The organism is Pseudomonas bharatica, assembly GCF_048586865.1.
GTDB lineage: Bacteria > Pseudomonadota > Gammaproteobacteria > Pseudomonadales > Pseudomonadaceae > Aquipseudomonas > Aquipseudomonas bharatica.
Genome location: NZ_JBMAWR010000020.1, coordinates 57672 through 115161 on the forward strand (window position 1 = coordinate 57672; position 57490 = coordinate 115161).

The 57490-nt window shown below is 64.3% G+C and carries 47 protein-coding genes and 1 riboswitch (2 of these 48 only partly in view); of the genes, 29 read left to right on the forward strand and 18 right to left on the reverse strand.

Annotated features, from left to right (window positions below):
• The 7 genes in view from ACKLLE_RS20460 to ACKLLE_RS20490 are tightly spaced (at most 6 nt apart) and all read left to right on the forward strand, a layout consistent with a single transcriptional unit that may run on beyond the window.
• Positions 1–1569, forward strand: the 3' portion of a protein-coding gene (locus ACKLLE_RS20460) for a carbamoyltransferase family protein (RefSeq protein WP_420058901.1). The gene continues 189 nt to the left of window position 1, outside the view; 1569 of the gene's 1758 nt are visible here — the last part of the coding sequence; the start codon falls outside the window, past its left edge; its stop codon occupies positions 1567–1569.
• A complete protein-coding gene (locus tag ACKLLE_RS20465) occupies positions 1553–2683 on the forward strand; it encodes a glycosyltransferase (RefSeq protein WP_420058902.1) in 1131 nt (376 codons plus the stop codon). The genes ACKLLE_RS20460 and ACKLLE_RS20465 overlap by 17 nt, the downstream gene beginning before the upstream one ends.
• On the forward strand, positions 2683–3579 hold the full coding sequence (locus tag ACKLLE_RS20470) for an antimicrobial resistance protein Mig-14 (protein ID WP_420058903.1): 897 nt from the start codon (positions 2683–2685) through the stop codon (positions 3577–3579). Before ACKLLE_RS20465 ends, ACKLLE_RS20470 begins: the two co-directional genes overlap by 1 nt.
• Positions 3576–5012: a PIG-L family deacetylase gene (locus tag ACKLLE_RS20475; RefSeq protein WP_420058933.1), complete on the forward strand. Its 1437-nt coding sequence runs from the start codon at positions 3576–3578 to the stop codon at positions 5010–5012. Before ACKLLE_RS20470 ends, ACKLLE_RS20475 begins: the two co-directional genes overlap by 4 nt.
• Entirely contained in the window at positions 5009–6163 is a 1155-nt protein-coding gene (locus ACKLLE_RS20480) for a glycosyltransferase family 4 protein (protein WP_420058904.1), read from the forward strand. The genes ACKLLE_RS20475 and ACKLLE_RS20480 overlap by 4 nt, the downstream gene beginning before the upstream one ends.
• Entirely contained in the window at positions 6160–7044 is an 885-nt protein-coding gene (locus ACKLLE_RS20485; RefSeq protein WP_420058905.1) for a glycosyltransferase, read from the forward strand. Before ACKLLE_RS20480 ends, ACKLLE_RS20485 begins: the two co-directional genes overlap by 4 nt.
• Positions 7045–7050: 6 nt before the next feature.
• Positions 7051–7665, forward strand: a complete 615-nt coding sequence (locus ACKLLE_RS20490) for a CatB-related O-acetyltransferase (RefSeq protein ID WP_420058906.1) — start codon at positions 7051–7053, stop codon at positions 7663–7665.
• 6 nt (positions 7666–7671) lie between these two features.
• On the opposite strand, the gene ACKLLE_RS20495 is transcribed toward ACKLLE_RS20490, so the two are convergent.
• Together ACKLLE_RS20495 and ACKLLE_RS20500 are read right to left on the reverse strand one after the other, a co-directional pair.
• Positions 7672–8880 carry an acyltransferase family protein gene (locus ACKLLE_RS20495; protein WP_420058907.1) on the reverse strand — a complete coding sequence of 403 codons (1209 nt, stop codon included), beginning with the start codon at positions 8878–8880 and terminating at the stop codon, positions 7672–7674.
• Positions 8881–8893: 13 nt separating this feature from the next.
• The gene (locus ACKLLE_RS20500) at positions 8894–10780 is read right to left on the reverse strand and encodes an O-antigen ligase family protein (RefSeq protein ID WP_420058908.1); all 1887 of its coding nucleotides are present in this window, start codon (positions 10778–10780) and stop codon (positions 8894–8896) included.
• A 154-nt stretch (positions 10781–10934) separates the two neighbouring features.
• Here ACKLLE_RS20500 and msbA point away from each other — a divergent pair, with 154 nt between their 5' ends.
• Entirely contained in the window at positions 10935–12740 is a 1806-nt protein-coding gene (msbA, locus tag ACKLLE_RS20505) for a lipid A export permease/ATP-binding protein MsbA (RefSeq protein ID WP_009399397.1), read from the forward strand.
• A 130-nt stretch (positions 12741–12870) separates the two neighbouring features.
• Complete coding sequence (gene hldE, locus ACKLLE_RS20510; RefSeq protein WP_420058909.1) at positions 12871–14292, forward strand: bifunctional D-glycero-beta-D-manno-heptose-7-phosphate kinase/D-glycero-beta-D-manno-heptose 1-phosphate adenylyltransferase HldE; 1422 nt, start codon at positions 12871–12873, stop codon at positions 14290–14292.
• A gap of 64 nt (positions 14293–14356) precedes the next feature.
• Here hldE and ACKLLE_RS20515 read toward each other — a convergent pair whose 3' ends face one another.
• The 4 genes from ACKLLE_RS20515 to ACKLLE_RS20530 all read right to left on the reverse strand — a co-directional run bounded on the left by ACKLLE_RS20515 (position 14357) and on the right by ACKLLE_RS20530 (position 17736).
• Positions 14357–15316: a metal ABC transporter ATPase gene (locus ACKLLE_RS20515; protein ID WP_420058910.1), complete on the reverse strand. Its 960-nt coding sequence runs from the start codon at positions 15314–15316 to the stop codon at positions 14357–14359.
• Between the two features lie 40 nt (positions 15317–15356).
• Positions 15357–16169, reverse strand: coding sequence for an aldo/keto reductase (locus ACKLLE_RS20520; RefSeq protein ID WP_420058911.1), 813 nt, complete (start codon positions 16167–16169; stop codon positions 15357–15359).
• Positions 16166–17341 carry an NAD(P)/FAD-dependent oxidoreductase gene (locus tag ACKLLE_RS20525; RefSeq protein ID WP_420058912.1) on the reverse strand — a complete coding sequence of 392 codons (1176 nt, stop codon included), beginning with the start codon at positions 17339–17341 and terminating at the stop codon, positions 16166–16168. Before ACKLLE_RS20525 ends, ACKLLE_RS20520 begins: the two co-directional genes overlap by 4 nt.
• A 62-nt stretch (positions 17342–17403) precedes the next feature.
• A complete protein-coding gene (locus ACKLLE_RS20530) occupies positions 17404–17736 on the reverse strand; it encodes a DMT family transporter (protein WP_009399408.1) in 333 nt (110 codons plus the stop codon).
• Positions 17737–17827: 91 nt separating this feature from the next.
• Here ACKLLE_RS20530 and ACKLLE_RS20535 point away from each other — a divergent pair, with 91 nt between their 5' ends.
• Together ACKLLE_RS20535 and waaA are read left to right on the forward strand one after the other, a co-directional pair.
• Positions 17828–18718, forward strand: coding sequence for a LysR family transcriptional regulator (locus ACKLLE_RS20535; RefSeq protein WP_420058934.1), 891 nt, complete (start codon positions 17828–17830; stop codon positions 18716–18718).
• Positions 18719–18862: 144 nt separating this feature from the next.
• On the forward strand, positions 18863–20134 hold the full coding sequence (waaA, locus tag ACKLLE_RS20540; RefSeq protein ID WP_420058913.1) for a lipid IV(A) 3-deoxy-D-manno-octulosonic acid transferase: 1272 nt from the start codon (positions 18863–18865) through the stop codon (positions 20132–20134).
• Positions 20135–20226: 92 nt separating this feature from the next.
• Here waaA and ACKLLE_RS20545 read toward each other — a convergent pair whose 3' ends face one another.
• Positions 20227–21660: a TolC family outer membrane protein gene (locus ACKLLE_RS20545; RefSeq protein WP_009399510.1), complete on the reverse strand. Its 1434-nt coding sequence runs from the start codon at positions 21658–21660 to the stop codon at positions 20227–20229.
• Positions 21661–21803: 143 nt separating this feature from the next.
• Positions 21804–21908: riboswitch (TPP riboswitch) on the forward strand.
• 151 nt (positions 21909–22059) lie between these two features.
• On the opposite strand from ACKLLE_RS20545, the gene thiC reads away from it, so the two are divergent.
• Together thiC and cytX are read left to right on the forward strand one after the other, a co-directional pair.
• The gene (gene thiC / locus ACKLLE_RS20550) at positions 22060–23949 is read left to right on the forward strand and encodes a phosphomethylpyrimidine synthase ThiC (protein WP_064301489.1); all 1890 of its coding nucleotides are present in this window, start codon (positions 22060–22062) and stop codon (positions 23947–23949) included.
• A gap of 64 nt (positions 23950–24013) precedes the next feature.
• Complete coding sequence (gene cytX / locus ACKLLE_RS20555) at positions 24014–25342, forward strand: putative hydroxymethylpyrimidine transporter CytX (RefSeq protein ID WP_420058914.1); 1329 nt, start codon at positions 24014–24016, stop codon at positions 25340–25342.
• Here the strand turns inward: cytX and ACKLLE_RS20560 are convergent.
• A complete protein-coding gene (locus tag ACKLLE_RS20560; protein ID WP_279896598.1) occupies positions 25311–26051 on the reverse strand; it encodes an RsiV family protein in 741 nt (246 codons plus the stop codon). The two genes, cytX and ACKLLE_RS20560, sit on opposite strands and share 32 nt — an antisense overlap.
• A 213-nt stretch (positions 26052–26264) precedes the next feature.
• On the opposite strand from ACKLLE_RS20560, the gene ACKLLE_RS20565 reads away from it, so the two are divergent.
• From ACKLLE_RS20565 to ACKLLE_RS20605, 9 genes are all read left to right on the forward strand, one after another.
• Entirely contained in the window at positions 26265–26882 is a 618-nt protein-coding gene (locus tag ACKLLE_RS20565; protein WP_064301492.1) for an NUDIX domain-containing protein, read from the forward strand.
• Complete coding sequence (locus ACKLLE_RS20570) at positions 26873–27325, forward strand: DUF1249 domain-containing protein (protein ID WP_009399515.1); 453 nt, start codon at positions 26873–26875, stop codon at positions 27323–27325. Before ACKLLE_RS20565 ends, ACKLLE_RS20570 begins: the two co-directional genes overlap by 10 nt.
• An 84-nt stretch (positions 27326–27409) precedes the next feature.
• Positions 27410–28222, forward strand: coding sequence for a 3',5'-cyclic-AMP phosphodiesterase (cpdA, locus tag ACKLLE_RS20575; RefSeq protein WP_420058915.1), 813 nt, complete (start codon positions 27410–27412; stop codon positions 28220–28222).
• 104 nt (positions 28223–28326) lie between these two features.
• Complete coding sequence (locus ACKLLE_RS20580) at positions 28327–28935, forward strand: YqiA/YcfP family alpha/beta fold hydrolase (RefSeq protein ID WP_420058916.1); 609 nt, start codon at positions 28327–28329, stop codon at positions 28933–28935.
• A gap of 36 nt (positions 28936–28971) precedes the next feature.
• A complete protein-coding gene (parE, locus tag ACKLLE_RS20585; protein WP_420058917.1) occupies positions 28972–30876 on the forward strand; it encodes a DNA topoisomerase IV subunit B in 1905 nt (634 codons plus the stop codon).
• Complete coding sequence (locus tag ACKLLE_RS20590; protein WP_420058918.1) at positions 30873–31859, forward strand: esterase-like activity of phytase family protein; 987 nt, start codon at positions 30873–30875, stop codon at positions 31857–31859. The genes parE and ACKLLE_RS20590 overlap by 4 nt, the downstream gene beginning before the upstream one ends.
• A complete protein-coding gene (locus ACKLLE_RS20595; protein WP_064301497.1) occupies positions 31856–32374 on the forward strand; it encodes a retropepsin-like aspartic protease family protein in 519 nt (172 codons plus the stop codon). Before ACKLLE_RS20590 ends, ACKLLE_RS20595 begins: the two co-directional genes overlap by 4 nt.
• 10 nt (positions 32375–32384) lie before the next feature.
• Positions 32385–34643 (forward strand): DNA topoisomerase IV subunit A, encoded by a 2259-nt coding sequence (gene parC / locus ACKLLE_RS20600; RefSeq protein ID WP_420058919.1) that lies wholly within the window; start codon positions 32385–32387, stop codon positions 34641–34643.
• A gap of 171 nt (positions 34644–34814) precedes the next feature.
• Positions 34815–35528: a PqiC family protein gene (locus ACKLLE_RS20605; RefSeq protein WP_420058920.1), complete on the forward strand. Its 714-nt coding sequence runs from the start codon at positions 34815–34817 to the stop codon at positions 35526–35528.
• Positions 35529–35553: 25 nt separating this feature from the next.
• On the opposite strand, the gene ACKLLE_RS20610 is transcribed toward ACKLLE_RS20605, so the two are convergent.
• Genes ACKLLE_RS20610 through ACKLLE_RS20620 form a run of 3 tightly spaced genes read right to left on the reverse strand, consistent with a single transcriptional unit; the run spans position 35554 to position 39586 of the window.
• Entirely contained in the window at positions 35554–37164 is a 1611-nt protein-coding gene (locus ACKLLE_RS20610; RefSeq protein ID WP_420058921.1) for an arylsulfatase, read from the reverse strand.
• Positions 37165–37178: 14 nt separating this feature from the next.
• On the reverse strand, positions 37179–37994 hold the full coding sequence (locus ACKLLE_RS20615; protein WP_279896583.1) for an ABC transporter ATP-binding protein: 816 nt from the start codon (positions 37992–37994) through the stop codon (positions 37179–37181).
• On the reverse strand, positions 37991–39586 hold the full coding sequence (locus ACKLLE_RS20620; RefSeq protein ID WP_420058922.1) for an ABC transporter permease: 1596 nt from the start codon (positions 39584–39586) through the stop codon (positions 37991–37993). Before ACKLLE_RS20620 ends, ACKLLE_RS20615 begins: the two co-directional genes overlap by 4 nt.
• A gap of 352 nt (positions 39587–39938) precedes the next feature.
• Here ACKLLE_RS20620 and ACKLLE_RS20625 point away from each other — a divergent pair, with 352 nt between their 5' ends.
• Positions 39939–40961 carry an ABC transporter substrate-binding protein gene (locus tag ACKLLE_RS20625; RefSeq protein ID WP_279896579.1) on the forward strand — a complete coding sequence of 341 codons (1023 nt, stop codon included), beginning with the start codon at positions 39939–39941 and terminating at the stop codon, positions 40959–40961.
• A gap of 209 nt (positions 40962–41170) precedes the next feature.
• The gene (locus ACKLLE_RS20630; RefSeq protein ID WP_009399527.1) at positions 41171–42076 is read left to right on the forward strand and encodes a TauD/TfdA dioxygenase family protein; all 906 of its coding nucleotides are present in this window, start codon (positions 41171–41173) and stop codon (positions 42074–42076) included.
• 122 nt (positions 42077–42198) lie between these two features.
• Here the strand turns inward: ACKLLE_RS20630 and ACKLLE_RS20635 are convergent, their stop codons facing one another.
• Together ACKLLE_RS20635 and ACKLLE_RS20640 are read right to left on the reverse strand one after the other, a co-directional pair.
• Complete coding sequence (locus tag ACKLLE_RS20635) at positions 42199–43815, reverse strand: alkaline phosphatase family protein (RefSeq protein WP_420058923.1); 1617 nt, start codon at positions 43813–43815, stop codon at positions 42199–42201.
• Between the two features lie 142 nt (positions 43816–43957).
• Positions 43958–44902 (reverse strand): LysR family transcriptional regulator, encoded by a 945-nt coding sequence (locus tag ACKLLE_RS20640; RefSeq protein ID WP_009399529.1) that lies wholly within the window; start codon positions 44900–44902, stop codon positions 43958–43960.
• 154 nt (positions 44903–45056) lie between these two features.
• Between ACKLLE_RS20640 and ACKLLE_RS20645 the strand changes: the two genes are divergently transcribed.
• Positions 45057–47429: a TonB-dependent receptor gene (locus ACKLLE_RS20645; protein ID WP_420058924.1), complete on the forward strand. Its 2373-nt coding sequence runs from the start codon at positions 45057–45059 to the stop codon at positions 47427–47429.
• A gap of 66 nt (positions 47430–47495) precedes the next feature.
• Positions 47496–48836 (forward strand): aryl-sulfate sulfotransferase, encoded by a 1341-nt coding sequence (locus ACKLLE_RS20650; RefSeq protein ID WP_064301505.1) that lies wholly within the window; start codon positions 47496–47498, stop codon positions 48834–48836.
• Positions 48837–48861: 25 nt separating this feature from the next.
• Here ACKLLE_RS20650 and ACKLLE_RS20655 read toward each other — a convergent pair whose 3' ends face one another.
• Positions 48862–50370, reverse strand: a complete 1509-nt coding sequence (locus ACKLLE_RS20655; RefSeq protein WP_420058925.1) for a histidine kinase — start codon at positions 50368–50370, stop codon at positions 48862–48864.
• A 134-nt stretch (positions 50371–50504) separates the two neighbouring features.
• Between ACKLLE_RS20655 and serB the strand changes: the two genes are divergently transcribed.
• Positions 50505–51716: a phosphoserine phosphatase SerB gene (gene serB, locus ACKLLE_RS20660; RefSeq protein ID WP_064301507.1), complete on the forward strand. Its 1212-nt coding sequence runs from the start codon at positions 50505–50507 to the stop codon at positions 51714–51716.
• Positions 51717–51806: 90 nt separating this feature from the next.
• Here serB and asd read toward each other — a convergent pair whose 3' ends face one another.
• From asd to ACKLLE_RS20675, 3 genes are read right to left on the reverse strand one after another with little or no spacing between them, the layout of a single operon-like run.
• Positions 51807–52682 carry an archaetidylserine decarboxylase gene (asd, locus tag ACKLLE_RS20665; protein ID WP_420058935.1) on the reverse strand — a complete coding sequence of 292 codons (876 nt, stop codon included), beginning with the start codon at positions 52680–52682 and terminating at the stop codon, positions 51807–51809.
• A 3-nt stretch (positions 52683–52685) separates the two neighbouring features.
• Positions 52686–53495 carry a rhodanese-like domain-containing protein gene (locus ACKLLE_RS20670; RefSeq protein WP_064301509.1) on the reverse strand — a complete coding sequence of 270 codons (810 nt, stop codon included), beginning with the start codon at positions 53493–53495 and terminating at the stop codon, positions 52686–52688.
• Between the two features lie 46 nt (positions 53496–53541).
• Positions 53542–55080 carry an HDOD domain-containing protein gene (locus ACKLLE_RS20675; protein WP_420058926.1) on the reverse strand — a complete coding sequence of 513 codons (1539 nt, stop codon included), beginning with the start codon at positions 55078–55080 and terminating at the stop codon, positions 53542–53544.
• 131 nt (positions 55081–55211) lie between these two features.
• On the opposite strand from ACKLLE_RS20675, the gene motA reads away from it, so the two are divergent.
• On the forward strand, positions 55212–56063 hold the full coding sequence (gene motA / locus ACKLLE_RS20680; protein WP_009399537.1) for a flagellar motor stator protein MotA: 852 nt from the start codon (positions 55212–55214) through the stop codon (positions 56061–56063).
• A 3-nt stretch (positions 56064–56066) separates the two neighbouring features.
• A complete protein-coding gene (gene motB / locus ACKLLE_RS20685; protein WP_420058927.1) occupies positions 56067–57086 on the forward strand; it encodes a flagellar motor protein MotB in 1020 nt (339 codons plus the stop codon).
• Between the two features lie 279 nt (positions 57087–57365).
• Here the strand turns inward: motB and ACKLLE_RS20690 are convergent, their stop codons facing one another.
• On the reverse strand, positions 57366–57490 hold the final stretch of the coding sequence (locus ACKLLE_RS20690; RefSeq protein WP_420058928.1) for a molecular chaperone Tir. Its footprint extends 346 nt past the window's final position; 125 of the gene's 471 nt are visible here — the last part of the coding sequence; its start codon lies off the right edge, out of view; it ends in the stop codon at positions 57366–57368.

A 57490-nucleotide genomic window follows, 5' to 3' on the forward strand; every position in this document is an offset into this window, starting at 1 on the left:
GTCGACGTGGTGGCGATTCCGTTCGCCCCGATCAGCCTGTTCGGCGAGGCTCGCTGGCACTATGCCAAGCGCTACTGGTACGCCCCGGACCGCGCCCTTGACGCGATCCTGATGGGCAACCGCCGCTACAAGCGCTACCGCAAGAAGATCGTCTGGTGCCTGGAACAACTGGGCTTCGATCCGAAGAAAATCAAGATCGAACCGGTCGAGCACCACCTGGCCCACGCCTCCAGCGCCTATCACTGCTCCGGTTTCAAGGAAAAGACCGCGATCCTCGGCATCGACGGCAAGGGCGAATACGCCACGACCTTCTTCGGCTATGGCGAGAACGGCAAGATCCACAAGATCAAGGAGTTCTTCGATCCGGACTCCCTGGGCGGCCTGTACGGTGCGATCACCGAGTTCCTCGGCTTCGAGATGCTCGATGGCGAGTTCAAGGTCATGGGCATGGCGCCCTACGGCGACGCCAGCAAGTACGACTTCTCGCGCCTGGCCAGCTTCGAAAACGGCGAACTGGTGATCAATACCGAGTACGCCAACGTCATCGGCCTGCGCCGCTATAAAGAGAAGGGCAAGGGCTTCTACTTCTCGCCGAAGCTGATCGAGTGGCTGGGTCCGAAGCGCGAAGGCGACATCGCCGACGAGCCGTACATCCACTACGCCGCCAGCATGCAGGCGCTGTTCGAGAAACTGGCCCTGCAGATGATCGACCACTACCTGGGCGACATCCTCAAGGAAACCGGCAAGCTGGCCTTCGCCGGCGGCTGCGCGCTGAACGTCAAGCTGAACCAGAAGATCATCGCCCGTCCGGACGTGACCGAACTGTTCGTGCAGCCCGCCTCCGGCGACGCCGGTACCGCAGTCGGTGCCGCGGCTTATGTTTCCCATGCCCGCGGCGTGCCGGTCGAGAAGATGGAACACGTCTACCTCGGCCCCGCGTACTCCAACGAGGACGTGATCGCCGCCTGTGCCCGTCACCCGAGCGCGCCGAAGTGGCGCAGGATCGACGACATGCCCGAGCGCATTGCCCGGATCATGGTCGACGGCAACCCGGTGGCCTGGTTCCAGGGCCGCATGGAGTTCGGCCCGCGTGCCCTTGGCGGTCGCTCGATCATCGGCTGCCCGAGCGTGCCGGGCGTGGCCAACCGGATCAACGAGCAGATCAAGTTCCGCGAGCGCTGGAGGCCGTTCTGCCCGTCCATGCTGGACACTGTCGGCCCGCAGATGATCAAGGTGGATCACCCGGCGCCGTTCATGACCTTCACCTTCGAAGTCGCCGAAGAATGGAAGACCCGCGTACCGGAAGTGGTCCATGAGGACGGGACTTCCCGCGCCCAGGTGCTCAAGCGCGAATACAACCCGCGCTACTACGACATGATGAAGGCCCTGGAAAACCTGACCGGCAACGGTGTGTCGCTGAACACCTCGCTCAACCGCCGTGGCGAGCCGATGATCTGCTCGCCGACCGACGCGCTGAACATGTTCTTCGGCTCCGATCTTCAATACCTGATCATGGAAGACATCCTGGTAGTGAAGGACGGCGCGAAAGCCTATGACACGCTCGACTGACAAGCGCGTCCTGCAGTTCTGCCATGGCTATGACGGGCCTTTCCTCGATTGCGCCCGTCAGTACGCCAGCCTGTTCGCCGGCAGCGGCTACAAGGTCACCACGGTATTTCTCACCGGCAAGGCCGATCCTCGTGTGGCCGAAGGTTGCGCCAGCGACGAGGTGCTGTTCCTCGAATTCAGCTCCAGCGCCATTCGTGGCCTGAAGCTGGGGGCGATCCGGGCGTTGCGCAAGATTGCCGTAGCGCGGGATTTCAGCTTCTGTATCGCCCATCGCTTCAAGCCCATCTACATCACTTTGCTGGCTACGCGTCTGCCGGTGATCGGCGTGCATCACGCCTTCGGCGACTACAAGCGCGGCAGTCGCCAGTTCTTCGCCAATTTCTTCAGCAAGCGCCTGAGCCTGCTCGGGGTGTCCGATGCGGTACGCGACGATATGCGCCGGAGCCTGAAGCGCTGGCCTGCCGAGCGTATCCAGACCCTCTACAACCGGGTCGATATCGAGGCGTTGCAAGCGCGCCTGGTGCCGGCTGGCGAAGCTCGTGCCGCGCTTAAGCTGGACGCCGGTGCCTGGATCGTCGGCAACGTCGGTCGCCTGCACCCGGACAAGGACCAGGCCACCCTGCTGCGCGGTTTCGCCCAGGCCTTGCCGACGCTGCCAGCCGGTGCGCGCCTGGCGATCCTCGGCAAGGGCCGGTTGGAGGCATCGCTCAAGGCGCTTGCCGCCGAACTGGGCATTACCGCCCAGGTGGATTTTGTCGGCCAGGTTGCCGATGCCAGGCGCTACTTCACGGCGTTCGACGCCTTCGCCCTCAGTTCCGACCATGAACCATTCGGCATGGTCCTGCTGGAAGCCATGGTCGCCGGGGTGCCGGTAGCGGCCAGCGCTTGTGGCGGTGCCACCGAAGTGGTGGAAGGGGTTGGCGTGCTGTTCCCGCTGGGCGACGCCGCCGCGCTGGCCAGGTCCCTGCAGGTACTGGCCGGAATGGACCAGGCGCAGCTCGAGGAATGTCGCCAGCGCATGCTGGAACGCCTGCGCGCGCGCTTCTCCGACGAGGCGGTACGCCAGGTGTTCTGGCAGCTTCCGACTGTCGTCGCCCTGACTGCGGAGGCCTGATGCTCAATCGACTGCAAGGCTGGCGCGAGCGCGGCTGGCGCGTCGTTGACGCCGAGACGTATGCACAGGCCTGGAACCGCTTCGGCGGCAGCGTCGCCACCCATCCGTTGGTGGTCGCGCAGCTTGCCGAAATGGCCGACATCCCGGTGCGCTACCTGGGCTGGGAGCAGGCAGGTGAAATCCAGGCGGCGATCCCCACCTGGGGGCGTTACCTGGCCCTGTCCAAGGACGTGCTCAAGCGCCAGGGCAAAAAAGGCCTGTTCGACCTGGGCAATGCCGAAATCATCCTGCCTGCCGCCGCCGGGGCGCAGGCTCCGCTGCGCCATGCTGCGCGCTACCTGTCCGCACTGAACCAGGGCCGTTTCAGCCTGCTCAAGCCGCAGGCCGAGTCGCTGGCGATGGCCCGCGAGCCGGAAGATCTATCGAAGAAGTTCCGCTACAACCAGCGTCGCGAACTGCGCCTGCTGGAAGAGGCGGGCGGGGTGGTGAAGCCGATTCAGGACTTCGACAGTGCAGAGATCGCGGCGATGTACTGCGATCTGTTTCAGCGTCGCTGGGGTTTTCCGGCCACCGGCGCCGAACGCATGGCCGAGGCCATCGAGCGCCTGCGTTCGCTGCTGATCGGCTCGGTGGTGTTCCTCAATGACGCTGCCATTGCCATCCAGCTGGTGTACCGGGTCGAGGCGCCGGCGTGGATCAGCGTCGAGTACGTTAACGGTGGCGTCGACCCGCAGACCCGCGAATTCAGCCCCGGCAGCGTGCTCAGCTTCCTCAACACCCAGAGCGCGTGGGAAGATGCCCGCGCCCGCAACAAGGCGCTGCGCTTCTCCTTCGGGCGATCCGATCGCGAGTACAAGGACCGATGGTGCAACCCCGTGCCGGTATTCCAGGTTTGAACCGCAAGCAGCAATTGCTCAAGCGCCATCGCCGTAACAAGCGCGTGGCGCTGCTCCTTGGCCTGCTGTTGCTGGTGGTTGTCGGCGTGCTTGTGGCCTGGTGGCTGCCGCTGATGCTGGCAGTGCTTGGCTGGGTGGCCCATGAGGCGTGGTTCGCCGATCACCTGTTCTATTCGCCGGCGCAGGATTATCGCTATCGCTTCCCGGATGAGTGCGAACACCCGGTGCAACTGCGTGACGGCCGCCTGCAACCCGAGCAGCCCTTGGCCCTCGATGGTCATGAAACCCTGATTCTCCAGGTGCAACTGAAAAGCGGCTGGCTGGGCCGTTTCCTCGATCCCGGCGTGATCATCGCTGGCGACGGGGAACAGGACGTGCAGGGTTTCGAGCGGGGTGCCAAGGGGCTGCGCTACCTCAATCTTGGCGGGATGGGCAGCGCACTTGCACAAGGCCGGCTGGCCTTGCGCGGGCAGTTCTGCCGGCTGCTCGGGCAACCGAAGCTGTGGGTTATCCGCCATCCGGACTACCGCCAGCAGCGCGTCATGGTCATCGCGCCACATGCCGACGATGCCGAACTGGCCGCCTACGGCCTGTACAGCCAGGCCAAGGAGGCGTGGATCGTCACCCTGACGGCGGGTGAAATCGAGGCCGATCATTATCAGCGCATGGGGCTGAACCCTGTCGAGGCGGCCCGGCTCAAGGGGCGGCTGCGGGCCTGGGACAGTATCGCGGTACCGCGCTGGGCAGGTGTCCCCGAGGCACACTGCGTGCAGTTGGGCTACTTCTGCCTGCAATTGCCGGCGATGCAGGCTTCGCCTGGCGAGCCCCTTGGCTCCCGTGAAGCCGATACCTCCGATACCCGACCGTTCCGTCGGCTCAACAGCCTGGCCCTGCCCGGGGATGACGGAGTGCCAAGCTGGAACAACCTGCTCGCCGACCTGCGCGCACTGATCGAGACCGCACGCCCGGAAGTGATCGTGCTGCCGCACCCGGTGCTCGACCCGCATCCCGACCATCTGTGCGCCCATCAGGCACTGGTACAGGCTTTGCAGGGTCTCGACTGGCAACCCGGGACCCTGCTTGGCTACGCCAATCACCTGCACGACAACGACCGTTGGCCCATGGGAGACACCGGGACTGGCGTAGCCCTGCCGCCGGTCACCGAAGGCGACGAGCAGTGGCTGCCCTGCAGCCTGGGCCTGGATGCCCGGCGTCAGTGCGACAAGGCCATGGCGCTGGGTATGATGCACGACCTGCAACCACGCCCGCCTTTCAAGCGCCGCGTGCGCCGGCTGATTCAGCGGCTGCTGGCGGGACGCAAGGCGTCGCCGTTCGGCGAGAACGAATTTTTCCGCAAGGCGGTGCGGCGTCACGAGCTCCTCTGGGTCGTGAAACGCCCCGGCACCACACAGGATCATCAGGAAGCCCTATGACACGACGTTTCAAGGTTCTGCAATTGCAGCCTGACTACAACATCAAACGTCATGATTTCGCCGATCTCGCCGAGCAGATCGTCAAGGCGCTGCCGCCCGAGCGTTTCGAAACCACCATGGCCTTCCTCAAGGGCAAGCCGGGGCCGGGCGAGCCGGTGAGCCGTTCCGATCATTCGGTGTATTTCGACTTCAGCGACAAGGCCCTCAAGGGCATGCGCTTGCTTGCCTTGTGGAAGCTCTATCGCTTTTGCCGCAAGGAAGGCTTCGACGTGGTGATCTGCAACCGCTTCAAGCCGGTCAACATGATGCTGCAGCTCAACCGCTGGCTGAAGATCCCGCTGTGCATCGGCATCTCCCATGGCTTCGGCGAATACGACCGTTTCTACCGGCGTCGCCAGACCCAGCGCCTGGTGGACCGTCACTGGCAGTTCGTCGGGGTGTCGCCTGCGGTGAAGCAGTACCTGGTCGATTGCAAGTGCGGCTTTACCGAGCAGAACACCCACGCCATCACCAACGCCATCGATATCCCCCAGGCCGAAGCGCTGCAGCATTCCCGCGAGAAAGCCCGCGAGCTGCTGGGGCTGTCGGCGGATGCGCGGCTGGTCGGCGCGCTGGGCCGCCTGGTGCGGGTCAAGGGGCACACCCACCTGCTCAAGGCGTTCGCGGCCCTCAAGGACAAGTTTCCAGAGGCGCAACTGGCGATCATCGGCGCTGGACGTGAACAGCAGAACCTTCAGGCAGAGATCGAGCAACTGGGCCTGGGTGGCCGCGCCCACCTGCTGGGTTTCAAGGAAAACGCCCTGCAATATGTACGCGCCTTCGATATCTGGGCCATGCCGTCGATGGCCGAAGGCCTGGGCCTGGCCCTGCTCGAAGGCATGAGCGGACGGCTGCCGGTGATCGCCTCCAGCGTGCCGGCCATGCTGCCGCTGATCCAGGGCGCCGGCGGGCTGGCCGTGGAGCCGGGCAACGTAGCGCAACTGACCGCAGCGCTGGACAGCTACCTGGCCCTGGACGAGCAGGCCCTGCGCGCCAAGGGCGAGCAGACCTACCAGTACCTGCAGGCCAACCATGACATCGATGTCTTCCGCCAGCAGTACCTGGACCTGATCGAGTCCGGCCTGGCCCAGGCGAACAAGGAACCTGCATGACCGACAAGCAACCCCTGGTAAGCGTCATCATCGCTTCGTACAACCACGGACCTTACATCGAAAAGAGCATCCAGAGCGTGCTCGACCAGACCTACCCGCACATCGAACTGCTGGTGATCGACGATGGTTCCACCGACGACAGCGTCGAGCGCATCCAGCGCCTGCAGGCCGTGCATGGTTTCGACTTCAAGGTCCAGAAGAACCAGGGACTGACCCGTACGCTGAACGACGGTATCGCACGTTCCCATGGTGAGCTGATCGCCACCTTCGGTTCGGACGACATCATGATGCCGGACCGCATCGCCATTCAGGTCGCGCATATGGCCGACAAGCCTGAAGTGGGTATTTGTGCGGGCAATATCGAGCTGATCGACTCCAATGGCGACCTCTTTCCCGAGAAGCGCCAGCGCCGTGATACCCCGTTCAGGCGCTCCGATTTCGAGGACATGTTCCTTGAGCGCAAACCCTATCCGCCGGCGCCCACCTTGCTGTTCCGCCGCGAGGCGCTGGAAAAGGTCGGTGGCTTCGATCCGAGCATTCGCCTCGAAGACCTCTATATCGAGCTGAAGATCACCCATGCCGGCTATGTCATCGACGGCCTGCCCGTGGTCATGGCGCAGTACCGCAAGCACGCGACCAACTCGTACAAGAATCACCGCTTCATGATCGAGAGCATCCTGCGCATCTATGCGCATTTCAGCGATCATCCGGCTTACGAGGAGGTCAAATTCAAGGCCTTGAACTCGATGTTCCTCAAGGTGGCGAACCGCGATCGCAAGCTGGCCCGCGAGCTGTTGGCGCAGATTCCGCTACGTGCGTTTACCCGCAAGACCTGGCGTGGCCTGGCGCGTTTGTTCTTTTCTCCATTGGAACGGAGCTGACCGCCAATGGGCTGGATCGCACGGTTTCTGGAAAAACGCGCCAAGCGCGAGATCCGCAAGCTGCCCCGCAGCGAGCGCGGCCGGGCGCGTTTCAAGGCGCGTTACCCGCAGTACGAGTTCGGTATCGGCAGCTACGGGCTGCCCGAGGTGCATGACTGGCAGGAAGGCTCGACGCTCAGGATCGGCGCCTACTGTTCGATTGCCGAGGGCGTGGAGATCTTCCTGGGCGGGCACCACCGGGCCGACTGGGTGACGACCTATCCCTTTCCTGCGATGTTCGATGAAGCGGCGCATATCAAGGATTACAACGGCACTCGTGGCGATGTGGTCATCGGCAACGATGTCTGGCTGTGTTCCAACAGCAGCATCCTTTCAGGGGTAACGGTCGGCCATGGTGCCATCGTGGCCGCCGGGGCCTTGGTCACCCGCGACGTGCCGCCCTATGCGATCGTCGGTGGGAATCCGGCCAAGGTGATCAACTGGCGCTTTGCACCGGAAGTTCGTGCCGAGCTGCTACAGGCTGCCTGGTGGGATTGGCCCGAGGCGGAGATTCGCCAAGTCCTGGACAAGCTTTGCAGCGATGACATCCAGGCCTTCCTCGAATACGCGCGCCAGCGTTGATCCGGCTCAGGCCTTTTCGACGGGATTGGCCTGCAGTGCTTCCCGCTTGCGCCTGAGCCTGGCGGCCAGGGTCTTGCCCTTGGCAATGCCCGGTTTTTCGAAGAGCAGGAAAGTCGCGCTGCTCACCAGCACCAGTAAAAGCGTGCACAGGGCGATCAGGGCGATGAAGGGCAATGGCTCGTCCATGGCAAAGCCCATCTGCGGATAGTAGTGGTAAGCCAGCCACCACAGCAGGAACCCGTGCAGCAGGTAGGTGCTGTAGCTGATTTCACCGAGCCAGCGGGCGCTGGGCAGGCGCAGCGCGCCGAACAGGTCGTTGCCGGAAACGACCACGAAGAACACCACGCTGAGCAACAGCAGCGGGAACACCGCGAAGGTTTTGCGCAGCAGGGTCAACACTACCATCAGCAGCACTACAGCGACGATCGCCGCCAGCCGGCTACGGCCCCAGGCTATTAGCGCAGGCTTGCGCACCCAGTAGGCAGCCGCAATACCCCCAAGGAAAGCCAGCAGGTACTTCTTCTTCAACGAGTGCTCCCAACCCACCAGTTGCGCGAGCAAGTACAACCCAAGCAGGCATGCGATGGTCTTCAGGTGACTGCCACGATAAATGAAGACCATGCCCAGCAATGGCAGGGAAAGATAGAAATACACTTCGTAGGTAAGCGTCCAGGTGACATTGGAGATGAGTGTTCCAGTGCCTTGGACCTGATTGATATCCGGGCGATCGAAGATTAGCCACAGGAACAGATGCTTGAACAGTTGTGCGGGTGTTTCAAGCAGATTGCAATCCTTCAAATAAAACACCGTCACACAGATTGCAGCCAACAGTGGCAAATACAACGGATAAAGACGGAACAGACGGGACACCGCAAACGCTTGCCAATTGAATTCGCGCCCCTGCTTTAGCAGTCGGTCCCAGAATAAAAAGCCGGTGATCATGAAGAACAGCGCAACACCGATCTGTCCGATCTGGGCGAACACCCGCTCTGGAGGCATGCCTATTTGGCCGCTTTGGTGGAAATGCCAGGCAATGGCCGAGTGGTGAATAAAGACGCCGAGCGCCAGGTAGCCGCGAAGCCCATCGATAGCAGTGGCGCGACCTTTGGTGGTTTCCAGGTTGCAGGCGATAACGGAAAAACGGACCAGAAATGCAGCGGTCCCCAATGCCAGCAGATAAGCAGCGACCGTCATGAGAAGCGCAGTAGGCATCATGGCTTTATTGTTCTTATCCTGTTGGCTGAAGGCGCTTGCGGATTAGTTGCACGTTGCGGCTGGAGCCGACGTTGGCGTACCCCTCGAGCAGGAATTCGATATTTTCTTCGAACAGCCAATGGCGATCCTCGGGATAGCGTTGCATGTGCCGCAAGTTGCGTTGCCTCATCTTCCAGGACAAAGAGGAAGGCAATATGCGCATATCGGCTACGTCTATCAGACCGAACTCGTCATTCTCGAGCAGTAGCACGTTACCGAGGTGAAGCGAGCGAAAGTATATACCTAGCTCATGAAGCTGCGCGATGAACCGCCCGACGCGGACGCTCAGGGCTTTTCGTGCTGCAGGCGAGGCGCTATTGGTAAAAGCATGACGCAACGTCTGTCCCGGTAACGGCTGGTAGCGGACGCCTTGGCTGTTGTCCTGGAAGATGTACAGGTCGAGGACCAGGGGAGAGGCCACGCCGAGAGCTCTCAAGCATTGACTGTTATTGGCGAAACGTTGCGAGTAGGGATTCAGGTTGCCCGAGGTGTACCAGCGTCTGCGGCGAAACAGCTTGAGGAAACTGCCGTCTTGCAGGCGCAGCACCTTGGGGCCCAGGCCGTCTTCTTCTATAACGTTTCCGTCTTTGATCAATTGCCTGGCGTTTTCAGGTGAAATCCGTTGCGGCTCCACAGCAGCGACGCGGCCTGCGCGTTGAGCAATATCGAGGGCTGCAATCAGGGCCAGGGGAATCCACAGCAGGAACCAGTGCTCTTTTGGCCGTGAGAGAATTCCGCCACCCTCGGTCAGACCCGCGCCAATACCGAACACCAGGAGAGCCGAAGCGAGAACGAATATCCAGTGCCGACGATTGCGCCAACCGGTGTACAGACCGTAGCCGATCATACCGATCCACGGCAGGAAACCAATCAACCCGACGTTGTAAAGGACGCCCAATGCAAAGTTGTGCGGTTCGCTCAGCGGATAACCGAGGCCCACATCGATGCTCATCGGCGCATCGTAGCCGCTTCCGATCAAGGGATGCTGGAGGAACATTTGCCAGCTCAAGCTCCAGATCTCGAAACGATGGGATGAGCCGCGGGCAACAATTATCTCCGGGGCACAGGCGAGTCCGATGCCTGCAACTGCCAACAATGTCAGCAACATCGCGAGAGAACGACGCGATGCATGCAAGAAGGTGACCCAGCACACTACCAGCGCCAGTGCTACCAGCGGTGTTCGTGAACCAGTAGCCGCTATGGCGATGAACATCACCAACAATGCGATCAGGCAGAAACTCAAGGCCAGCGGCTCCTTGCTCTTGTTGATGCACATGCACAGCCAGTAGGTAAAGAAGAATCCGAACAAATGGGAACTGAGCAACGGATTGTCCAGTGCGCCTGTTCCCACCAGACGCACCCCGGTAGTGTAGATCCAGGCGAGGTCGTGGGTTTCCAGCATCGGACCGACGACCAGTGCGAAACCGTGGAGCTCTCGTATGGAGGCGAGCAGCGCAAGTACTGCGGAACCGAGCAGCAGGGGTTTGAGCAACTCGTAGCGGTAACGCAGCATCAGGCAGGTTCCGGCGAACAGCATGAACGTATGCAACGGACGTTTGATCAGGCTTCCAGCAGCCTCGTCCGAAGTGGTCCAAGTGATGCTGAGGGTTGCATATAGAGCGAACAGGCTGAACAGGAGGACGATGGGTTCACGCAGCAGGTTTCTGAGCTCGCTTGGCCGTAAACAAAGGGCGAGCAGCGTCGGAATGCTGAACAAGGCGTAATACAGCTTGTGGTGGAGACTGCGGTCCGGCAGGTAGAACAGGGCACTGAGCAGCAGGAAGTAGCCAATCGGCAGGAGCCATAAAAGAATGAAGTCGAACAGGCGGTTGGCGCCCTGATGAAGGCTGCTCGGATGCATAGACTAGGCTGGTGGTGATTTGTGAAGCGGCCATACTAACCCAACCGCTGGGGATATGCTGTGAAAGCTCGGGAGGTCGCCGGGCATTGGGCAAATTACCCTGTCATGAAGCTGTGTTAAAGTCGGCCTCCCAATTTCCACTTCCCTCCGTGATATGACCGATTCCAGTGGCTCCGCCAGCCCCTCGAGCATAAAGATCTACTTTCGCCTGCTTGGCTACGTCCGGCCCTATATCGGGCTGTTCCTGCTGAGCATCGTCGGCTTCCTGATCTTTGCCTCGACCCAACCGATGCTGGGCTACATCCTCAAGTACTTCGTCGATGGCCTGTCCAACCCCGAAGCCGTGCTCTTCCCCAGTGTTCCCTATCTGCGCGACCTGCAATTGCTGCAGGCGGTGCCGCTGCTGATCATCCTGATCGCGGCCTGGCAGGGCCTTGGCTCCTACCTCGGCAACTATTTCCTGGCAAAGGTTTCCCTGGGCCTGGTGCATGACCTGCGCGTCCAGTTGTTCAACAACCTGCTGACCCTGCCCAACCGCTATTTCGACAAGCACAACTCCGGACACCTGATCTCGCGCATCACCTTCAACGTGACCATGGTCACCGGTGCTGCCACCGATGCGATCAAGGTGGTGATCCGCGAAGGCATGACCGTGATCTTCCTGTTCGGCTCGCTGTTGCTGATGAATTGGCGGCTGACCCTGGTGATGATCGCCATCCTGCCGCTGATCGCCTTCATGGTCAGCCGGGCCAGCAAGAAATTCCGCAAGCAGAGCAAGAAGATCCAGGTCGCGATGGGCGATGTCACCCATGTGGCCTCGGAAACCATCCAGGGTTATCGCGTGGTGCGCAGCTTCGGTGGCGAGGTCTACGAGCAGAAGCGTTTCCTCGACGCCAGCCAGAGCAATACCGACAAGCAACTGCGCATGACCCGCACCGGTGCGATCTACACCCCATTGCTGCAGCTGGTCATCTATACCGCCATGGCCATCCTGATGTTCCTGGTGCTGTACCTGCGCGGTGACGCCTCGGCCGGTGACATGGTCGCCTACATCACCCTGGCCGGCCTGCTGCCCAAGCCCATTCGGCAGTTGTCGGAAGTCAGCTCGACCATCCAGAAGGGCGTCGCCGGCGCGGAAAGCATCTTCGAGCAGCTGGATGTCGAGCCGGAGCTGGACAAGGGCACCGTCGAGCGCGAGAGCGTCAGCGGTCGTCTCGACGTGCGCAACCTCAGCTTCACCTACCCCGGCACCGATCGCTTGGTGCTGGACGACATCAGCTTCTCGGCCGAGCCGGGCCAGATGATCGCCCTGGTGGGGCGCTCGGGCAGCGGCAAGTCGACCCTGGCCAGCCTGATCCCGCGCTTCTACCACCACAGCCATGGCGAGATCCTGCTCGACGGCATCGAGGTCGAGGACTACCGTCTGCTCAACCTGCGCCGGCACATTGCCCAGGTGACCCAGCACGTGACCCTGTTCAGCGATACCGTGGCCAACAACATCGCCTACGGTGATCTGGCCGGTGCACCACGCGCCGATGTCGAGGCGGCGGCAGCTGCGGCCTATGCCAAGGACTTCGTCGATCAGTTGCCGCAGGGCTTCGATACCCAGGTCGGGGAGAACGGCGTGCTGCTGTCCGGTGGCCAGCGCCAGCGCCTGGCGATCGCCCGGGCGTTGCTGAAGAACGCGCCGCTGCTGATCCTCGACGAGGCGACCTCGGCCCTGGATACCGAATCCGAGCGGCATATCCAGGCGGCCCTGGACCATGTCATGGAAGGGCGTACCACCCTGGTCATTGCCCACCGGCTGTCGACCATCGAGAAGGCCGACCTGATCCTGGTCATGGACCAGGGCCGGATCGTCGAGCGCGGTACCCATGAGCAACTGCTCGCTGCCAACGGCTACTATGCCCGCCTGCATGCCATGGGCCTCGACGAGCCGGGCAAGGTCGACATCACCTGAAACAAGTGCGCCGGGCCCTCTCGGCCCGGCGCCTTGGCGTTAACGGTGTGCCCGTCAGCGGGCACAGGCGAGCTGTCGCCAACCCTGTGCTAATATCCCGCCCCTGTTCATTCTGTCTGATGGGTTATCCATGAAGTTGTCCATGCCGCGTTTCGATCAAGCCCCGGTTCTGGTGGTCGGCGATGTCATGCTCGACCGCTACTGGCATGGCGGTACTTCGAGGATCTCGCCTGAAGCGCCGGTGCCGGTGGTCAAGGTCGAGCAGATCGAGGATCGTCCCGGCGGCGCGGCCAACGTCGCCTTGAACATCGCAGCACTGGGCGCACCTGCCGCACTGGTTGGCGTCACCGGCCAGGACGAGGCGGCCGACAGCCTGGCCAACAGCCTGCAGGCGGCTGGCGTGCGTTCGGTGTTCCAGCGCATCGCCCACCAACCGACCATCGTCAAGCTGCGGGTCATGAGCCGGCACCAGCAACTGCTGCGTATCGATTTCGAGGAACCCTTCGCCACCGACCCGCTGTCCTTGGGCTCGGAGGTCGAGGCCTTGCTGGAAGGGGTCAGGGTGCTGGTGCTGTCCGACTACGGCAAGGGCGCACTGAAAAACCACCAGAGCCTGATCCAGGCGGCCCGCGAGCGCGGCATCCCGGTACTGGCCGACCCCAAGGGCAAGGACTTCTCCATCTACCGTGGCGCCAGCCTGATCACCCCGAATCTCAGCGAATTCGAAACCATCGTCGGTCGCTGTGCCGACGAGGCCGAGCTGGTGGCCAAGGGTGGCGAGCTGATGCGCGAGCTGGAGCTGGGGGCCTTGCTGGTCACCCGCGGCGAACACGGCATGACCTTGCTGCGTCCGGATCATCCGGCCCTGCACCTGCCGGCCCGGGCCCGTGAAGTCTTCGATGTCACCGGTGCCGGCGACACGGTGATCTCCACCCTGGCCGCGGCAATCGCCGCAGGCGAAGACCTGCCCAACGCCGTGGGCCTGGCCAACCTGGCTGCCGGTATCGTGGTCGGCAAGCTGGGTACTGCGGCGATCAGCGCGCCGGAGCTGCGTCGGGCGATCCAGCGCGAGGAAGGCTCCGAGCGCGGCGTGCTGGGCCTGGAGCAACTGCTGCTGGCCATCGACGATGCCCGTGCGCACAACGAGAAGATCGTCTTCACCAATGGCTGCTTCGACATTCTCCATGCCGGTCACGTGACCTACCTGGAGCAGGCGCGGGCCCAGGGTGACCGATTGATCGTCGCGGTCAACGACGACGCGTCGGTGAGCCGGTTGAAAGGGCCGGGGCGTCCGATCAACAGCGTCGATCGGCGCATGGCGGTGCTGGCGGGGCTGGGTGCGGTCGACTGGGTGATCAGCTTTGCCGAAGGCACGCCCGAGAACCTGCTGAGCCAGGTCAAGCCGGACGTGCTGGTCAAGGGTGGTGACTATGGCATCGACCAGGTGGTCGGCGCGGATATCGTCAAGGACTACGGCGGCACGGTGAAGGTGCTGGGCCTGGTGGAAAACAGCTCGACCACGGCGATCGTCGAGAAGATCCGCAAGAACTGAAATGAAGAAGGGCCTGCATTGCAGGCCCTTCTGGTTTACGCGGAGCCTGTGGGAGCTGTGTCGTCTATTTGCTCAACCCGCCCCGCGCCATCTGCAACAACGCCTTCGCCTTTCCGGTAATCCGCTGCAAGCCGCTGGGCCTGGTCGGCGCCAGGCCTTGCTGGCGCAGCCAGTCCTTCCAGCGAATCCGCTCGTCCTTCACCACCCAGCCTTCCTGCTGGGCAAAACTTTCGGCCAGGTAAAGACCGCGGGTGCTGGCCGGTACCAGCCTGTCCTTTTTCAGGGTGTACAACTCGGGCAATGGCTTGCCGTCTTCCAGCGGCATCAGGTACAGGTCGGGGCGCGCGCGATCCAGGCGGGCGACAAGCTGGTCGCCCTCCAGGCGCTCGTCGACATGGAACAGGCTCAGCGACTTGGCTTCCTTCGGTACCTGCAGGCGCAGGTCGTAGATCAGTTGCAGCGATGCCGTCGGCAGATGCACGTAGGCCCGCGGCCGTTCGATCAGTTGCTGGCTACCGCAGCGTACCGGCCGCGCCGCGCCGGTGTGCGGGGAGAGGTTGAACGACAGTGCCTCGCGATAGTGCAGGGCGGCGGCGTAGGGCGCGGGCAGCCAGGTGTCGTTGAAGCGTCCGCCGAGCCAGCCTTCCGGGGTTTCCAGCAGGCATTCCTCGGCAACTTCCTGGACGGCGGTATGCAGCGGCAGGTTGAGCTCCTGCGCCGGGACATAGCCCGAGATCAGCTTGAGCACCACATCGCCGCGGTCCTGCCGGCGCTGGCGCACCAGCACCCAGTAGTCGCGGTGCTGCCAGCACAGGGTCAGGCGTACCGAGACGCCGAGGTTGGCCAGTTCGACGGCGAAGCGTTCGTGATCCGGCAACTGGATCGCCTTGCGTCGTTGCAGGGTCTGGGCAAAGTTGAGCGGCCGGCCGATGCTCTGGTAGCTCAGCCCGTCCGCGCCGGCTTCGACGTGCAGCGGCAGGGTCTTGAAGTTGCTGGGATTCTTGCGGATCAACGTTCGCGGCATGTCGGCTCCTTCTTGCGTTGGGGTCGGCCGCGGCGGCGGCTCAGTGCTGGCGCAGCACCTGGGCGACGGTCGCCACGTTGTGGGCCAGGTGCACGGGATTGATGGTTCCGACAATAGCACTGCCGACGCCTGGGTGGGCAAACAGCAGTTCGAAGCTGGCACGCACCGGATCGACTCCCGGACTCAGGCAGACATGCCCGCTGGCCAGGGCCTTCTTCACCAGGATCGCCTTGCCATGGGTCGCGGCATAGTCGAGCACCGGGCGCTCGGCCTGTTCGTTGAGATTGTAGGTGACCATCGCGCAATCGCCCTGCTCCAGGGCTTTCAGCCCGCCTTCCACGGTTTTGCCGGAAAAGCCGAAGCCGCGGATCTTGCCTTCCTGCTTGAGCAGGGCAAGGGTCTGGTAGACCTCCTCCTGTTCGAGGATGCGCAGGTCGTCGCCGTTGGAGTGGACCAGCACCAGGTCGATGGAGTCTGTTTCAAGGCGTTTCAGGCTGCGCTCGATGGAGCGGCGGGTGTGGTCCGCGCTGAAATCGAAGCGGGACTGGCCGTCCTCGAACTCTTCACCCACCTTGCTGACGATCACCCATTGATCGCGCTGGCCGCGCAGCAGGGGGCCGAGACGCTCTTCACTGCGACCGTAGGCCGGCGCCGTGTCGATCAGGTTGATGCCCAGGTGGCGGGCCTGGGCGAGCAGCATGCGGGCGCTTTCATCGTCAGGGATGGTGAAACCGTTGGGGTACTTGACCCCTTGGTCGCGACCCAGCTTGACGGTGCCCAGGCCCAGCGGTGAAACCGAAAGGCCGGTACTGCCCAGCGGGCGATGCAGGTCATGCAGCGTTGGCAGGGTCATGGCAGCAGGCGATCCCATTCAGGTAGGGCCAGGGGTGGCCTGGGCAGGTCGGGCAGGGCGGGGAAGCCGCCTGGCTTGATGCCGTCGCGGTCGAGGGCCTGCAGCACGCGGTCGGCGAAATCCGGGGCGAGGGCCAGCTTGGTCGGCCAGCCGACCAGCAGATTATGCTGGTCGGCGAGGAAGGCGTTATCCGGACGGACCAGGCCGGATTGCGCCGGCTCGGCCCGATCGACCCGCAGGGTGGCCCAGCGGACCTGGCTCAGGTCCACCCACGGCAGCAGGCTGGCGACTTCCTTCCTTGCTGCGGCGATCTGCGCCTCCGGCTCGCGGGCCACGCCATCGGCTTCGGCGAGGTCGCCGCCGAGGTACCAGACCCACTGGCCGTCGGCTGCCGGATGGGTGGTGACGGTAATGCGCGGCTTGGGGCCACCGCCCAGGCAGTGGGCGTACAGCGGCTTAAGGCTCGGCCCCTTGGCAATCACCATATGCAGCGGCCTGCGCTGCATGGCCGGCTGGCTCAGGCCGAGGTCGGCGAGCAGTTCGGCAGTGCCGGCGCCGGCACTGAGGACGATGCGCCTGGCGCGGATTTCCCGCTCATCGACGCGCAGGCCGACCAGTTCGTTGCCTTCGCGCAGGGGCTCGATGCGCTCGCCGGCGAGCAGGCTGTCGCCGGCCAGTTCCGCAAGGCGTTGCAGCAGGCTTGGCACGTCCACCACCAGTTCCGCCAGGCGATAGACCTTGCCCTTGAAGCCGCGATCCTGCAGGGCTGGCGGCAACTGGTCGCCCTTGACCTGATCGACCCGGCCACGTACCGCCTTGCTGGCGAAAAAGCTGGTGAGGTTGCCGGCCAGGGTGCCGGGGGACCACAGGTAATGGGCGTCCGACAGCAGGCGCACACCGGACAGGTCCAGCTCACCATTGCCGGCCAACGCCTCGCGCCAGCGCCGCGGCATGTCGGCGATGGCTTCCGAGGCGCCGGTCAGGGCGCCATGCAAGGCGTACTTGGCGCCGCCATGGATGATGCCCTGGGACTTGAGGGTCTGCCCGCCACCGACGCTGGTGCGCTCCACCAGCACTGTCGAGTAGCCCAGGCGCCGCAGCCGGGCGTTGAGCCAAAGACCCGCAACCCCCGCGCCGACGATCAGGACGTCGGTGGAAATGACCGATGACATGCAGTTACCTCAACAAGCTGGACAGGCGGGGAAGTATAAGCCTGTTGGGCACTTTTCCGGCATCAATGCCCGGCGGTTTTCGAGAACAGCTGGATCACCACCACGCCGCTGACGATCAGGCCCATGCCCAGCACGGCCGGCAGGTCCAGTTTCTGGCCGTATATCACCAGGGCGACGATGCTGATCAGAACGATGCCCAGGCCCGACCAGATGGCGTAGGCGATGCCTACCGGAATGCTGCGCACCACCAGGGTCAGCATCCAGAACGCCACGCCGTAACCGCACACCATCAGCAGCAATGGCAACGGGGTGCTCAGGCCCTTGACCGCTTTCATCGAAGCGGTGGCGATGACTTCGGCGCAGATGGCGATGGCGAGATAGGTGTAGGCATTCATGACTGGGCACTCCTCTGATGGCTCGCGCATTCTAGAACCTGGCCAGATGCGGTAAAGTCATTTCCTATCTGCCGGGGAGATAGGTTGCATGATTCAAGCGCAATGGAGTCTGGAGCAGGTCCGCCTGTTCGTCGAAGTGGCCGAGCGGCGTTCGTTTTCCGCTGTGGCGCGGGCGGCGGGGCGGGCGCAGTCGGCGGTGAGCAATGCCATCGCACTGCTCGAGACCGACCTCGGGCTGACCCTGTTCGAGCGCAGCAGCGGGCGTCAGCCACAGTTGACCGAAGCGGGAGCGGCGCTGCTGGAGGATGCCAAGGAGTTGCTGCGCCAGTGCGAGCGCCTTGAAGGCCGGGCCTCGGCGCTGATGCGCGGGCAGGAACCGCGCCTGCGCCTGGCCCAGGATGAGGCGATGCCCTATCCGCCGGTGATCGAGAGCCTGGACGAGTTGTCGCTGCAGTTCCCGCTGCTGGAAGTGCAACTGGCCAGCAGCGCCCAGGGCGATGTGGCGCGGCAACTGGTCGAACGGCGCGCGGACCTGGGCTTGATGTTCCATCACGAGCGGGTGCCCGATGCGCTGGAGCGTCGTGTGCTGGGCAGCATCGAGATGGTCACGGTGTGTCCCGTGGGGCATCCGCTGGCGACGGTGGGACGGGTCAGTTGCGAGCATCTGGCGCGGCACCGGCAGTTGCTGGTCAACCCGCGGGACAGCGGCTACGCCGGGGGCGAGCCGGCCAGCCCGCTGGTCTGGCGCGCGGACAGTTTCTATGTGATGGCCGAACTGTTGCAGCGCGGCCTGGGGTGGGCCTGGTTGCCGAGGCATGTAGTGCAGTACCCGGCTTATCAACAACAGATGGTCGAGCTGGATTGCGAATGGCGTCCGCCGGCGCTGGTGGTGGAACTGGCCTGGCGCCGGGACGAGCCGCTGGGGCCGGCGGCGCAGTGGTTGGCGGAAAGGTTTGCTGTGCATCTGCGGGAAATGGGTTGAAGTTTACGGCCTCATCGCCGGCAACGCCGGCTCCCACAGTATGTGAGCGGCGCTAGACCTTGTGGGAGCCGGCGTTGCCGGCGATGAGGCCCTCGAAGTCAGCATGGAAGCATTGCCGATGGCTTCCTTGTAAACTCCCGCGCCATGAACAGAACTCTCTATACCCTGCTGTTTCACCTGGGCCTGCCGCTGGTTGCGCTGCGCCTGTTCCTGCGTGGGCGCAAGGCGCCGGCTTATCGCCAGCGCATTGGCGAGCGTTTCGCCATCGGCCTGCCGCCGCTCAAGCCCGGCGGTATCTGGGTCCACGCCGTGTCGGTGGGCGAAAGCATCGCCGCGGCGCCGATGATCCGTGGGCTGCTGGAACGTTATCCACAGTTGCCGATCACGGTAACCTGCATGACCCCTACCGGCTCGGAACGGATCCGCGCGATGTTCGCCGGCGAGCCGCGCATCCAGCACTGCTACCTGCCCTATGACCTGCCCTGGGCGGCGGCGCGCTTCCTCGACAGGGCGCGACCGCAGTTGGGCATCATCATGGAAACCGAGTTGTGGCCCAACCATATCCACCAATGCGCCAAGCGCGGGATTCCGGTAGCCCTGGCCAACGCCCGGCTATCCGAGCGTTCGGCCCGGGGCTACGCGCGTTTTGCCGGGCTGACCCGGCCGATGCTGGAGGAAATGAGCCTGTTCGCCGTGCAGACCGAGGCCGAGGCCGAGCGCTTCCGCCAGTTGGGCGCGCGTCCGGCGACGGTGCAGGTGACCGGCTCGATCAAGTTCGATCTGAAGATCGACGAGCACCTGCTGCCGCGCGCCCGTGAACTGCGCGAGCAGTGGGGAGCGACCCAGCGTCCCGTGTGGATTGCCGCCAGTACCCACGACGGCGAGGACGCGCTGATCCTGGCTGCGCACAAGCAATTGCTGGACGCCCATGCCGACGCGCTGTTGATCCTGGTGCCACGGCATCCGGAGCGTTTCAACGCGGTTCATCAATTGTGTGCCGAACACTTCGCCACGGTGCGTCGTTCCACCGGCGCGGCGGTGGACGGGCAGACCCGGGTGCTGCTTGGCGACACCATGGGCGAATTGCTGTTCCTGTATGCCCTGGCCGATATCGCCTTCGTCGGCGGCAGCCTGGTGCCGACCGGCGGGCACAACCCGCTGGAGCCGGCGGCGCTGGCCTTGCCGGTGATCATGGGGCCCCATGTGTTCAACTTCCTGGAAATCAGCGCGATGTTGCGCGAGGCGGGAGCGTTGGAGCAGGTCGATGATGCCGAGGGCCTGGCGACCGAGGTGAGAAGGCTGATCGAGTTGCCGCGGGATGCAAGGAGGATGGGCGAGGCGGGCGTGGCGGTGATGCGGGCCAATCAAGGGGCCTTGCAGCGTTTGCTCGATGGTTTGGGGGCTTTGATCAAGTAGAGACTGTTCCACCGCAATCGCTGCGGTGCGGCGATCCGACAAGCCAGCTCCCACAGGGTTCTGTGGGAGCTGGCTTGCCAGCGATAAGGCCCCTACGGACGGCTGTCGAAATTGGCCTTGGCCGCCGCCGCCAGGTCAGGCGGCAGGAAGTCCTTGTCCGGGTTGTAGTCCGGCTTCAGGTAGCGCCCGAGATCCTGCAGGTCCTGCGGGCTCAAGGTTCCGGCGGCCTGCTTAAGGCGCAGGTTGTCGAGGATGTAGTCGTAGCGGGTGTTGTTGTAGTCGCGCACCGAGGTGTACAGCTGGCGCTGTGCGTCGAGTACGTCGACGATGTTGCGCGTGCCCACCTGGTAACCGATTTCCGTGGCTTCCAGCGCGCTCTGGTTGGAAATGATCGACTGCTTGCGCGCCTGAACCTGTTCCACATCGGTGTTTACCGCGCGGTGCAGGTTGCGGGTGTTCTCCACCACCTGGCGGCGCAGGCTTTCACGCTGCTGCTCGGTCTGGCTCAAGCGCTGGTAGGCCTCGCGCACCTGCGAGCTGGTCAGGCCGCCGCTGTAGATCGGGATATTCAACTGCAGGCCGATGCTGGTCTGCTCCACGTCGCCGCCATAGCGCTGCCCGGTGTAGTTCGGGTTGCTGAAGCCGAGGCTGTCGTTGTCACCCTTCTCGTAGCGCGCTACCGCATCGACGGTCGGGGCATGCCCGGCCTTGCGCTGGCGCAGGGTTTCCTCGGCGGCCTGCACGGCGTGGTTGGTCGCTTGCAGGTTGAGGTTCTGCTGGGTCGCGGTGTCGACCCAGGCCTTGGCATCGTTGGGGATCGGCACCTGCACCGGAAGTGTATGGACAATGCCCTGGATCGAGTTGTAGTCGCGGTTGGTCAGGGTCACCAGGGCTTCGAAGGCGTCGGCCACGCGGCGCTCGGCGATGATCCGGTTGGCCCGCGCGGTATCGTAGCTGGCCTGGGATTGCAGTACGTCGGTCTTGTCCGACAGGCCCACGTCGAAGCGCTCGTTGGACTGGTCGAGCTGGCGCTTGAAGGCTGCTTCCTCGGCCTTGGTCGAGGCCAGGTTGTCCTGGGCGCGCAGCACCGCAAAGTAATTCTCGGCGCTTTGCAGGATAAGGTTCTGCTCGGTGGCCGACAGCTCCAGGGCCGCCTGCTCGTTGACTGCTTCGGCTGCCTGCAACTGGAACCAGCGGTCGGCGCGGAAGATCGGCTGGGCCAGGGTCGCGCTCCAGGTGTTGCCGCTGCGGCTGGCAGTGATCGATGGCTGATCGATGCTGGTCCGGGTATTCATCATCTCGGCGCCGGCAGACAGGTTCGGCAGCAGGCCGGCACGGGCCTGGGGCACCACTTCGCGACGGGCGCCATAGTCGGCACGGGCGGCGGCGAGGTCGGCGTTGTTGCTGACGGCCTCGTTGTAAACGCTGACCAGGTCGGTTTTGCTCGACAGCGGCAAGTCTGCTGCCCAGGCCAATCCGTTGGAAGCACAAGACACGGCAAGCGCCAGTGAAAGTTTGCGCAGCATAGGGCGGTCCTTGAACGAAGAAGGTAATTCTGAACTTGCGAGTGTAGTTGCGCTGGCAGTTTGCAACAATCTGGCAATTGCGCCATTTGTCACGCTGGTGTCCGGAGTGTTGGCGTTTGTGCTCGCGCCGGTCTAGACTGCGCGAGTTCTTGTCGGGGTGCCTTGCGTTGAGGCTGAGATCGGAAATTCCGGATCCCGTTGAACCTGATCAGGTTAGCGCCTGCGTAGGGAACAAGATTGCTCGCTTCCCGCGAGCCCTCTTGTGCCGGGTCCGGGAATGTCGAGTCAGCCGCAGCAGGCCGCCAGACACCCCCGCATTCTGCACAGCACCGCCCCAGGTGCATTCTCCGTGCCCCCATCAGGTTCACTCCGACATCCAATCCGTCTGGAGAGCCTGTGATGAGCAAACAAGAAAAATACCCGTCCAACCTGAGCGAGTCCGCCCAGGTCGATCAGCAGTCCGTGCAACCCTTCACCCGTTCGCGCAAGGTGTATGTCGAGGGCTCGCGTCCGGACATCCGCGTGCCGATGCGGGAAATCAGCCTTGACGATACCCCCACCGACTTCGGCGGCGAGCCCAACGCCCCGGTGCTGGTGTACGACACCTCCGGCCCGTACACCGACCCCAATGTGGTGATCGACGTGCGCAAGGGCCTGGGCGACGTACGTTCGGCCTGGATCGACGACCGCGGCGACACCGAACGGCTCGACGGCCTGTCCTCCGACTTCGGCCAGCAGCGCCTGAACGACCCCGAGCTGACCAAGCTGCGCTTCGCCCACGTGCGCAACCCGCGCCGGGCCAAGGCCGGGGCCAACGTCAGCCAGATGCACTATGCGCGCAAGGGCATCATCACCGCCGAGATGGAATACGTCGCGCTGCGCGAAAACATGAAGCTGCAGGAAGCCCGTGCAGCCGGCCTGCTCGATCAGCAGCACGCCGGGCACAGCTTCGGCGCGAGCATTCCGAAGGAGATCACTCCCGAGTTCGTCCGCGAGGAAATCGCCCGCGGCCGCGCGATCATTCCGGCCAACATCAACCACGTGGAACTGGAGCCGATGATCATCGGCCGCAACTTCCTGGTGAAGATCAACGGCAACATCGGCAACAGCGCCCTGGGCTCTTCCATCGAGGAAGAAGTGGCCAAGCTGACCTGGGGCATCCGCTGGGGCTCGGACACGGTCATGGACCTGTCCACCGGCAAGCACATCCATGAAACCCGCGAGTGGATCATCCGCAACTCGCCGGTGCCGATCGGCACCGTACCGATCTACCAGGCCCTGGAAAAGGTCAATGGCGTGGCCGAGGACCTGACCTGGGAATTGTTCCGCGACACCCTGATCGAACAGGCCGAGCAAGGCGTGGACTACTTCACCATCCACGCCGGCGTGCTGCTGCGCTACGTGCCACTGACGGCCAAGCGGGTAACCGGCATCGTCAGCCGCGGCGGTTCGATCATGGCCAAGTGGTGCCTGGCGCATCACAAGGAGAACTTCCTCTATACCCACTTCGAAGAAATCTGCGAAATCATGAAGGCCTACGACGTCAGCTTCTCGCTGGGCGACGGCCTGCGTCCTGGTTCGATTGCCGATGCCAACGACGAAGCGCAGTTCGGCGAGCTGGAAACCCTTGGCGAGCTGACCAAGATCGCCTGGAAGCATGACGTGCAGTGCATGATCGAAGGGCCCGGCCACGTGCCGATGCAACTGATCAAGGAAAACATGGACAAGCAGCTGGAATGCTGCGACGAGGCGCCGTTCTACACCCTCGGCCCGCTGACCACCGACATCGCGCCCGGCTACGACCACATCACCTCCGGTATCGGTGCCGCGATGATCGGCTGGTTCGGCTGCGCCATGCTCTGCTATGTCACGCCGAAGGAACACCTCGGCCTGCCGAACAAGGATGACGTCAAGACCGGGATCATCACCTACAAGATCGCCGCCCATGCGGCGGACCTGGCGAAAGGGCATCCGGGCGCGCAGATCCGTGACAACGCGTTGAGCAAGGCACGTTTCGAATTCCGCTGGGAAGACCAGTTCAACCTGGGCCTGGATCCGGACACCGCGCGCTCGTTCCACGACGAGACCCTGCCGAAGGACTCGGCCAAGGTCGCGCACTTCTGCTCCATGTGCGGGCCGAAGTTCTGCTCGATGAAGATCACCCAGGAAGTGCGCGAATACGCCGCCAACCAGCGCATCGACGCGGTTGACGTGGCGGTCGAGGACGGCATGCGCGAGCAGGCCGAGCGGTTCCGCCAGGAAGGCAGCCAGTTGTACAAGAAAGTCTGAGGCGGCCCCGATCGCTGGCAAGCCAGCTCCCACAGGGTTCTCCGTGGGAGCTGGCTTGCCAGCGATGAGGCCCTCGAAACCAACAAAAAACGCCCGCCGAGACCCTATCGTGTCCCTACCCAGCAACTACTCCCCCGATTCCCCCGTCCCCGGCCACCAGCGCATCTTCGGCGCCCGTGACCTGTTCTCCCTGTGGTTCTCCCTCGGCATCGGCCTGATGGTCCTGCAGACCGGCGCGTTGCTGGCGCCGGGCCTGGGTCTGGCCGGGTCGATCCTGGCCATCGCCCTGGGCACCCTGGTCGGCGTTCTGCTGCTGGCCGCGGTTGGGGTGATCGGCAGCGACACCGGCCTTTCGGCCATGGCCGCCCTGCGCCTGAGCCTGGGCCGGCACGGCGCGGCGCTTCCGGCAGTGCTCAACCTGCTGCAACTGATCGGCTGGGGCTCCTTCGAAATCATCGTCATGCGCGACGCCGCCAGCCTGCTCGGCGCGCAGTCATTCGGCGACAGCAGCGCCTGGAACAGTCCGCTGCTGTGGACCCTGTTCTTCGGCGGTCTCGCCACCTTGCTGGCGGTCAGCGGTCCGCTGACCTTCGTGCGCCGCATCCTGCGCAAATGGGGGATCTGGCTGCTGCTTGGCGCCTGCCTGTGGCTGACCTGGAACCTGTTCGCCAAGGCCGACCTGGCCGCTCTGTGGACGAAGGCGGGTGACGGCACCCTGTCGCTGGCGGTGGGCTTCGACATCGCCATTGCCATGCCGCTGTCGTGGCTCCCGCTGATAGCCGACTACTCGCGCTTCGGCAAGCGTGCCAGCCGGGTTTTCGGCGGCACTGCACTGGGCTTCTTCATCGGTAACTTCTGGTTGATGAGCCTGGGCGTGGCGTACACCCTGGCGTTCGCCCCGAGCGGTGAAGTGAACGCCTTGCTGCTGGCGTTGGCAGGGGCGGGCCTGGGTATTCCGCTGCTGCTGATCCTGCTCGACGAGTCGGAAAACGCTTTTGCCGATATCCATTCGGCGGCGGTGTCCAGCGGCCTGCTGCTACGCCTGAAGGTGGAGCACCTGGCGCTGGCGATCGGCGTGGTCTGCACCCTGATCGCCTGCTTCGCGCCGCTGGCGCAGTACCAGAACTTCCTGCTGCTGATCGGCTCGGTGTTCGCGCCGCTGTTCGGCGTGGTGCTGGTGGATCACTTCGTGCTGCGCCGGCGGCGCCTGCCGGCGCAGGTCGGTTCGCTGCACTTCGGCGCCGTGCTGGCATGGGCCGGCGGCGTGGCAACCTACCATTTGCTGGCGAACCATATGCCCGAGGTTGGTGCGACCCTGCCGGCCTTGCTGCTGGCAGGGGTGCTGCACGGGCTGTTCAGCTTCAGCCGCGGCCGGGGAACAGTTCCGGCTTGATCACACCATTGAGGCGCGGGTAGGGGATCTTCAGTTCGACGTGGCCCATGGCGTAGGGCGCAATGGCGTACACGTCGTACTTGAGCACCACTGCGCCGTAGGTCAGGGCGATGTTCGGGGTTTTCTGGAACGGCCAGTTCTTCACGAATTCCGGGTCCTGGTCCATCTTGGTCGAGATCAGCCAGCCGCGATGGGCCTCTTGCGCGGTTTTCCAGAACGTCTCTTCCTGGCCCGGAACCAGCATGTCCTGCAGGGTCAGGACCTTTTCCTGCTGGCGCGACCAGTTGATGAAGGCGCGGCCGGGGTTGCCGTGGGCGCCGCCGGTATCCAGGTAGCTGGACAGCTCGATGATCACCAGTCCGTCATGCTGCTCGCGTACCTTGGCTTGCAGATAGCTGCTGTTACGGCTCTGCGCCGAACGCAGGAAACTCTCTTCATAGGCCTTGAGCGAGGTCGGCAGCGGCCCGCCGGCGGCGGCGAACTGCAGCAGGCGACGCTCGATCACCGCGTCCAGTTGCGGCTGGGCCGGGAAGTGCAGGGTGTCGATGTTCACCAGCGGGCAATCGCTGGCGCTGCAACCGGGCTTGATGTGCTCCCAGGCTTCGCGCTTGACCTCCAGCGGCTTGCGCATGTTGGGCTGGAAAACGCTCTGGCAGGCCCCCAGGGCCAGGGCCAGTACGGCCACGGTAGTCAGTTTCGCAAGCGTCATGATGATCCTTCTGGAACGACGGTAATCGGCCTTGGACCGCCGGCATGGCAGTCGGTTCGCCGCTAACCTTGATTAGACAGACGGTGCCTATCCTCGCAGTCCTTGGGTTGACTTGAAAGAGGGTGAAAGCCGAGGGTACGCGGGGTAGGATGGCGCGAAGCCACAAGCCCGAAGTCGAATGTGACGTTGTAGATAGAGGCATCGAGGATTTCCATGACAGACAACTCCAGCACCGTTCCAGCCGCCGTCGAGATCGTCCAGCGCGACACCTGTTTCCAGGGTTTCTATCGCCTCGACCGGGTACGCCTGCGGCATGAGCTGTTTGCCGGCGGCATGGGCCGCGAGATCAGCCGGGAGCTGTTCGTGCGCCACGATGCGGTGTGCGTCCTGCCCTATGATCCGCAGCGCGACGAAGTGGTGCTGATCGAGCAGTTCCGCGTCGGCGCCCTGGGCAAGACCGCCAATCCCTGGCTGGTGGAGCTGGTCGCCGGTCTGATCGACAAGGACGAACAGCCGGAACAGGTTGCGCACCGCGAGGCGCAGGAGGAAGCTGGGCTGACCTTCTCCGCGCTGTGGCCGATGACCCGGTATTTCCCGTCACCCGGTGGCAGCGACGAGTTGGTCCATTTGTACCTCGGTCGTTGCAGCAGCGAGGGGGCTGGCGGGCTGCATGGCCTGGAAGAAGAGGGCGAGGATATCCGCGTGCGGGTCTGGGCATTCGAGGATGCCCTGCAAGCCGTGCGCGACGGGCTGATTGCCAATGCGGCGTCGATCATCGCCTTGCAGTGGCTGGCGTTGAACCGCGATGAAGTCAGGGGGATGTGGTCGTGAATCTTGTGCGTGAACGCTATCGGGTCGATCTGGTTGGCTTGCAGGCTGCCTGCGAGGCGAACTATGCACGCCTGATGCGTTTGCTCCCGGCGATGCGCACCTCCCTGGAGTCACGGCGCATCGGCATGACCCAGGGCGACCAGATGCTTGGCGTGCTGACCCTGGAAGTGCTGCAGGCCTGTCCCTATACAACCACGCTGCGTGTGCGCCAGGAGCACAGCCTGCCGTGGCTGCCGGTACCGCAACTGGAAGTGCAGGTCTATCACGACGCGCGCATGGCCGAGGTGGTCAGTGCCGAGCACGCCCGACGGTTCCGCAGCGTCTATCCCTACCCCAATGCGGCGATGCACCAGCCGGACGAAAAGGCCCAGCTCAACCTGTTCCTCGGCGAGTGGTTGAGCCACTGCCTGGCCTGCGGTCACGAACTCGAAGCGGTTCGCTGAAATGTGACGGGGGTCTTGGTGGCGGTTTGATCCTCCGATCCTTCCCCACCATAATCGTGCAGATTCCCCCAAGGAGACGGCCCCTTGCCGCACGCAACCCCCTCATCCAGTGCCCCGGTCCGGCTGGTGCAGCTTTCTGACAGTCATCTGTTCGCCGATGGCGAGGGTTCCCTGCTGGGCATGAATACCCGTGACAGCCTGCAACGGGTCATCGACCAGGTGCTCGCCGAGCAGCCGCGGATCGACCTGGTGCTGGCCACCGGTGATCTGTCCCAGGATGGCAGCGAGGCGTCCTACCGGCAGTTTCGCGAGATGACCGCGGTGCTCGGTGCGCCGACCCGTTGGCTAGCCGGCAACCATGATGAGCCACTGCCGATGGAGCGGGTGGCGGCAGGCACCGATCTGCTGGAGGCCGTCACCGATATCGGCAATTGGCGCGTGATCATGCTCGACTCGTCGATTCCGGGCAGCGTGCCGGGGTGTCTGGAAGCCGATCAACTGCAACTGCTCGACCAGGCCTTGGGCAGCGCCGACGGCCGTCACTGCCTGGTGTGCCTGCATCATCAGCCCATCTCCATCGACTGCGCCTGGATGGCGCCCATCGGCTTGCGCAATCCCGAGGCACTGTTCGCCGCCATTGCACCTTATCCACAGGTGCGGGCGCTGCTTTGGGGGCACATTCACCAGGAGTGGGACCAGCATCTCGACGGACGCCGGCTATTGGCCTCGCCGTCCACCTGCATCCAGTTCGAGCCGCGCAGCGAGGACTTCAAGGTCGATGAACAGCGTACGCCCGGCTACCGCTGGCTGGCCCTGCATGACGATGGCCGCCTGGAAACCGGCGTCTCGCGCCTTGGTGATTTTGCCTTCGATGTGGACTACGGCAACGGCTACTGAAGCACCGCGTAATCTCTAAAGCTGAATCATTTCCCTCTTATCAGGCTAAACTGCGCGTCTTTGTGCCCGTCACTCGCGGGCATTTCAGGAAATCCGGGGGCGGAATGTCGGGCTCGATCCTTTATATCCATGGTTTGAACAGCTCGCCTGGCTCGATGAAGGCCAGCCAGTTGCTGGCGGTCATGCAGCGCATGGGGCTTGCCGGGCAACTGCGGATCCCGGCGCTGCATCACCATCCGCGCCAGGCCATCGCCCAGCTCGAAGCCGACATTGCCGAACTGGGCCGGCCATTGCTGGTCGGTAGTTCCCTCGGCGGCTACTATGCGACTCACCTGGCCGAACGGCATGGATTGAAGGCGCTGCTGATCAACCCGGCGGTCAATCCGCACCAGTTGTTCGACGGCTACCTGGGCACCCAGACCAACCACTACACCGGCGAGACCTGGGAACTGACCCACGATCACGTCGAGGCCCTGGCGGCGCTGGAAGTGCCGCCGCCGCTGGATGCCGCGCGTTACCAGGTATGGCTGCAGACCGGCGACGAAACCCTTGATTATCGCCGCGCCGAACGTTTCTACCGGGCCTGTGCCCTGCGTATCGAAGCCGGTGGCGACCACAGCTTCCAGCGCTTCGCCCTGCATCTGCCAGCGCTGTTGTCCTACGCAGGCATTGACGCGAAGGCGTATCAGGACCTGGATTTTTCTGTATTTTGATTGCTTATTTTCACCCACGAACGACGACGAGAACCCATGGCCAATCCCAGCGCTAGCGCCTATAACGCAGACGCCATCGAAGTCCTCTCGGGGCTTGACCCGGTACGCAAGCGTCCGGGCATGTACACCGACACCAGCCGCCCCAACCACCTGGCCCAGGAAGTCATCGACAACAGTGTCGACGAAGCCTTGGCCGGCCATGCCCGTTCGGTCCAGGTGATCCTTCACGCCGACCATTCCCTTGAAGTCTGCGACGACGGGCGCGGCATGCCGGTGGATATCCACCCCGAAGAGGGCGTGTCCGGGGTCGAGCTGATCCTCACCAAGCTGCACGCCGGCGGCAAGTTCTCCAACAAGAACTACCAGTTCTCCGGCGGTCTGCATGGTGTTGGCATCTCGGTGGTCAACGCCCTGTCGACCCAGGTCCGGGTGCGGGTCAAGCGTGATGGCAACGAGTACCAGATGACCTTCGCCGACGGCTTCAAGGCCAGCGAACTGGAAGTCATCGGCAGCGTCGGCAAGCGCAATACCGGGACCAGCGTGTATTTCTCCCCGGATCCGAAGTACTTCGATTCCGCGAAGTTCTCCGTCAGCCGCCTCAAGCATGTGCTCAAGGCCAAGGCCGTACTGTGCCCGGGCCTGTCGGTCACCTTCGAGGACAAGAGCACCGGCGAGAAAGTCGAGTGGCATTACGAGGACGGCCTGCGCTCCTACCTGGTCGACTCGGTCAGCGAATTCCAGCGCCTGCCGGACGAACCGTTCTGCGGCAGCCTGGCCGGTAACAAGGAGGCCGTGGACTGGGCCCTGCTGTGGCTGCCCGAGGGTGGCGACAGCATCCAGGAAAGCTACGTCAACCTGATTCCTACCGCCCAGGGCGGTACCCACGTCAACGGCCTGCGCCAGGGCCTGCTGGACGCGATGCGCGAGTTCTGCGAGTTCCGCAACCTGTTGCCCCGTGGCGTCAAGCTGGCGCCGGAAGACGTCTGGGAGCGCATCACCTTCGTCCTTTCGATGAAGATGCAGGAGCCGCAATTCTCCGGGCAGACCAAGGAACGCCTGTCCTCCCGCGAAGCCGCCGCCTTCGTCTCCGGTGTGGTGAAAGACGCGTTCAGCCTGTGGCTCAACGCCCATCCCGAGCTGGGCATGCAACTGGCCGAGCTGGCCATCAGCAACGCCGGCCGTCGCCTCAAGGCAAGCAAGAAGGTCGAGCGCAAGCGCGTCACCCAGGGCCCGGCGCTGCCAGGCAAGCTGGCGGATTGCGCGGGCCAGGACCCGATGCGCGCCGAGCTGTTCCTGGTCGAGGGCGACTCGGCCGGTGGTTCGGCCAAGCAGGCGCGGGACAAGGAATACCAGGCGATCCTGCCGCTGCGCGGCAAGATCCTCAACACCTGGGAAGTGGATGGCGGCGAAGTCCTCGCCAGCCAGGAAGTGCACAACATCGCCGTGGCCATCGGCGTCGACCCGGGTGCCACCGACCTGAGCCAGCTGCGCTACGGCAAGATCTGCATCCTCGCCGACGCCGACTCCGACGGCTTGCACATCGCCACCTTGCTCTGCGCCCTGTTCGTCCAGCATTTCCGTCCGCTGGTCGAGGCCGGCCACGTCTATGTGGCGATGCCGCCGCTGTACCGCATCGACCTGGGCAAGGAAATCTACTACGCCCTGGATGAAGCCGAGCGTGACGGCATCCTCGACCGCCTGGTGGCCGAGAAGAAGCGCGGCAAGCCGCAGGTCACCCGATTCAAGGGCCTCGGCGAGATGAACCCGCCGCAACTGCGCGAAACCACCATGGACCCGAACACCCGGCGCCTGGTCCAGCTGACCCTCGACGACTTCGAGCAGACCCGTGAAATCATGGACATGCTCCTGGCCAAGAAGCGCGCGGGCGATCGCAAGTCCTGGCTGGAAAGCAACGGCAACCTGGCCGAGGTCATGGCTTGATCCGTGGCTTGCTCGTGGCGCTGCTGGCCCTGTCCGCAGCCCCGGCCATGGCCGACCCGTGGCCGGAGCTGACCCTGCTCGGCGAGCATCCGGTCGAAGGCATGCGCGGCGGCAACCTCTCGGGGCTGGCGCAGTGCAACGGGACCTTGTGGACCATTTCCGACCGCGATGACGACCTGGTCTACAGGCTCGATACCACCAGCCATGTATGGCAGGCCCTTGGCGAGCCGCTGGCGGCGCCAGCCGTGCCGGATCCCGGCTTCCCGCTGGGGTTGCGCTCACGGCAATGGGCGGCTTCGCTGGTGCGTGGCGGCGATCTGGACTTCGAAGGCATCAGCTGTGATGCGGCCGGCAACCGCTACATCGTCAGCGAAGCCTACGCTGCGGTGCTGGAAGTGCCGGTGCAGGGCGAGCCGAACTGGCTGAAGATCGATCCGGCAATGATCCGCCAGGCCCGGGCCAGCGGGATGCTCCTGCATTTCAACGCCTTGTTCGAAGGCCTTGCCGTCAGCCCGGCCGGCGACCGCCTGTGGCTGGCCGCCGAGCGCGAGCGCCGCGGCCTGCTGCTGGTCAACCGCAAGCAGAGCACCTGGGCCTGCGGCGATGCTTGCGTCCTGCTCAGCGAGGCCGGCACCGAGATGCAGCCTGACCAGTTTCCCAAGGCCCGCGAGGTGTCGCGGGACTTTTCCGACCTGGCGCTGTTCGAGGGCAAGCTGTTCACCCTGGAACGCAACGCCTACCGCATCTGCCGTCGTGATGCCCAGGGCGGGCAGGTGGAGCGCTGCTGGTCGTTTGCCGGCGAAGCCTTGACCGAACAGCGGCAATACAGCCAGCCCTACGGCCTGGCCGAGGCCCTGGTGATCGACGCCGAAGGCGCCTGGATCGGTATCGACAACAACAATGGCACCCGCGCCGATGGCGAGGACCGCCCGATCGTCTGGCGTTTCGCCGCGCCGAAAGGCGGCTGGAGCGCGAAGAAATGAGCCAGACCCCGGGCCAGCGTATCGGGCGGGTGTTCATGGTTCTGGCCTGGGCGGCTGGCCTGTTCCTCGCCACACGCTTTTTCGGCGCGTGGGAAGACCGGCAGGTCAATCCCAACAGCCAGATCACCTCGCAACAGGGTGACGGTTTCGTCGAAGTGCGCCTGGCCAGCAATGGCCAGGGGCATTTCGTCGCCGACGGCCTGATCAACGGTCAGGCCGTGCATTTCCTGCTGGATACCGGGGCCACCGATGTCGCGATTCCCGAGGCCCTGGCGCGGGACTTCGGCCTGGAGCGCGGAGCATCGGTAACCCTGAGCACCGCCAATGGCCGCACCGAGGGCTACCGCACCCGGCTGGACAGCGTGCAACTGGGCGATATCCTGCTGCGCGATGTCCGCGCCCTGGTGGTCCCCGGCCTCGATGACAGCCAGGTATTGCTGGGCATGAGTGCCCTGAAACAACTTGAATTCACCCAGCGCGGCGGCACCTTGCTGCTGCGCCAGACCTTGAACTGATGAGGCCCGCATGAGCGACTCCCTTGATCTGAGCCTCGATGGCGTAGAGCGCCGGTCACTGGCCGACTTCACCGAACAGGCCTACCTCAACTATTCCATGTACGTGATCATGGACCGGGCCCTGCCGCATATCGGCGACGGCCTGAAGCCGGTGCAGCGGCGCATCGTCTATGCCATGAGCGAACTGGGCCTGGATGCCGACTCCAAGCACAAGAAGTCGGCGCGGACCGTCGGTGACGTGCTCGGTAAATTCCACCCCCACGGCGACTCGGCCTGCTACGAAGCCATGGTGCTGATGGCACAGCCCTTCAGCTATCGCTACACCCTGGTCGATGGCCAGGGTAACTGGGGTGCGCCGGACGACCCGAAGTCCTTCGCGGCCATGCGCTACACCGAGGCGCGCCTGTCGCGCTATTCCGAAGTGCTGCTCAGCGAACTGGGCCAGGGCACGGCTGACTGGGTGCCGAACTTCGACGGTACCCTCGAAGAACCTGCCGTGTTGCCCGCACGTTTGCCGAATATCCTCCTCAATGGCACCACCGGTATCGCCGTGGGCATGGCCACCGACGTACCGCCGCATAACCTGCGGGAAGTCGCCAGCGCCTGCGTGCGCCTGCTCGACGAGCCGAAAGCCACCATCGAGCAACTGTGCGAGCACATCCAGGGCCCGGACTACCCGACCGAAGCGGAAATCATCACCCCGCGCGCCGAACTGCTGAAGATCTACGAAAGCGGTCGCGGCTCGATCCGCATGCGTGCCGTCTATCGCATCGAGGACGGCGATATCGTCGTTACCGCGCTGCCGCACCAGGTCTCCGGGGCCAAGGTGCTAGAGCAGATCGCCGCACAGATGCAGGCCAAGAAACTGCCGATGGTCGCCGACCTGCGTGACGAGTCCGACCACGAGAACCCGTGCCGCATCGTCATCATCGCCCGCTCCAACCGGGTCGATCTGGACGAACTGATGCAGCACCTGTTCGCCACCACCGACCTGGAGTCGAGCTACCGGGTCAACGTCAACATCATCGGCCTCGATGGCCGGCCGCAATTGAAGAACCTGCGCGCACTGCTGCTGGAGTGGCTGGAGTTCCGCATCGCTACCGTTCGTCGGAGGCTGAAGTTCCGTCTCGACAAGGTCGAGCGCCGCCTGCACCTGTTGGACGGTTTGCTGGTCGCCTTCCTCAACCTTGACGAAGTGATCCACATCATCCGCACCGAGGACCAGCCCAAGCAGGCGCTGATCGCTCGCTTCGAACTGACCGAGATCCAGGCCGACTACATCCTCGAAACCCGTCTGCGCCAGTTGGCGCGACTGGAAGAGATGAAGATCCGCAGCGAGCAGGAAGAACTGCTCAAAGAGCAGGCCAGGCTGCTGGCCCTGCTGGGCAGCGACAGCAAGCTACGCAAGCTGGTGCGTAGCGAGCTGATCAAGGATGCGGAAACCTACGGCGATGACCGTCGTTCGCCGATCGTCGCCCGTGCCGAGGCCAAGGCCTTGTCGGAAAACGAGCTGATGCCGACCGAGCCGGTCACTGTCGTTCTGTCGGAAAAAGGCTGGGTGCGCTGTGCCAAGGGTCACGATATCGATGCCACCGGCCTGGCCTACAAGGCGGGTGATGGCTTCAAAGTGGCGGCGGCAGGGCGATCCAATCAGTTCGCCGTGTTCATAGACTCCACCGGGCGCAGCTATTCGCTTCCTGCTCACAAGCTGCCAGGGGCACGGGGCCACGGCGAGCCACTGACCGGTCATCTGAAACCGCCACCTGGCGCGGTCTTTGAATGCGTGCTGATGCCGGACGACGAGGCGCTGTACGTGGTCGCTTCCGACGCAGGCTACGGTTTCGTGGTCAAGGGCGAGGATCTGCAGGCCAAGGTCACGGCCGGCAAAGCCCTGCTCAGCCTGCCCAACGGCGCCAGGGTGCTGGCGCCGCGGCCGGTTTCCGACCGCGAGCAGAACTGGCTGGCCGCGGTGACCACCGAAGGCCGCCTGCTGGTGTTCAAGATCAGCGACCTGCCGCAACTGGGCAAGGGCAAGGGCAACAAGATCATCGGCATACCCGGTGATCGGGTGGCCAGTCGTGAAGAATATGTCACCGACATGGCGGTACTCTCCGACGGGGCGACCCTTGTATTGCAGGCCGGCAAGCGTACCCTGTCACTCAAGGGCGAGGACCTGGAGCACTACAAGGGTGAACGCGGTCGTCGGGGCAACAAGCTGCCGCGCGGCTTCCAGCGGGTCGATGCGTTGCTGGTCGAGACTCCCGAGTAGTACGAATACACGCCCGGATACGGTAATTTCCTACACGTTCCGGGCGTAAATACTGGAGTCAGAGCGTGTTTTCGCGGATGATAGCCCCCCTGTGGCGCCGGCGTGGCCGGGTGCCCGACTGAAATCATGAGTATCACTGCGGTGCCGTGTGGTGGCCGCCTGGATGGGATGATGACTTTTCTGCGCCTTCCATTTGTTCTTCTGCTGACCGGCGTGCTCGGCCTGGCAGGGTGCAGCATGCACCAGCCGGTTGCGCTGTATCAGCTCGACAGCGGCGAGCCAGGCCAGCCTAAGCAGGCGGCCGGCATGTCGGTGGTGCTGGGGCCGGTATCGGTCGCCGATTACCTGCAACGCGAGACCCTGCTGCAGCGTCAGAGCGACGGCAGCCTGACTGCGGCGACGGACGGTCGCTGGGCGGGCAGCCTGTCGGCGGATATCGATCAGTTGCTGGTTCGCCAGCTGGCCTGGCGCCTGGACAGCCAGCGTGTGGTCCTGGCCCCGGCCAGCACCGGCTTCAACCCGGATGTACAGGTATTGCTGTCGATCACCCGCCTGGATTCCGGGGCGAACCAACCGGCGGTCCTCGATGCGCAATGGCGCTTGCTGGACCGTCGTGGCCAGGTGCGGGACAACCGCATCGTGCACCTCGAACAGCCGCACGCGGGCAGTTCGGCGGCGCAGGTCCAGGCCCAGGGCCAGTTGCTGCAGAAGCTGGCCGAGCAACTGAGCTCTGCGCTCAAGCCATTGGCCAACCAGCCGGCGCTGGCGGAAGAGGCGCCGGCGAAGAAACCGGCGGCACCTGTTCAGGTACGCAAGGAGCCGGAGAAGCCAAAGATTCCCATGGCTTCGCCGATTCGTACCGATATGGAAGTGTTCCGCTTCTGAGCCATGGCGATCAGCGTTCGTCGGCTCAGTCTGGCTGGAACGGCGATTCGCTGAGGATCACTCCGGTTTCATCCACATAGCGCTGCCACTCTTGCAGCAGGGTGCGCAGCTTGTCCGGCTGCTCCCGGGCGAGGTCGTGAATCTCTCCCGGGTCCCGGCCCAGGTCGTACAACTGCCAGGTTGCCGGGCCCACCGGCCCCGGGATGTACACCGCCTTCCATTGGCCCTGGCGAATCGCCCGGCGGCCGAACAGCTCCCAGCCCGTCACGGTGTGCTGATCATGCACCTGGGCGGTTTCGCCCGAGAGAAAGCCCAGCCAGGACTTGCCCCGCAGCGGTGCGACATCGCGCCCGTGCCAGCGCTTGCCCGGGTGTCGCACGCCGGCCAGGTCGAGCAGGGTCGGGGTGATGTCCATCACCGTGCCGAAGCCATGGCTGATCTGCCCCTTGAGCGGCAGTTGCGGGTAATGCAGCAACGCCGGCACGCGAATCCCGCCCTGGGTAGTGAACGCCTTGAACAGCCGCGACGGCGCGGTGGCCGCCTGGGCCCAGGCCGGGCCGTACCAGACGTAGGAGTTGGCCCGGCCGATGTTTTCCAGGCGGTTGTCGTAGTGCTGGTTGAGGTAGGTCAGAAGCTCCGGGCCGAACTTGGGGAAGGCTTCCAGCAGCGCGCCCTCGGCGCCGTTGTCTGACATGAACAGGATCAGGGTGTTGTCCAGCTGGCCCTGCTGGCGCAGGTAGTCCACCACCCGGCCGATGTTCCAGTCCATGCGCTCGACCATCGCCGCATACACCTCCATGGCCCGCGCCGACAGCTGCCGTTGCTCATCGCTGAGAGCATCCCACTCGATGTTGAGGTTGAGCAGCGGATGGGGCTCGACCTCGCTATCGATCAGGCCCAGGGCCTTGAGCTTTTCCAGGCGCTCGCGGCGCAGCACCTCGGGGCCGGCGTCATAGCGGCCGCGGTATTTGGCGACGATCTCCTCGGGTGCCTGCAGCGGCCAGTGCGGTGCCGAGAACGGCAGGTAGGCGAAGAACGGCCGGCTCTGGTCGCGCTCTTTCAGGTACTGCAGGAGCTTGTCGCCGAACGCATCGGAGGAATAGAAGTCCGCCGGCAGTTCATCGATGAAACGGTCGTCCTCGATGTACAGCGCCGGCGTCGATTTCAGCAGCCCGGGCGTGTGTTCGTCGTAGGTCGGCTCGAAACCATAGTGGTTGGCCGCCCCTGGCAGCAGCGAGAACGAACGCTCGAAACCCCGGGCATGGGGCGCGCGCTCGGCGGTCAGGCCCAGGTGCCATTTGCCGCTCATCAGGGTCTGGTAGCCGGCTTCGCGCAGCAGCTCCGGCAGGGCCACCACGCGGTCGTTGAGGTAGCCCTCATAGCCCGGCTTGCCGATCAGTTCCGGGGTCAGGGCTTCGGCCATGGTGCCGATCCCTGCGATGTGGTGGTCGGTGCCGGTGAGCAGCATGGAGCGGGTCGGCGAGCAGGTCGGGGCGGTGTGGAAATCGGTCAGGCGCAGGCCATTGAAGGCAAGGGCATCGAGGTTCGGCGTGGCGATCTCGCCACCGAAGGCGCCGAGGTCGGAGAAACCCAGGTCGTCGGCCAGGATCACCAGAAAGTTGGGGCGTTGCGGCATCGCGGCACTCCTGTTCAGCAGGCAATGAAGGTCAAGGGCAGGTCGCGGATCTGCACCGGCGGCGGGGCCTGGTAGTGATCGTCGCTGGTCAGTTCGTGGAGCAGTTCTTCGCGCAGTTGGTGAAAGTCGAAACCGCTGCGCTGGCGCGGGTGCGGCAGTGTCACCTGAACCACGCGCTTGATCCGGCCCGGGCGCGGCTCCATCACCACCACCCGATCGGCCAGGAAAATCGCTTCCTCGACATCGTGGGTCACCAGCACCGTGGTGATTCTGGCCCGCTCGCGAATTGCCAGCAGTTCGTCCTGCATCTGCTGGCGGGTCAGGGCGTCGAGGGCGCCGAAGGGCTCGTCCAGCAGCAGGATGCGCGGGCTGGCCACCAGCCCGCGGGCAATCGCCACCCGCTGCGCCATGCCGCCGGAAAGCTGATGGGGATAGGCCCGGGCAAAGTCCTTGAGCCCCACCAGCTCGATGAAATCGCCGATCCGCCGCTGGCGTTCGGCGGCGCTCAATGGCTCGTTGACCAGGCCCAGGCCGATGTTCTCGGCCACGGTCAGCCAGGGGAACAGGCGATGCTCCTGGAACACGATGCCGCGTTCACTGCCGATGCCGCTGACCCGCTGGCCATCGACCCGGATTTCGCCGCGGAACTCGGTGTCCAGGCCGATCAGCAGGCGCAGCAGGGTGGACTTGCCGCAGCCGCTGGAACCGACAATGGCGACGAACTCGCCCTCGGCGATATCCAGGTTGAATTCGCGGATCGCCTCCACCTCGCCACCGGCGACGGCGAAGGTCTTGCCCACGTGATTGAAACTGACCAGGGGTGCGTTCATGCGTGTCTCCAGCGGGTGGCGCGGGTTTCGAGTTGTAGGCCCAGGCGATTGAGCAGGGCCCCGGTCAAGCCCACCAAGAGCATGCCGGCCATGATCAGGTCCATGCGCAGCAGTTGCTGGGCGCTGATCATCTGACTGCCGATGCCGCCATTGGAGGGCATGAAGTATTCCGCGCCGATGGTGCCCATCCAGGCGTAGATCAGGCTGATGCGCAGACCGGCGAAGATGCCCGGCGCCGCACCGGGCAACACCAGCCGGCGCAGCCGTTGCCAGAGGTTCAGGCGCAATACCTGGGCGGCTTCGGCCAGTTGTGGCGAGAGCTGGGCGACGCTGCGCTGGGTGGCGATGAACAGCGGGAAGAACGCGGCCAGGGCGACGAACACCCACTTGGCCAGTTCCCCCAGGCCGAACCAGGCGGTGAGCAGCGGTACCCAGGCGAAAATGGCGATCTGGCGGAGGGCGGCCAGGGTCGGTCCCAACAGCCGTTCAGCGAGGCGCGACATTCCCAGCAGCAAGCCCAGGGCCAGGCCCAGCCCGCCGCCGAGGGCCAGGCCGCCAAGGGCGCGCCCCAGGCTCAGCCCCATGCCCCCAAGCAGGCTGCCGTCGCGCAGGCCGTCGACAGTAGTGCTCAGCACCAGCAGCGGGCTCACCAGAATATTGGCGTCCACCCACTGCCCTGCGCTTGCCAGCTGCCACAGGGCCAGCAAGGCCAGGGGTAGCAGCCAGGGTTGCAGGCGCTGCCAGCCCTGATAGCGCGGACCACGGCCCAGGGCGGCGGTGGCCGGGTGCGGCCAGTGCACCAGTGTGCGGTCGAGCCAGCCGATACCGCGGTCCATGCCCACGCCGAGTACGCCGATCACCAGGATGCACACAAACACGATGTCCAGCATGAACAGCTGGCGCGCCCAGACCATCAGGTAGCCGATGCCTTCGCTGGAGGCGAGCAGTTCCACCGCCAGCAGCGAGGTCCAGCCGGTGGCCAGGGCCAGGCGCACGCCGGCCATGAACGCCGGCAGCGCGGCGGGCAACACCAGGCGCCGGATCAGCAGCGCGGGAGGCAGGCGCAGCACTGCGGCAGCTTCCCGCAGCCTGGGCTGGGCGTCGCGCACGCCCACCAGGGTGTGCACGGTCACGGGAACCACCACGGCTTTGACCAGCACGACCAGCTTGAGCATTTCGTCGATGCCGAAAAACACCATGAACAGCGGAATCCAGGCCAGGGTCGGAATCTGCGCCAGGGCGGCGAAGGTGGGGTAAACCAGCCGCTCCAGGCGCCGGCTGAAGCCCAGCGCCCCACCCAGCAGGGCGCCGGCGGCAATGCCGGCCAGGACGCCCCAGGCCAGGCGCTGCAGGCTGATCGCCAAATGGCCCCACAGCTCGCCCCGGCCCAGCTCCAGGGCGCTGCTCCAGACCAGCGCCGGGGCCGGCAGGATCTGCTCGCTCATCCACAGGTTGCGGCTGGCCAGCCACCACAAAACGAACAGGCTCAGGGGCAGCAGCCAGGGCAGCAGGCGCTGATGGATGGCGGGCCAGCCCGGGCGTCCGTCGGGCGGTGCCGTCAAGGGCAGGCTGAGCAGGGAAACACGGGCCATGGATGACCTCCGTCGTCGGGTTCTGCATGGCATGGAACGAGGGCGTAGGCGCTGGGCTTGCGGGCCTTTTGGCCGGCAGGGCGGCGCCTACGCTTTATTCGTTATGCTTCTAGTAAAGTTCTTATCGATACTATTAAGAGATAAGAAAAGCCATTTAAGGCTTCTTTACCGACACGCATCCAATGCATTTGAAGAATATTTTTCATGTGTCTCCTGCATATCCCCGGAGGCGTCCGTGATAGCTGGCTTATTCAATATGGTTATTAAAATGTGAGCTTATAGTATTTAAATCTTTGTCGATTTCGTGCCTACCTTCTGCTCCTCACAGCCTTGGTCTTCAGGAGCCGCACCCATGAACCTTCCCTTCAAACGCGTAATCAGCCTGTTCGCCGCACCGGCCCTGGCTGGGCTCCTGGGTTGCCTGCCGCTGCTGGCCCAGGCTGCCGAACTCAAGGAAATCCGCATCGCCGTGCCCGACCTAAGCGCCGGGACCCAGCACAGCGGTGGCGGGGTGGTGGATGTGCTGCGCCAACAACAGATCTACGAAAAGGCCTTCGCCGACCAGGGCATCAAGATCCAGTGGAATTTCTTCAAGGGCGCAGGCCCGGTGATCAACGAGGCCTTCGCCAACGGCCAGGTGGACCTGGCCTATCTCGGCGACCTGGCGGCCATCATTGGCAAGTCCAATGGCCTGGATACGCGCTTGCTCAGCGCCTCGGCCCGTGGAATCAAGCATTACCTGGGCGTGGTGCCGGGCTCCGGGATCAAGACCCTGGAAGACCTCAAGGGCAAGCGCGTGGCGGTGTTCCGTGGTACCGCTACGCAACTGTCGTTCGACGCGGCCCTGGCCAGCCGCGGCCTCAGCGAGAAGGACCTGAAAGTGGTCAACCTCGACTTCAACGCGGCGATCGCGGCCCTGGCGGCCAGGCAGATCGACGCCTCCTGGGGCAGCACCGGACTTTCGGCCCTGCGCAGCAAGGGGCTGGCCGAACTGCCCCTGAGCACCAAGGACCTGGGCGGTGCCGGCAGTGTGCAGAGCGTGCTGGTGGGCGCCGGCAAGTTTGTCGACGAGCACCCCGAAGCCGTGGCGAAACTGCTCAAGGCCCAGCAGCAGGCCGTAGCGTGGCTGACCCAGGACAGCAACAAGGAAGCCTATATCCAGCTGGTGTCGGGCCTGGCCAGCTACCCGCCGGTGATCCTGCAGGAAGACCTCAAGGACCAGCGCCTGAGCGAGATCTTCCCCTCGACCCTCGACCCGGTGTTCCTCGGCAAATTGCAGGACTCGGTGGACCTGGCAGCCAAGGAGCGCTTGATCCGCAAGCCGTTCAAGGTCGATGCCTGGGTGGCGCCGCAGTTGGCGGCTGCCGGTCTTTGAGCACCGGCCGAACGCCTGTCTCGACATGCTTTCCTGGCATCTGAAAAATAGTCCGAAGGTATTTGCGGCGAGTCAGGGCTGAAGCCTTAAATGGAAACCTCTTATTCCGCAGGCGAAGCATCGAACTTTCCATTAGACGCAAAGTGAATATGGATAGAGCGTTGTTTCGCGGCGGTTCCAACCGTAAGCAGTCGATGAGGGTGTATCTGATGAGCAATGCCGTCCTAGCCGTTGAACCCGCTGTCCATGCCCTTGATATCCACCCGGTGGCCGGTCGCATCGGCGCCGAGATCCGTGGCGTGCAACTGTCCGGCGAACTGGACGCCGCCACCGTGGACGCCATCCAGCAGGCGCTGGTGCAATACAAGGTGATCTTCTTCCGTGGCCAGGGTCATCTCGACGACCAGAGCCAGGAAGCCTTCTCGCAACTGCTGGGCGAGCCGGTGGCCCACCCCACCGTGCCGGTGCGTGACGGCACCCGCTACCTGCTGGAGCTGGACGGTGCCGAAGGTCAGCGGGCCAACTCCTGGCACACCGACGTGACCTTCGTCGATGCCTACCCGAAAGCCTCGATCCTGCGTTCGGTGGTGGCCCCGGCCTCCGGTGGCGACACCGTGTGGGCCAACACCGCCACGGCGTACAACGAACTCCCGGCAGAACTGCGCGAGCTGGCGGATCGACTCTGGGCGGTGCACAGCAACGAGTACGACTACGCCGGGGCCAAGCCCGACGTTTCGGCGCAGAAGCTGGAGCGCTACCGCAAGGTCTTCACTTCCACGGTGTACGAGACCGAGCACCCGATCGTCCGGGTGCACCCGGAGAGTGGTGAAAAGAGCCTGGTGCTGGGGCATTTCGTCAAGCGCATCAAGGGCTATTCCCAGGCCGATTCGGCGCACCTGTTCAACCTGCTGCAAAGCCATGTGACCCGCTTGGAAAACACTGTGCGCTGGCGCTGGAGCGCCGGTGACGTGGCGATCTGGGACAACCGCTCGACCCAGCACTACGCCGTCGACGACTATGGCACCCAGGACCGTATCGTGCGCCGCGTGACCCTCAAGGGCGACGTCCCGGTGGGTGTCCATGGCCAGCGCAGCCAGACCATCAAGGGCCTTTGACCCGGAAGCCCCTGCGAGGACCTTGTGGGAGCGGGTTCATCGGAACGCCGAACCGCCGCGATTGCTATGGTGGATTCACCACCGCAATCGCGGGTGAACCCGCTCCCACAGGGTGGGTTGGCTTACCACACGCCGATCTGCACCAGCTTTTCGCTTTCCGGTTCGCCGTAGCGGAAACGCTGGCCGCGCAGGTCGATCTCTTCATGGCTGATGGTGGTGCGGCGCTTCAGGCCGCGCAGCCACTCCAGCAGATACCCCAGGTGCTCTTCACGCACGGCGGCATAGGCCGGATCGGCTCCCAGGTCATTCAGCTCATGGGGATCGTTGTGCAGGTCGAACAGCTGTGGGCGCAAGCCGTCATAGGCCAGGTACTTCCAGCGCTCGCTGCGCACCATGGTCATGCGGCAACGGTCGATGGGCTGGCCCAGGCGCTCCCGGGCCGGGGCCTGGAAGGCATAGTCGTATTCGCTGATGGCGTAGCGGCGCCAGTCCGGTGTCGCGCCGTGCAGCAGCGGGATCAGCGAGCGGCCCTCCAGACGGTGGTCGGCGCCCGGCAGGCCCAGGGCATCGAGGAACGTCGGCAGGGCGTCGATGGTTTCCACCAAGCGCTCGTCCACGCTGCCACGGCTGTTGTCCGCTGCCGCCCGCGGGTCGCGGACGATCAGTGGCACGCCCACCGCCGGCTCCAGCAGGAACTCCTTCTCTCCCAGGTAGTGGTCGCCGAGGAAGTCGCCGTGGTCGCTGGTGAAGACGATCAGGGTGTCGTCCCAACGGCCGTTGCTCTGCAGTAAATCCAGCAGCCGGCCCAGTTGATCGTCCACTTGCTTGATCAGGCCCATGTAGGTCGGCACTACGTTCAGGCGCACTTCATCCCGGGAAAAATTCAGGCTCTCTTCATGCTGGCGGAAGGCGTGGTAGACCGGGTGGTCGCTAAGCTGCCCGGGTGCGGCGCGCACCGCCGGGATGACCTGGTCGGGGCCATACAGGGCGTGGTAGGGCGCTGGCGCGATGTAGGGCCAGTGCGGCTTGATGTAGGACAGGTGCAGGCACCAGGGTTGCTCGCCCTGCTCGTTGATGAAGGCGATGGCGCGGTCGGTGGTGTAGACGGTTTCCGAGTGTTCTTCGGCGACCCGGGCCGGCAGGTGGGCGTTGCGCATCTTCCAGCCGCTGAGGATCTGCCCCTGCTCGCCGGCCCCGGCGTTGGCCCAGTCGTGCCAGGGGTTGACCCCGTCGTAGCCGAGGCTGCGCAGGTAATGGGTGTAGGGCGCGGCATCGCGCTTGTCGTCGAAGATCGGGTCGTCGGGGTAGATGCCGTCGTGACGCAGGTAGGGTTCGAAGCCGACCTCGTTGAGCGCCTCGGCCTGGGCGCTGTCGGGATCGATGGCCAGGCGTTGCAGGGCGTCGAGGTTGGGTGTGGCGTGGGTCTTGCCCACCAGCGCGGTGCGGATGCGGTGGGGCCGCAGGTAATCGCCCAGGGTCAGTTCTTCCAGGGGCAGGGGCACGGCGTTCCAGGCCACCTGATGGCTGCTGACGTAACGCCCGGTGTAGGCCGACATGCGCGACGGGCCGCAGATGGTGCCCTGGGTATAGGCGCGGCTGAAGCGCACCCCGGCTGCGGCCAGGCGATCGATGTTCGGGGTGTGCAGGTGCGGGTGGCCGTAGCACGAGAGGTAATCCCGACGCAGTTGGTCGCACATGATGTAGAGCACGTTGCGCACGGGTGGAAGGCTATTGGACATGAGATTCACCGAAGGAAAGACAGGCGAGGTTTTTCGCCTTCGGCGGGGGCTTCCGGCAAGCGCATTTGCCGAATAGCCATGATGCGTTTCATGCAATGCGTGGCCGTGGCTCCACGGCGCCTGCCGGCGCTGGCAGGCCGGCTCAGACCGCGAGGTTGTCCAGGCTGCGTACTTCCTCGTCCTGCTCGTCGGTGCGCTTGATCTCGTCGATCATTGCCGCTGCCAGGGGCGACAGCCGGTAGCCGGCGCGGCTGACGATGCCGTAGCGGGTGTAGAGCTCTTCCAGGTCGTCGGCCAGGCCATCGACCTTCAGGCACACCAGTTCGCCCTTGGCGTTGTGCAACGCGTCGCTGTAGGAACCGGCGATGCCGATGGCGTCCGAGCGCAGTACCACTCCCAGCAAGCTGTAGCTGTTCTCGCACTCCACATTGGGCGTGAAGTCCGGCTTGCCGCTCAGGTCGACGATGACTTTGCGCAGGTTCGGCGGGCGGATGGTCACCGCCAGCGGGTAGCTCATCAGTTCGCTGGCGCTGACGCTGTCGCGCTGGGCCAGCGGATGCCCGGCGCGGCAGCAGAAATGCCATTTGCGCGGGCGCAGGCGCTGGGTCAGGTAGTCTGGGTCGGCCTCGAAGTGGCGGGTGTCGGCAACGAAGAACTCGAACTCTTCACTGAGCAGGCGCTTGCTCAGGCTTTGCCAGTCATCCACCTGGAACTGCACCCGGGCCTTGGGGTAGCGCCCGATAAAGCTGCCGATGGCCCGGGGGATCAATCCCGAGGCCGGCGCCGGGCCGCAGCCGAAACGCAATTCCCCCGCCTCCAGGCCATTGAACTGGCTGATCTCGTTGGCCATCTGCTGGGCGCCGCTGACCAGCCGGCGCGCGTGCTCCAGCAGCAACTGGCCCTGCTTGGTCGGCGCCAGGTCCTTGCGTCCGCGATCCACCAACTGGCAACCGACGCTGTGTTCCAGGGCCTGGATGCTGCGGCTGAAGGCCGATTGCGAAAGGTTTACCGCCGCTGCAGCCGCAACAAAGCTGCGCTGTTCGGCGATGGCGATGAAGTGTCGGAGCTGGCGAAGGTCGATATGCATTTTTCACAAAAAAAATATCGGGGAAATGCATTGGCTATGCATTAGGTCGACTCCTTATAAAGGCAATCTCTTATGCAGTAAATATTTGTAAAAACATAAATAAATAACTTTAGGGAATATGCGAGGCCGTATATTTTCCCGCCAGGAGCCGCTCATGAGCCCGTTGTCACTCGCTTCACCTCTCTCGCCCCGGCGGCTCAAACGCCTGCCCCTGGCGCTGTTGTTGGCCGGCAGCGCAAGCTGGACGCCGACCTGGGCCGAAGACGCCCAGACGCCGGATAACGCGCCGGTCAAGAGCAGCGCCAGCAAGGCCAAGGCCGACGATGGCCAGTTGCAGACCGTGACCGTGACCGCGCGGCGCCGCGAGGAAAGCTCGCAGAACGTGCCTACGCCCATGAGCGTGGTGGGCGGCCAGGCACTGGAAAGCCAGCGGGTGTATCGCATTCAGGATCTGCAGCAGTTGGTGCCCAGCGTCAACGTCGCCTACATGCATGCGCGCCAGTCCAGCGTGTCGATCCGCGGCCTGGGCAACAACCCGGCCAGCGATGGCCTGGAAGGCAGCGTCGGGCTGTACCTCGACAACGTCTACCTGGGGCGGCCGGGCATGGCGGTGTTCGACCTGATGGACATCGAGCAACTGGAAGTGCTGCGCGGCCCCCAGGGCACCCTGTTCGGCAAGAACACCACCGCCGGAGTGATCAATATCAGCACCCGCGCGCCGAGCTTTACCCCGGAACGCAGCATCGAGGCCTCCCTCGGCGAGGATGGCTACTTCCAGACCAAGGGCACTCTTTCCGGGCCGCTGAGTGATGAGCTGGCCGGGCGTATTTCCGTCTACCGCACCCGCAGTGACGGCGACATCAAGAACGAGTTCGACGGCCACGACCTGAATGGCGGATCGCGCCAGGGCTTTCGCGGGCAACTGCTGTACAAGCCCAATGAAAGCTTCAACCTGCGCTGGATCGGTGACTACAACGAAGAGGACTCCAGTGCCGGCACCCGGGTGCTGTACAGCACCGGGCCGACCATCAACGGCACCAACGTCTACGAGTCCCGCGCGGCGGCGGCCGGTGCGACACTGGTCAACGGCTCGCACCGCAAGGTCAACCTGGACAACGACCAGCATGTCACGGTGTTCCAGGGCGGCACGTCCCTGGAGGCCAACTGGACCCTGCCCAGCGATTTCACCCTGACCTCGGTCAGTTCCTACCGCTGGTGGAACTTCACCCCGCGCAACGACGACGGCCTCAATGTGCCGGCTACCTACAACGCCGGGGTTTCGGTGGAAGACAAGCAGTGGTCGCAGGAATTCCGCCTGGCTTCGCCCACTGGCGGCGCCTTCGACTACGTGCTCGGGGCCTACTACTTCGGCTCCGACCTGGACAACAAGTCCTTCGCCTATTACGGGCCCCAGGCGGATATCTGGAACGGCACCCCGGCCGGTGCCCTGAGCAACGTCACCAGCATCGGCAACGGGCATATCCAGACCAACAGCTTCGCCCTGTTCGGCCAGGGCACCTGGCACCTGACCGAGCGCCTGGATTTCACCGCCGGGCTGCGCGGCACCTACGAGGAAAAAAGCGCCTGGGTCAGCCGCAACGCGCCGCTGGGGGGGGCGGCGGTGGCCGGTGCCGCCGCCAACGCCCGTCGCGGTCGCGCCGGGGCCTATGATTCCGGCGACCTCAACCAGTACAGCACCAGCCCTTCGGGCCTGCTCAACCTCAGCTACCGCTTCACCGATGACCTGCTGGGCTACGCCACCCTGTCCCACGGCGAGAAGTCCGGCGGGGTCAACCTGGTCGTGGGCTCGGCGCCGACCGCCGGCGCCGACTCGCTGCTGATCGGCACCGAGCGCGCCAACAACGCCGAGCTGGGGTTCAAGAGCACCCTCTGGGATCGTCGCCTGCAACTCAACGCCAACCTGTTCTGGACCCAGGTCAACGGCTACCAGACCAATGCCTACGACAACGCCAACCGCGTGCAGTACCTGACCAACGCCGGTTCGGTGCGCTCGCGCGGAGTGGAAGTGGAAAGCACCCTGGTGCCGATCCGTGGCCTGACCCTGAACATCAACGGCTCGTATAACGACGTGCGCTACCTGTCCTACAAGGATGCGCCGTGCCCGCCGGAAGTCAGCCTGCGTCCGGGGGCACCGGCCTCCTGCGACCTCAGCGGCCACCAGGTGGTCGGCGCCTCGAAATGGATCGGCAACGCCAACGGCGAATACAAATGGAACCTGGGCAACGGCCTGGAAGAGTACGTCACCGCCAGCTACGCCTTCCGTTCCAAGGCCGTGGGTACCGTGGAAGATTCCGCCTACGGGCAGATCCCCAGCTATGCCGTGGTCAACCTTTCCACCGGCCTGCGCGGCAACTACGAACAGGGCCAGTGGGATGTCTCGCTGTGGCTGAAGAACGCCTTCGACAAGACCTACTACACCACCCTCTGGACCGCCGGCAACGGCGGTTACGAAGGCCTGCCGGGCACCCCGCGCACGCTTGGCGTAACGGGCCGCTACGACTTCTGAAACCCGGCTTCACGCCCCTCGCGCCGGGTCTGCCGGCGCCTTTCGACCTGAACAGGAGTACTCGTCATGCGCGTCAAATCCGCTTTGCCCTTGCTGATCACCGCCACCTTGCTGGCTTCGGCGGTGCAGGCCGCTCCCAGCGTCTATCCCACCGGCGTGACCCGCTACGATCCGGCCAAGGCCTATAACCAGTACGTGATCTTCAGCGGCGCCGATAAAAAGACCCACCTGATCGACATGAACGGCAACGAGGTGAAGCAGTGGCCGCAAGCCGGTTTCCCCTCGGCGATCATCGATCCGCAACTGGTGGGCGGCGAGCGCGGCCGGGTGCTGCTGCAACTCAAGGACAAGGAGCCCGGGCCCCTGGGCTCGGCCGGCAACGGCCTGGGCAACCAGAGCGTCGGCGAGCTGGACTGGAACGGCAAGGTGCTCTGGCAGTGGGGCGACCAGGCCCCGGGTGGCGCTGCCCAGCAGCACCACGACCAGCGTCGCCTGAGCAACGGCAACACCCTGGTACTGGCCAACAAGGTGCACAAGGTGGCGGGGTTCAAGGTGCCCCAGGTGATCGATGATGCAATCTATGAAGTGAGCCCCGACGGCCAGGTCAAATGGCAGTGGCTGGCCTCCGAGCACCTTGGGGAGTTCGGCTTTACCCCGGCGCAATTGAAGCTGGTGTACGGCACGGATAACCCGGACTACCTGCACATCAACAACCTCAGCGTAGTGGGGCCCAACCGCTGGTTCGATGGCGGTGACAAACGCTTCGCCCCGGACAACCTGCTGATCGATTCGCGCAACGCCAATTTCATCGCCATCCTCGACAAGCACAGCGGCAAGGTGGTCTGGCGCCTTGGGCCGAACCTGGCGCCGATCAACCCCAGGACCGCAGCCAAGGTGCCGCGCCCAGTGGACCAGTTCGTCGGCCAGCATGACGCCCACATCATTCCCGCCGGCTTGCCAGGGGCCGGCCACCTGCTGGTGTTCGACAACCAGGGCAGCGCCGGGTACCCCTCGGTGCCCCTGGGGCTGATCGCCGGTTCCCGGGTGCTGGAGATCGACCCGATCAAGAATGAAATCGTCTGGCAATACAGCGCCGCCAATTCCCGGCAGCCGGGCTGGGCCTTCTACAGCTCGTTCATCAGCAGCGCCCGGCGTTTGCCCAACGGCAACACGCTGATCGACGAGGGCATGAACGGGCGCTTCTTCCAGGTCACTGCCAGCGGCGAAATCGTCTGGGAATACGTCAGCCCTTACCTGGGCAAGGCACCGGGCAGCGAGGCCATCAGCAACTGGGTGTACCGCGCCTTGCCGGTGAACTACGACTGGGTGCCCGAAGGTACGCCGCGGTCGGAAACCGCGGTGAGCGTGCCGGAGTCGGGGCTGCAACAGGCCAGTACGGGGATTTGATCCCGCACTGGCCGCATTGCAGCTATCAGTTCTTCACCTGGCGCTCATGCATGCGCGCCAGTTGCCGTTCCAGCATCGATGGATAAGGCTCCATCAAGCGCTCTACGCAGCAGGCGCCCTCGGGACTGGCAATCGGACGAATCCGCGCACGCTGGCGAATCAGCGCGTCATCGCTGATCCTGCGTTCCACCAGCAGCAGGTTGCGGCTGTGCTGCGAAAGGGCCAGGGCATCCTGGGCCTTTTCGGTCAGCAGCAGGTCGATCTGGCTCAGGCCATGCAGGTCTTCGCCCAGGGCGAGGCCCAGTTGCAGTTGCAGGGTGATGCCGCTGTCGGCCACCTCCACCTGCAAGGCATGGCCGAGGGCCCGCAACAGCTCGCCGCAGCAGATGGCATTGGTCAGGTAGTCGTCGCCGCTGTCCTGGCTGTGGAACAGCAGCAGGGTGCTGCCATCGTTGAGGGTCTGCACCTCGCCTTCGTACAGCGAGGCGGCCTGGTCCAGGCAGTCGCGGTAGCGCTCCAGCAGCTCGGTCAGGCGTGCGCGGGGCAGGCGGCGGAGTTGCTCCTGCGAGCCCAGCTGCACGGCGAGCACGGCGCTCTTGCCGGGTTCGCGCGCGGCGGCGGGCTTGCTGGCGAGCGGGCCGGCAGACGGGGCGACATCGTCACGCAGGTCGGCAAAGGCGTCGTCGTCCTCGTCTTCTTCGGCTTCCACCACGCGCTTGGGCGTGCGCGCCACGGCGGGCGCTTCGTCGAAGTCCGGATCACGCAGGTCGCGTACCTCGAACGGCTCGGCTTCCTCTTCGAAATCGTCCTCGATTTCAGGCTCCGGCTCGACCGGCTTCGGCGGCGGGGCGAAACGTGAATGCAACTGGCGGGCAAGGTCGCCGATTTCGTCCTGGCGCTCGGTGGCCGGCGTGTATTCGTCCAGGTCCCGCAGCCATACCCGCAGTTGCAGCAGAGGCGTGGAGATGAAGCGACCCAGGCGCAGGCTCATGGTCAATGCCAGGGCCAGCAGGATACCGGCAAGGATGCCCATGCTCTGCATGCTGATGGTCATCGGCTGCTGGAACTGGCTCATGTCCAGGCTGATGCGCAACTGCCCGGCAGTGACGTCCTGGAATGTGATCTTGGTCTGGTACAGGCCTTCGGCCTCGCCCAGCAGGCTGTTCTTCGGCCGCTGGCCGGCTTCGGCGAGGATGCGGTTGTCCACGCTGTAGATGGCGGCGTGGGCCACCAGCGGGTTCTTCACCAGGTTGCCGAGCAGCACGTTGAGGCTGAGGATGTCGTTGGACACCAGCAGCTCGGTGGCCGAGGTCGCGGTCTGGGTGGTCAGGCTCTGCCCCAGGGCATCGGCCTGCTCGTGCATGGCTTCCTTGAACTGCAAACCCATCACGCAGGCGTAGATCACCAGCGCCAGGGCAACCAGGAAAATGTTGTGGCAGGCGATGCGCAATGCCAGTGGCACGCGACGCTGACGCAAGGCACGGAAGATCAGCAGGAAGAAATTGTCGGTTTTGACGGGCGTGGGCCGGTTCACTGAGCGCGGCTCTTTATGACGGAGAAATTGCTGCGCAGTATAGCGAGCGGCCTTGAGACGGCAAAGCATCGACTGCGCCCGATGGTCCGCAAAAGGCGGTAGAATGCGCATTTTTGCATGTCCTGGAGCCCGTCTTGCGCGAAATCGTCTTGATCAACATCACCGGTGAGGACCGTCCGGGCCTGACCGCAGCCATTACCGGCGTTCTGGCCCGTGGCGGTGTGAACATCCTCGATATTGGCCAGGCGGTGATCCACGACACCCTGTCGTTCGGCATTCTCGTCGAGATTCCCGGCACCGGGCAGGCTTCCTCGGTGCTCAAGGACCTGCTGTTCACCGGTTACGAGCTGAACCAGCAGGTGCGCTTCACCCCGGTGTCGGAGGACGACTACCGCAATTGGGTGGCCAACCAGGGCAAGCCTCGGCACATCGTGACCCTGCTGACCCGCAAGGTCACCGCCGAGCAGTTGCAGCGTGTCAGCTCGATCACCGCCAGGTACGGCCTGAACATCGACCATATCGATCGCCTGTCCGGCCGGGTGGCGCTGGATACGCCAGCGGAGCAGGGCAAGGGCTGCATCGAGTTTTCCGTGCGTGGCGAGCCGGCCGATCCGCAGGCGCTGCGTGCCGAGTTCCTCAGCGTGGCCCAGGAACTCAACGTCGATATCGCCTTCCAGCAGGATTCGCTGTTCCGCCGCAACCGCCGCCTGGCGGTGTTCGACATGGACTCGACGCTGATCGAGGCCGAGGTGATCGACGAGCTGGCCAAGGCGGCCGGCGTAGGCGAGCAGGTCTCGGAGATCACCGAGCGCGCCATGCGCGGCGAACTGGACTTCCGCGCCAGCTTCAAGGAGCGCCTGGCGTTGCTCAAGGGCCTGGACGTCAAGGTCCTCGACGACATCGGCGCCTCGCTGCGCCTGACCGAGGGTGCCGAAACCCTGTTTGCCGAACTCAAGCGCCTCGGCTACAAGACCGCCATCCTCTCCGGCGGCTTCACCTATTTCGCCAAGCAACTGCAGGCCAAGCTGGGCATCGACTACGTGTTCGCCAACGAGCTGGAAGTGGTCGACGGCAAGGTCACTGGCGTTGCCATCGAGCCGATCGTCGATGCCCAGCGCAAGGCCGATCTGCTGGTCGAGCTGGCGCGCAAGGAAGGCCTGCAGATGGAACAGACCATCGCCGTCGGCGACGGCGCCAACGACCTGCCGATGCTGGCGATCGCCGGCCTGGGCGTTGCGTTCCGGGCCAAGCCGCTGGTGCGCCAGTCGGCCAGGCAGGCGATCTCCACCCTTGGCCTCGACGGCGTGCTCTACCTGCTGGGCATGCGCGACCGCGAAGGCGCCTGACCGCGCGAACGGTCTTTGCCGTTCGTTTGGTTTTCTGGAGCTTCTAAAAGCAACCGCCCCCTTGATCGGGGGCGGTTTGCGTTACGCGTCTCAGGCTTGCGAAGCCAGCGGCAGGGCCAGGCCCTGGCCCATGCTCACCGGCGAGCCGGCGCCAAGGCCCTCGGCCCACTTCACCTGATCGGGGCCGAACAGCACGATGGCGGTCGAACCCAGTTTGAAGCGGCCCAGTTCGGCACCTTTCTCCAGGTGGATCGGGGCACGCGAGGCCTCGTCGTAGCGGAAGGTCTTCAGTTCGCGCTTCGGCGGGGTGACCAGGCCGGCCCAGACCGTCTCGATCGAGGCGACGATCATCGCACCCACCAATACCACGGCCATCGGGCCGCGCTCGGTATCGAACAGGCAGACCACGCGCTCGTTGCGGGCGAACAGTTCCGGGACGTTTTCCGCCGTGGTCTGGTTCACCGAGAACAGGCGGCCGGGTACGTAGATCATCTCGCGCAGGGTGCCGGCCAGCGGCATGTGCACGCGGTGATAGTCCTTCGGCGACAGGTACACGGTGGCGAACTCGCCACCCATGAACGGCGCGGCATTGGCCGGGTCGCCGCCGAGCAGTTCCTGGGCGCTGTAGCTGTGGCCCTTGGCCTGGAAGATGCGGCCGTGTTCGATCGGGCCCAGTTGGCTGATGGCGCCGTCGGCCGGGCAGAGGATCGCCCCCGGGGTTTGGTCCAGCGGGCGCGCGCCTGGCTTCAGGGCGCGGGTGAAGAAGTCATTGAAGTGCTCGTAGGCGGTGAGGTCTTCCACCAGGGCCTGGGACATGTCCACCTGGTAGCGCTTGGCGAACCAGGCGGTGAAGGCGTTCTTGAACCAGCGCACGCGGCACTCGGCGACGCAGCCGGCCAGGCGCGAGAGCAGGTGGTGGGGCAGCAGGTACTGGCTGATGATGAACAAACGGGATTTCATTGGGATTCCTTAAACTTCGACGGGCGTGTCCGGGTGATTGCCCCATTCGCCCCAGGATCCGGCATAGGCCTTGACCCTCGGGTAGCCCAGGTGCTTGGCCACCAGGTAGGTGAAGCCCGAGCGGTGGTGAGTCTGGCAGTGGGTGACCACTTCCTTGTCCTTGCTGATACCCAGCTGTTCGAGGATCTGCGGCATGTCCTTGCGGATGCGCAGGGCGTCGTTCAGGTCCATGCCGGCGGTCCACTCGAAGTTGACCGCGCCGGGGATGTGCCCGCCCTTGGCGGCGAGGACTTTTTCGCCGCGGTATTCGCCGGGGCTGCGTGCGTCCCAGATCGCCAGGTCGGCGGCGCCCAGGCGGCTTTGCAGGTATTCGCGGGTGGCGGTGGGCTCGTCGTGCAGTTCCAGGCTGACGGGCGCGGTGCCGGCGGCCGGAACATCGGTGCTGAGCAGATTGGCCGGCCAGGCCTGCACGCCACCATTGAGGTAGTGGTAGCGCTTGTGGCCGATCACATCCAGCAGCCAGATGAAGCGCCCGGCCCAGCCGCCGCCTTCATCGTCGTAGACCACGTAGGTAGCGTCGGCGCGATGGCCCAGTTCGGCAAAGAGCTTTTCCAGCTCGGCCTTGGCCGGAGCCAGGCCGGGTGCCGGTGGCTGACCCAATTGCGTGCGCTTGGGATCGACGAAACGGGCACCGGGAAGATGGCCGCTGCCGTAGCGGTTGGCGCTGGTCAGGTCGACCAGGATCAACTCCGGCGAAGCGAGGCGCGGCTGCAGGTCTGCCGGTTCGATCACCAGGGGCAAGCCGGAAAAGTCAGTCATCCAGGAACTCCAGAGCGGAACAGAGGGTGGCGATTGTAGCGCAGGGTCAGGCGCTGCGGTTGCTGAAGGTGGCGAGGGCGCGCTCCAGGCATTGCGCGGTTTTGGCGAAGGCCTCGACGCTGACTTCCGAGAACGGGCCGCCGCCCTGGTCGGCTATCAGCACCATGATGACCCTGCCGTTGTTCGACAGCGAACGCAGCAACAGGTGTTCGCCGCGGAACAGCGCGCGCAGGCTGCCCGGAAGCAGCGCGGAGAATTGCGCATGGTTCTGCGGCGTCAGGCGCAACTGTGCCGAGCGGGTCAGCAAGCGTTGCAGCAATTTGCTCTGTTCCACCGCCACGGTCAGGTTGGCCGCCTGTTGTGGCAGCCCGGCCAGTTGATGGACGCGCAGGTAGCTTTGCGTCTTGTCGCTCATCAACAGCAGCACCCGTTTCATCCCGCAGGCCTGCAGGGCTTCGCGGGCGTAGCCGGTCAGGTGCATGGCGTTGGAAAACGGGCTCGGTTCGGTCAAAAGCTCGGCGCAGTATTTGCGCCAGTCGCCGAGGGCCTTGGTGTCCGGGGTCGCTGCCTGCTGCATGCCACGGGGTATGTAGCGGACATTGGCCGGCCAAAGCAGCATCTGCGCGGGATGGAACACCCCTTCCAGGGCGTGCTTGCGCGCGCTGGCGGCGGCCTGCTGGTGGTTCTGCGCCTGGACATCCTCCACGGGTGCTTGCAGGTACAGGCTGATCAACTGCTGCCAGCGCTGGATATGTACGCCGGTCCAGGCGTGCTGGGCTGCCAGTGCCACGCCGTTGGCCAGCATCACCGTATTGGCCGGATGGTTCAGCCAGCGGCGCAGCTCCGGGTCGGCGTCCAGTTTCTGTTGCTGGCGCAGCGGGCTTTTATGATCCCGGGCGATGTGCATGACCCTGGCCAGCGAGCGGCGCTCTTGCTGCAACAGGCGATAGCCCTGGGTGACCCAGGTGGGCAGGCGCCAGAATTCGGCGAGTGCCTGGCACAGGCCGAGCAGGCGCACGCCGAACAGCTCGCGTTCGACTTTTGGCGCCGACTCGCCGCGATGGACCACGCGCACCTCCCATTCTTCCAGCAACTGCGGGTGGGTCAGGGCCAGTGGCCACAATGGCGAGAGAAACAGCAGGCTGCCCCAGTGGATGTCCTGCCAGAGCCGCGCCAGACGGCTGGCGAACAGGCCGCTGGCCTGCTGGCTGGCGTGCTGGCTGATCATCTGCAATTGGCGCAGGGCCAGGGGAATCTCCTCGACGGGAGCGACGGTCAGGCGCTGCATCAACGCATCGACCCGGGCCAGGCCCAGGCGGTTGAGGGCCACCTCGAGGTTCTCCGCCGGCTCGGCGATGGTGGCGTGGGTGTGCCGGTTGGCTTCGCGCATCACCCCAAGGACCAGGGCCGGGCTATCCTGCATGACTTCGGCAATATCGCGCAGCGAACGGCGGCTGTCCGCTACGGCGTTCTTCACCCGGTCATGGCTGTGGAAAGGGACCGGTAGATGGGTACCGTCCAGTAGTTTGATCCAGGCGTCGAGGGTCTTCGGATTCGTAGTTGGCACGATGGTTTCACTAAGCATGCTGGAAGTGGGCCAAGCTGGCTTTTCGCCTTGACTGGCTATAGTCTGGCGCAGAACTGCCGATAAGTAGAAGAAGAGATTTACTAACTTCCGTCCTCACCCAAGACCCCGACAGTAAGTGCTTTCTATCTATGGCTAAAATTATCGGCATCATTGTCGTATTCGCGAGCGTGCTAGGCGGATATGTGCTCTCCCACGGCAAGATCGCAGCCCTGATCCAGCCCTTCGAGGTGCTGATCATCGGCGGTGCTGCCTTCGGTGCGTTCCTGCAGGCCAACCCTGGCTATATGACCATGCACGTGGTGAAAAAGTCGCTGAGCATGTTCAGCAGCCGCTTTTCCCACGCCTTCTATATAGAAGTGCTCGGCCTGGTCTACGAGATCCTCAACAAGAGCCGTCGCGAAGGCATGATGGCGATCGAGGGCGACATCGAGGACGCCGCGGCCAGCCCGATCTTCGCCAAGTACCCGGCGGTGCTGAAGGACGAACGCATGACCGCGTTCATCTGCGATTACCTGCGCATCATGTCCACCGGCAACATGGCACCCCATGAGCTGGAAGGCCTGTTCGACATGGAACTGCTGAGCCTGAAGGAAGAACTGGAGCACCCGTCCCATGCCGTGACCGGCATCGCCGACGGCATGCCCGGCTTCGGTATCGTGGCGGCGGTACTGGGTATCGTGGTGACCATGGCGTCCCTTGGTGACGGCGACCAGAAATCCATCGGCCTGCACGTAGGTGCGGCGCTGGTCGGTACCTTCTTCGGTATTCTCGCGGCCTACGGCTTCTTCGGCCCGCTGGCCAACTCCCTGGCCCACGATGCCAAGGAAGAGTTGAACACCTACGAAGCGATCAAGGCTTCCCTGGTGGCTTCGGCCTCGGGCATGCCGCCTTCGCTGGCGGTGGAGTTCGGACGCAAGGTGCTCTATCCGAAGCACCGCCCGAGCTTCGTCGAGCTGGAACAAGCGGTCCGCGGTCGTTGATCCATGGAAAATAATCAGCCGATTATCATCAAGCGCGTCAAGCGCTTCGGCGGCGGCCATCACGGCGGTGCGTGGAAGATCGCCTTCGCCGACTTCGCCACGGCGATGATGGCGTTCTTCCTGGTGCTCTGGCTGCTGTCCACGGCCACGCCGGAACAGAAGATAGCCATCGCCGGCTACTTCAAGGATCCGATCGGGTTCTCCGAGAGCGGTACGCCGTACATCATCGACCTGGGCGGCTCGCCCGAGCTGGCCCCGGAAAAGACCATCAACCCGGAACAAAAGGCCGAGACGACGCCTGAAAGCAGCATCGTCAGCCCCGAACAGGCCGAGACCCTCGCCGAGCAGGTGGAGCGCGAGCGTCTCGAACTGGTCCTGCAGGAGCTGCAGAACAAGGTCGAGCAAAGCCCGGAGCTGCAGAAGTTCAAGGACCAGATTCTCTTCGAGATTACCCAGGACGGCTTGCGCATCCAGATCGTCGATGCCGAGAACCGGCCGATGTTCGACCTGGGCAGTGCGCGGCTGAAACCGTATTTCGAGGACATCCTGCTGGCCATGGCCGACACCATCAAGACGGTGCCGAACAAGATCAGTGTCAGCGGCCACACCGATGCCAAGCCCTATTCCGGCAGCGGCGAGTTCGGCAACTGGGAACTCTCGGCCAACCGCGCCAATGCCGCCCGCCGCGCACTGGTCGCCGGTGGTTACCCGGACGGCCAGGTGGCGCGGGTGGTGGGGTATGCCTCGTCCTCGCTGTTCGACCGCGAGCATCCGCTGAACCCGGTGAACCGCCGTATCGATATTGTCGTGCTGACCAAGAAGGCCCAGCGCGCCATCGAGGGCGAGCAGTCGGCGCCCGACGGCCAGCAGGCCCCCGCGACCAATCCGGACGGTACGCCGGCGGCGCCGGGCGCTGCTGCGCCAGCTGAACCGGAACCGATGCAGCCACAGGAATTGCGGCAGAAGCTGAACATTTTCGAGGACGGTACCTTGAAGATGGATGAGCCCGGCAAGCAGCAGTAAGCGCGCCGTAAAGAAAAGCCCGCCCGGAGCGATCCCGGCGGGCTTTTCCATGGTGCAGTGGCTGATGGCCTCATCGCTGGCAAGCCAGCTCCCACAGGTTCCGAGCCAGCCGCAGATTTTGTGTTGGACACTGACCTTGTGGGAGCTGGCTTGCCAGCGATTGGTCCGTCCAGGCAACGTCATCGCCTGTGCCGGCCTCATCGCCGGCAACGCCGGCTCCACAGGTTCCGCGTGCCATACACCATCGTTGCCCAGTTCTTGCAGCGGCCACGGTTTGCCTTAGAAACCGCGGCGCAGGCGGGCCTTGAGGTCGGTATGGAAAAACTCGGCATTGTTGCGATTGGCCTCGGCCGCATCCTTGCTGATGGCCCGGCGGAACGTCTGCTCGTCGTGGTAGGCGCTGA

Bases quoted from the DNA above. Each gene is read 5' to 3' on its own strand.
- cytX (WP_420058914.1), top strand. From the start codon at position 24,014: ATGAGGCCCTCGAAACCAACAAAAAACGCCCGCCGAGACCCTATCGTG.
- thiC (WP_064301489.1), top strand. From the start codon at position 22,060: ATGAGCAAACAAGAAAAATACCCGTCCAACCTGAGCGAGTCCGCCCAG.
- ACKLLE_RS20650 (WP_064301505.1), top strand. From the start codon at position 47,496: ATGCGCGTCAAATCCGCTTTGCCCTTGCTGATCACCGCCACCTTGCTG.
- ACKLLE_RS20470 (WP_420058903.1), top strand. From the start codon at position 2,683: ATGCTCAATCGACTGCAAGGCTGGCGCGAGCGCGGCTGGCGCGTCGTT.
- ACKLLE_RS20635 (WP_420058923.1), bottom strand. From the start codon at position 43,815: ATGTCCAATAGCCTTCCACCCGTGCGCAACGTGCTCTACATCATGTGC.
- ACKLLE_RS20520 (WP_420058911.1), bottom strand. From the start codon at position 16,169: ATGACCCTGCCAACGCTGCATGACCTGCATCGCCCGCTGGGCAGTACC.
- ACKLLE_RS20580 (WP_420058916.1), top strand. From the start codon at position 28,327: ATGTCGGGCTCGATCCTTTATATCCATGGTTTGAACAGCTCGCCTGGC.
- msbA (WP_009399397.1), top strand. From the start codon at position 10,935: ATGACCGATTCCAGTGGCTCCGCCAGCCCCTCGAGCATAAAGATCTAC.
- ACKLLE_RS20465 (WP_420058902.1), top strand. From the start codon at position 1,553: ATGACACGCTCGACTGACAAGCGCGTCCTGCAGTTCTGCCATGGCTAT.
- motA (WP_009399537.1), top strand. From the start codon at position 55,212: ATGGCTAAAATTATCGGCATCATTGTCGTATTCGCGAGCGTGCTAGGC.
- parC (WP_420058919.1), top strand. From the start codon at position 32,385: ATGAGCGACTCCCTTGATCTGAGCCTCGATGGCGTAGAGCGCCGGTCA.
- motB (WP_420058927.1), top strand. From the start codon at position 56,067: ATGGAAAATAATCAGCCGATTATCATCAAGCGCGTCAAGCGCTTCGGC.
- ACKLLE_RS20640 (WP_009399529.1), bottom strand. From the start codon at position 44,902: ATGCATATCGACCTTCGCCAGCTCCGACACTTCATCGCCATCGCCGAA.
- ACKLLE_RS20675 (WP_420058926.1), bottom strand. From the start codon at position 55,080: ATGCTTAGTGAAACCATCGTGCCAACTACGAATCCGAAGACCCTCGAC.
- ACKLLE_RS20565 (WP_064301492.1), top strand. From the start codon at position 26,265: ATGACAGACAACTCCAGCACCGTTCCAGCCGCCGTCGAGATCGTCCAG.
- ACKLLE_RS20615 (WP_279896583.1), bottom strand. From the start codon at position 37,994: ATGAACGCACCCCTGGTCAGTTTCAATCACGTGGGCAAGACCTTCGCC.
- ACKLLE_RS20620 (WP_420058922.1), bottom strand. From the start codon at position 39,586: ATGGCCCGTGTTTCCCTGCTCAGCCTGCCCTTGACGGCACCGCCCGAC.
- ACKLLE_RS20670 (WP_064301509.1), bottom strand. From the start codon at position 53,495: ATGACTGACTTTTCCGGCTTGCCCCTGGTGATCGAACCGGCAGACCTG.
- ACKLLE_RS20530 (WP_009399408.1), bottom strand. From the start codon at position 17,736: ATGAATGCCTACACCTATCTCGCCATCGCCATCTGCGCCGAAGTCATC.
- ACKLLE_RS20485 (WP_420058905.1), top strand. From the start codon at position 6,160: ATGACCGACAAGCAACCCCTGGTAAGCGTCATCATCGCTTCGTACAAC.
- ACKLLE_RS20625 (WP_279896579.1), top strand. From the start codon at position 39,939: ATGAACCTTCCCTTCAAACGCGTAATCAGCCTGTTCGCCGCACCGGCC.
- ACKLLE_RS20480 (WP_420058904.1), top strand. From the start codon at position 5,009: ATGACACGACGTTTCAAGGTTCTGCAATTGCAGCCTGACTACAACATC.
- ACKLLE_RS20525 (WP_420058912.1), bottom strand. From the start codon at position 17,341: ATGTCATCGGTCATTTCCACCGACGTCCTGATCGTCGGCGCGGGGGTT.
- ACKLLE_RS20545 (WP_009399510.1), bottom strand. From the start codon at position 21,660: ATGCTGCGCAAACTTTCACTGGCGCTTGCCGTGTCTTGTGCTTCCAAC.
- ACKLLE_RS20500 (WP_420058908.1), bottom strand. From the start codon at position 10,780: ATGCATCCGAGCAGCCTTCATCAGGGCGCCAACCGCCTGTTCGACTTC.
- ACKLLE_RS20605 (WP_420058920.1), top strand. From the start codon at position 34,815: ATGACTTTTCTGCGCCTTCCATTTGTTCTTCTGCTGACCGGCGTGCTC.
- ACKLLE_RS20515 (WP_420058910.1), bottom strand. From the start codon at position 15,316: ATGCCGCGAACGTTGATCCGCAAGAATCCCAGCAACTTCAAGACCCTG.
- ACKLLE_RS20560 (WP_279896598.1), bottom strand. From the start codon at position 26,051: ATGACGCTTGCGAAACTGACTACCGTGGCCGTACTGGCCCTGGCCCTG.
- parE (WP_420058917.1), top strand. From the start codon at position 28,972: ATGGCCAATCCCAGCGCTAGCGCCTATAACGCAGACGCCATCGAAGTC.
- ACKLLE_RS20495 (WP_420058907.1), bottom strand. From the start codon at position 8,880: ATGATGCCTACTGCGCTTCTCATGACGGTCGCTGCTTATCTGCTGGCA.
- ACKLLE_RS20610 (WP_420058921.1), bottom strand. From the start codon at position 37,164: ATGCCGCAACGCCCCAACTTTCTGGTGATCCTGGCCGACGACCTGGGT.
- ACKLLE_RS20490 (WP_420058906.1), top strand. From the start codon at position 7,051: ATGGGCTGGATCGCACGGTTTCTGGAAAAACGCGCCAAGCGCGAGATC.
- hldE (WP_420058909.1), top strand. From the start codon at position 12,871: ATGAAGTTGTCCATGCCGCGTTTCGATCAAGCCCCGGTTCTGGTGGTC.
- ACKLLE_RS20630 (WP_009399527.1), top strand. From the start codon at position 41,171: ATGAGCAATGCCGTCCTAGCCGTTGAACCCGCTGTCCATGCCCTTGAT.
- ACKLLE_RS20595 (WP_064301497.1), top strand. From the start codon at position 31,856: ATGAGCCAGACCCCGGGCCAGCGTATCGGGCGGGTGTTCATGGTTCTG.
- ACKLLE_RS20645 (WP_420058924.1), top strand. From the start codon at position 45,057: ATGAGCCCGTTGTCACTCGCTTCACCTCTCTCGCCCCGGCGGCTCAAA.
- waaA (WP_420058913.1), top strand. From the start codon at position 18,863: ATGAACAGAACTCTCTATACCCTGCTGTTTCACCTGGGCCTGCCGCTG.